Here is a 56,207-nt window from a genome sequence, read left to right on the forward strand (position 1 = left end):
CGGGCTTGAGCATTTTGCCAGGGCCGCTGCCGCTTCGGGCAATTCCAGCTCACTGAACACCAGCACCCCATGGCGCTTGAGCAAGGCCGCCGTCACGCCTTCGCCCGTGACCCTCACGCCGGTGAAGGTACCGTCATAGGTCAGCAGATTGCCGCACGACGGGCTGTTGGCCTTGAGTACGGCGACGCGGATATTGTGACGCTGTACCAGCGCCAATGCCTGGCGGGCGCCATCGAGGAAGGCTTCGCTGAAGTCTTCCCCCTGGGCCGTCAGCACCTGGGCGCGGCCTTCCCACACGTCAATCCCCTGCCCGCCCGGGATTTCGGCAGACGGCCGTGGCGTCGGCAAGCCACCCGCCACTTCCGGGCACACGGCAACCACCCGGCCTTCGGCCTGCCACGCGGCCAATTGATCGAAAGGCCCGCTGGCCCCTCCGTCGTAGCGTACCCGGTGCCCCAGCAGGCAGCGGCTGACCAGAATCCTTTGCATCATCAAAACGGCTCGTTGCCCCGCCGGCGAAACCAGCCGGTGAGGGACAGGCGTTCGCGGGTGGCGGGCATGACTTCATGGGGGATTTCCCCCGACAGGAATACCACCAGGCAACCGCCGGTGGGCACCACATCGTATTCGACGTCGCCCTTGAGGTACATGCGCAACTGGCCGCCATGTTCCGGCAGCCAGGCGTTGTTCAAGTAGATCACTGCCGACACCATGCGCCGGTCGTCATCGCGAAAACGGTCCACATGCTTGAGGTAAAACGCCCCCGGCGGGTACATCGCGAAGTGGCTTTCGAAGTCTTCCAGGCCCAGGAACAGGCCACGGTTCATCGCCACCCGCAGGCTGTCCATCAGCTCCAGGTAGTTATCGCAGGCCACCACCTCGCCCGGCTCCAGCCACTGGATATGGTCACCCCGGATGCCCTCGCGAATCTCCTGGGAAGGCCCCCGTCCGACCGCCGCGGGCGCCAATTCACCTTCGGCGGCGCGTTTTTGGCACTCAGCCGCCAGTTCGAGGGTCAGAGCCTCGGGCAGGAAGATATTCTGCTGCGACCAGCCTTGTGCGGCCAGGTCATCGACAATGCGTAACAGCAGCGGGTGATCGGAGGGTATGGGCATGGCGCGCATAGTATCCATACGCCTGTGAATCCGACAGAGCCGCCGAGCGTCTGAATACACTTTAGTCAGGTGACCGATAGGATTTCTCGACAAATCCTACGCCCGACACGGACAATAGTGGCCGACTGACAGGAGTCCATATGCGTCGTTTGTTTTTTTCCTTGCTGATGTTCTGCGTTTTGCCCGCCTGGGCAGACAGCCATGACCAGTTGTACAAGGTCGCCGGCTGGGCAGACCAGCGCGCGCATTTTAATGACGCCCTCAGTGCCGCCCAGCAACGCTACCGCAATAGCCTGCCGCCGGCGGTGTATCAGGCGCTGGTGGACAACAGCAATAAACGCTTCGCGCCCCAGTCGGTAGACCGGCGAGCCGAAGCGCAACTGCGCAAGAATTTGGCGGACCCTAAGCCGGCACTGGCCTTCTTCCAGTCGCCGCTGGGCCGCAAGATTGTCGCCGCCGAGTTGCTGGCCACCCGCCGCGATCAACTGGCGAAGAACGCCCAGGGCTTGCCGCACATGGAAGCCGATGCCACCCGCAGCCTGATCATCGGCCACCTGGCCCAGGCCCTGCCTGCGCGGGAAGCCGGGGCTGAAGTCAGCCTGGCGATTGCCGGCGTGGCGGCCGACAGCTTGAGCCAGATGATCCCCGGGCTGTTGGGCGGCGGCCAGGCGCAGGGCATGTTGAACGGCCAGCGTGAGCGCCTGATGCAGCAGATTGGCAATGATCTGAACAACACGCTGTTGTACGTCTACCGGGATTTGTCCGACCCGGAGCTGGAAGAGTTCGCGACGTTCGCGGAGTCGCCGGAGGGCAAGGCGTACTACAAGGCGGCACTGGCGGCGATTCGCGCCGGGCTGGCGGTCGGCCAAAGCACCTCGAGCCTGGCGCAGTAACCCTGTGGGAGCGGGCTTGCTCGCGAAGACGGTGTGCCAGTCACTGGTTATGCTAACTGATCGACCGCCTTCGCGAGCAAGCCCGCTCCCACATTTGGATTGCGTTATTTCAGGTGGTCGGTGAGAAACCTGAAGTATTGCTGCCGAATCTCCGGAATCTCATTCGCCAAGTGATGCCTGCCTCGCGGCAGCATCAACACCTCCGGCTGGTCGAACTTGCTGCGCAGCACGTTCAGGTTGTGCTGCCAGTCCACCGTCATGTCTTCCTCACCCTGCACGATCAACGGCCGCCGCGTGCTGCGTGGCGCCGCTTCAACACGTTTGATCCAGCGCGCCAGGGCGCCCACCCAGGCAGTCGGCAACTGCCGTGGCTGCAATGGGTCGGCCTCCAGGAACGGCTTGAACTGCGGGTCGTTGGTGTTATCGCTGAAGCGCCGGGCAATGCCTTTGACGAACGGCCGGAGCAGGTAATAACTGAGCTGCGACCAGCCCCAGGCGCGGGGCCGCACCAGCGGTGACAACAGGAACGTCTTGCCCTGGGCCGGGCTGTCGACGCCATGGCTAAGCAGGTGATCCACCACAATCGCGCCGCCGGTGCTTTGCCCGAACAAGTGCCACGGCTGCGGCAATTGCAGCGCCCTGGCCTGTTCAAACAACGCCTGCACCACGTCCTGGTACACCGCAAAGTCATCAATGCTGGCCCGCTCGCCGCTGGACAGGCCGTGGCCCGGCAAGTCGCAGGCGATCACCACAAAACCCTGGTCCAGCGCCCAGTCCACGGCATGCCGGTACAGGCCCATATGGTCGTAGAAGCCATGGAACAGGAACATCGTCGCCACCGGCACCGGTGGCCACCACACCTGGCAGACCACGTCGAACCCATCCACCGCAAACCGCCCCAGGCGGCTTGTCGCGGGCACCTTGCGGGCAGTGAGGTCCAGGCCGTAGAAGCGCTGGTAGACCCGGGCCTCGGCTGAAAGCGGCTGCGCGTCCACCAGTGGCCGCAAGCTTTCGCGTAGATGATCAGGGTCAAACGTAACGGGCATAAGAACTTCCAGACTGTGGCTTCAACGCATTGAACAGATGAATATCGAGCCGCGATATTCATCTGTCAGGGCAAGCATGGCAAGCTACGCGTCCTCCGAGGATTGATCCAAATGCGACAGCCCTACCGCACCACCCTCTTCGCCAGCCTGATCGTGATCATTTGCGCCGGGGTGTTGTGGGCGGCGTATGACTGGTTCCAGGGACGCTACCTGCGGGCATTCAGTGAGCATACGGCGGTGTTTTCCGGTGACAGCCTGAGCCTGCCGGCCGAGCTTGCCGGCCCGGGCCCGATCCGCCTGGTGCACTTCTGGGACCCCGCCTGCCCGTGCAATGTCGGCAACCAGCAGCACCTTGGCGAGTTGATCGAGCAGTACGCCCCCCAGGGCGTGGAGTTCTATTCCCTGCAGAAAGCCGGCAGCCACGGGCAGTTGCCCGCCACCCTGGGCTCGATGAAGGCCCTCAAGGCCGTGCCCGGTGCCCAGCATCTGCCGGCCAGCCCTGCCGTGGGCATCTGGGACCGCAGCGGCAAGCTGGCGTATTTCGGGCCCTACAGCGAAGGGTTGACGTGTAACTCCAGCAACAGCTTTATCGAGCCGATCCTGCAAGCCCTCGAAGGCGGACGCGAGGTCAATGCGACCCACACCCTGGCGGTGGGCTGTTATTGCGAGTGGAACGGGGAAACGTCTCCACCCTGACCCGGCAAGCTGAACAGACGCTGTTCGTTCGACAAACTCGAACAACTGTATCGGCACGCTCCTGTATCGTAAGCAACGAGCCGTACAAGCAGACGACACGGGAACACATGAGCCAATTAACCATCATCCTCTGGATACTCAACGTTATCGTTGATACGTCCGGCCAGTTGGCGTTCAAAGCCGCAGCCTCAGCCAGCGCCGAGCATGACGGCATGGCCCACTGGCGCCATATGCTCAAGCGTCCGTGGATCTGGCTGGGCATCATCTGCTATGTGTTCGAATTCGTGCTGTGGCTGGCCTTCCTGACACTGGTTCCGTTGTCGGTCGGGGTGATGCTGGGCTCCATCAATATTGTCGTGATCATGATTGCGGGGCGTTTCCTGTTCAAGGAAAGCCTGAGCAAATGGCGGTTGATCGGCATCATGCTGATCGCCTGTGGCGTGACCGTCGTGGGGTTCGAGTAATGAAACGGTTTTATATCCTCGGTTTTCTGTCGCTGATCATTTTCGATACCTTGGCGCAGGTCAGTTTCAAGTTCGCCTCGATTCATGCCGAACCGCTGACGATGGACGCCGCCTGGCTGATCCGCGTGTTCGGTGCGCCATGGATCTACGGCGCATTCGTGGGCTACATCGGCGCATTTTTCACCTGGATGACGCTGTTGAAATACGCCCCGGTGGGCCCGGCGTTTGCGGCGTCACACCTGGAGCTGATCAGCGTGACGCTGATCTCCGTCTGGCTGTTCAACGACACCCTTACCCTGCCCAAAATCGTCGGTGGCGCGCTGATTATCGCGGGCATCCTGTGCCTGGCGCGCAGCGAAGACAAAGAAAGCAAGACCGTCGAGGCCGAACCCTCGCAGACGCTGGCGTCATGACGCCCGTTGTCAGCCAGCGGGAGATTCCGCCAACGGCGGGGCTTCCCCTGCGCTGGCAGGACTTGTTCAACCGCTCGGGCGACCTGGCCCGCGACCTGGCCCGACAGCTCGACATCCCGCTGCCGGCCCTGCCCTGCTCCGGCACCGCCGCGCTGATCATGGCGCTGCGGGTGTTGCAGCAGCGCACGCCGGGGCGCACCGAGCTTATCGTGCCGGCCTATACCTGCCCGCTGGTGGCCCTGGCGGCCCATCACTGCCCGCCTTTGCGCGTGGTGGCGTGCGATCTGCAGCCCGGCAGCATCGACCTGGACGAACACCAGCTGGCGCAGCTGTGCAACCAAAACACCTTGGCGATCGTCGTCACTCACCTGGCCGGGCGTGTGGCGGATGTGGAGGCTGCCAAGCGCATTGCCGAGCCACTCGGCATTGCGGTGATCGAAGACGCCGCCCAAGCCATGGGCGCACTGGATGATGGAAAAAGCGTCGGACTGAAAGGCGACATCGGCTTTTTCAGCATGGCGCTGGGCAAAGGCCTGACGACGGCTGAAGGCGGTGTGTTGTTCAGCCGGGATCCGGCGCTGCATCAGGCGTTGCACCAGCAATGCCGGCAGGACTTGCCCTTCAGCCTGCGCTGGGAAGTGCAACGCAGCGCCGAGCTGTGGGGCTATGCCGCGGCGTATCAGCCCCGCGGGCTGAGGTACGTGTACGGCAAGCCGCTGCGGGCGGCGTTGGCGCGGGGCGATGAAGTGGCGGCGGTGGGCGATGATTTTTCCGTCAACGATATTCCGTTGCACCGCCTCGGCGGCTATCGCCAGAAGGTCGGCGCCGCAGCCCTGGCCCGCTTGCCCGAGCATTTGCAGCAAGGCCGCCTGCGGGCCTTGCGTCGCGTGGCGCAGCTGAGCAGCTTGCCCGGCGTGTCGGTGTTGACCGACAGCCCGGGCCAGCAAGGCACCTGGCCGTTCCTGATGGTGGTGATGCCCAGCGCACAAACCCGCGATACCGCGATGGCGCAGCTGTGGACGGCAGGCCTGGGCGTCACCCGCCTGTTCATCCACGTATTGCCGGGCTACCCGGCACTCACCCCGCTGTTACAGCAAGGCGCCGATATCCCCCGCGCGCAAAGCTTCGCCGCCCAGACACTGTCGATCAGCAATAGCCACTGGCTGACGGACGAGCTGTTCGAGCAAGTGCTGGATCATCTGCGGCGGATTCTTAAACGCTAGGCCCAGCTTTGATCGATACGGGTCAACAAGCGCGCATTCAGCTCATTCTGCTGCTGTTGCCAGATCACCACCTGGTTCTCCGGCAGCTCTTCCTGGCCATCCGACGCACTCAGCCAGCGCTTGAACTTGCTCTGGTAGTGGTAGGCGGACACGTCACCGGTAATGTCCGCGCCAATAATGCTGCCGTGGCAGGCGTCGATCAGCGCATTCAAATGCTTCTCCAGAAACTCGCCCTGGTCCCAATTGGTATTCACCACCTGCGGGCTCAGCACGTCTTTGTCGATGGAGAGATACACCGGCAGCGAACGGTCGAGCTGCGCCAGGAACGCGCTCATCAACTCGTCCGCGCTGGTGAATGCACGATTGCTGCGGCCTGCGCCGATCCAGTTCAACCAGCGGGTATCGACGTTGGTGTTCCAGTAGGTCAGCTTGCGTTTCACCAGCGGCGACCAGTGATTCTCCCAGGCGTGCTTGAGGGAAATGTCCGGCGAGCCAATGCCCAGCACGTGAACGTGCTCGACCTGCGGCAGGCGGCTGGCCCAGTAGACCCAGGACCCACAATGGATGCCAAACGGATAACGCATGTTGTCCGGGTGGTTATCGCAAATGATCAGCTGGATCTTTTGCTGGGTGGGAAGACGGTTCAACAACAGCTGGCTGAGGTGGTGATAATCACCGCTGCCGGTAAACACACAGCCGTAATCGCTGGGCATCTGCGCGTGCAGGGCGCTCTCCAGCTCCTTGAACTGCGCCCAGCGGCAGCCGAAACGGATTTTCTCCTGCCAGGCTTGCAACGGCAGGGTAAGGGCGCCGGGAATGTTATTCACGGCCCCGTCAAAATCGAGGATCAATGCGGGACGGGCCTGGCTCATGCGGTTTGCTCCTGCTGCCACTGCGTATCGCTTTCAAAATGGTGCCGGAAACGGTTCATCACTTTGCGCAGCAGCGGGTTCCTCACCCAGACCAGATGGCGGGTAAACGTGAACTTGGCGCCGAGGCTGGATTTGACCTGCGGATCGGTCCACCCCGCGACATAAAACTGCAGGCCCTTTTCCAGGGCGAACTCCAGGTTCACAAACCAACTGACGAAGTACAGGTTGTGCTCCAGCGCCAGCGGGTAGTTCAGGCCAATGTACTTGTCGAGCAACTTGCCGTCTTGCTGGTAGCACAGGTTATAGCCAACCAGTTCGTCCTCGTCCCAGTAGCAGAACACATGCCCGCCGCTGTCGGCATCGGTGAGCAACTGGATGAAGAATTCGGGCGTGAGCAAGTCGAAGTGGATTTCGCTCTGTGCGTACACCGCCTTGTACAGCCGATACAGTTCCTGCTGCCATTGCTCATCGCTGAAGCGGGCATCGCCGGTGTCCAGGATCTCGATGCGCAGCTCATCGCGGCTGCGCAACTTGCGGCGGATATTGCGGCGACGGCTATGGGACAACCGCGACAGATACTCATCCGTCGAGCTGAAGTCGATCGGTACATAGGCCAGCGCCTGGCCCTCTACATTGATGAATCCGCGCTCGGTGCAGGCCTCGATCAACGCGTGTGCATAGCGATTGTCCTCAACGCTGAGCAGCGGAGAATCCAGCGGCACATCCTTGACGATGGTGAGTTTGCGTTGCGGTGCACATTCCTCTTGCAGCCATTGCGCCATGTCCTGTGGCGCTACGTTCAGCGGGAACGGGGAATATTCGCTGACCGTGGTGCCGATAAAACAGGTGTCGATATGCAGCCATGACTGCCACAAACGGTACCCCGGCCAACTGCGCAGGCGGGCACGCAGCTCATCGTCTGCGGTGGTCTGCAGGTCGAACCTGGTGAAAAAGTACGGCAGTCCCTGTGCTGACAGCTGGGCAGTGAAGCCCGCCGGCGGGTATCGCAAAAAATTGCTGATCAGCGATGGCGTTTCCATGCAGCAGGCATAAGGCACCTGTGCACGGCTGGGATCTGTCATAAATTGCATTCCGAAAGTGATAGCAAAGGCGCGCCCGGATGACGGGGTGAATCATCGCGCCGCTGGTTTCATGTAACAGAGTAAACATAATACTCCGCCCACTCGCGGCCCACTTCAGAACCCCCACTTCATGCAGCTCAGGTTCAGGGAGCACGAACCCGAGAGCATTTTCCGCAGCGCTCGCCAAACCCACTAAACTGCCCGAATCTTCACGGTGACCGACTAATAAGGGACAACCCATGAAACGCATCCTGACCGCGCTGGCCATCCTGCTCGTAGCCCTTATGGTTGGCGCCGGCTGGTACGTGTACAGCAAGCAGCCGACCCGCCAGGGCACGGTGGAGCTGGCCCATCTGCAAGGTTCGGTCACGGTGCGCTACGACGACCGAGGCGTGCCGCATATCCGCGCCGAGAACGAGACTGACCTGTACCGTGCCCTCGGCTACGTGCATGCCCAGGACCGGCTGTTCCAGATGGAAATCATGCGGCGCCTGTCCCGTGGCGAGCTGGCCGAGGTGCTGGGGCCCAAGCTGCTGGAGACCGACAAGCTATTTCGCAGCCTGCGCATTCGCGAGCGCGCCTTGAGCTACGTCGAACACATGGACCATGAGTCTGCGTCCTGGAAGGCCCTGCAAGCCTACCTGGACGGGGTCAACCAGTATCAGGACAGCCACGCCAAACCCATGGAGTTCGACGTACTGGGCATCCCCAAGCGCCCGTTCACCGCCGAAGACACCATCAGCGTCGCCGGCTACCTGGCCTACAGCTTTGCCGCCGCCTTTCGCACCGAACCCTTGCTGACCTACGTACGCGATCAGTTGGGCAACGACTACCTGAAGGTCTTCGACCTCGACTGGCAGCCCAAGGGCGCGCTGAACCTGGCGGCCGGTGACTGGAAAGACCTCGGCGCCATTGCCCAGTTGAGCGAACAGGCCATGGCCGACAACGGCCTGCCGCAGTTCGAAGGCAGCAACGCCTGGGCCATCAGCGGCAGCCGCACCAAGAGCGGCAAGCCGTTGCTGGCGGGTGACCCGCATATCCGTTTCTCGGTGCCGTCGGTGTGGTACGAGGCGCAGCTGTCGGCGCCGGGCTTCGAGCTTTACGGCTATCACAACGCGCTGGTGCCGGTGGCGTTCCTGGGCCACAACAAGGATTTCGGCTGGAGCCTGACCATGTTCCAGAACGATGACCTCGACCTGATCGCCGAGAAGGTCAACCCGGACAACCCCAACCAGGTCTGGTACCACGACAAGTGGGTGGACATGACCAGCAGCGAGCAACAGATCGTGGTCAAGGGCCAGGACCCGGTAACCCTGACCCTGCGCACCTCGCCCCACGGCCCGATCATCAATGACGTGCTCGGCGAGAATGCCGGCAAGACGCCGATTGCCATGTGGTGGGCATTCCTGGATACCGAAAACCCGATCCTCGACGGTTTCTATCAGCTCAACCGTGCCGATACCCTCGCCAAAGCGCGTGCGGCGGCGGCCAAGGTCCAGGCGCCTGGCTTGAACATCGTATGGGCCAATGCCAAGGGCGATATCGGCTGGTGGGCGGCGGCGCAATTGCCGATCCGCCCGGCCGGGGTCAACCCGGGCTTTATCCTCGACGGCAGTACCGCCCAGGCGGACAAGCTCGGTTTCTACCCATTCAGCGCCAACCCCCAGGAAGAAAACCCGGCCCGCGGTTATGTGGTGTCCGCCAATGCCCAGCCGGCGTCACCCACCGGCATGCCGATCCCCGGGTATTACAACCTGGCGGACCGTGGCCAGCAGTTGAACGCGCAACTGAGCGACAACAGCGTGAAATGGGACGTGGAAAACAGCCAGGCCTTGCAGCTCGGCACCACCACCGCCTACGGCCCACGGCTGCTGGCACCGCTGCTGCCGGTGCTGCGTGAGGTGGTCAAGGACCCGGCGCAGTTGAAGCTGGTGGAGCAACTGGCAGCCTGGAAAGGCGATTACCCGCTGGACTCCACCAGTGCCACGCTGTTCAACCAGTTCCTGTTCAACCTCACTGACGCGGCGTTCCACCCGAAACTGGGCGATGGGATGTTCAAGACCTTGCTCACCACTCGGGTAGTGGACGCAGCCTTGCCGCGCCTGGCCGCTTCAGCGGATTCGCCGTGGTGGGATGGCCACCGCGCCGAGACCGTCAAGCTTGCCTGGGACAACAGCCTGCAACACCTCAAGGCGACCTTTGGTGAGGATCCATCGCAGTGGCAATGGGGCAAGGCCCACACCCTGACCCACGGCCATCCACTGGGCTCGCAGAAGCCGTTGGACAAGATCGTCAACGTGGGCCCGTTTGCCGCTCCCGGCAGCCATGAAGTGCCCAACAACCAATCCGCACAGATCGGCCCGGCGCCGTGGCCGGTGACGTACGGGCCGTCGACCCGACGCCTGATTGATTTCGCCGATGCCGCACATGGGCTGACCATCAACCCGGTCGGGCAGAGTGGTGTGCCGTTCGACAAGCACTATTCCGATCAGGCGGAGACGTACATCGAAGGCGGGTATGAGCAGGCGCATTTCAATGATGAGGAAGTGACGGCGAATACTCGTAGTACGCTCAAGCTGTTGCCGGCCAGGTAGATGCTTGAAATACGGACTGTGTGGGAGCTGGCTTGCCTGCGATAGCGGTGTGTCAGTCGATAGAAATGTTGACTGACACACCGCTATCGCAGGCAAGCCAGCTCCCACAGTTGATCTCCATTGTTGCTTCTAGCGGGTACGCAGCCGCCCCGGCGCCTCACCGTAGGTTTCCTTGAATTTCTTGCTGAACGCCGCCTGGGATTGATACCCCGCCCGAGCGGCAATATCCGTCAGGCTCAGCCGCGACTGATGCAGCAGGTTGAACGCCAGCTCCATGCGCAACTGCGTCAGCAACACCCACGGCGACACGCCCGCCACTTTGACAAACCCACGCATGAAGGTCGCCCGAGACATCGACGCGGCGCTGGCCAGGCTGTCGATGGTCCACTCATGCCCAGGATCCGCCAGCATCGCCTGCCAGGCCTTGCCCAGGCGTTTGTCGGTCAACAAGGCAAAGGTGCCCGCCACCGGCGCTTGCTGCGTCAGCCATGCCCGCAGGATCAGGGTGAACAACGCCGACGACAGCGCATCAATGAAAAACCGCGCCCCCAGCCGCTGCCCGTCCGCCTCGCTGCGCAGCAGTGCGATCAATGCCGCCAACTGCCCATCGGCCTGCCACTGCCGGCTGGACACCACCAGGTAGTCCGGCAACGCACTGAACAGCAACGACTGGCGGTTGTAGCGAAAGCTGCCGCAGAGCATGTCCACGTCCGGCTGCTCACCGCCCAGGCGATGGATCGGCAGCAAGCCGCCTTCGATCACGGTCTGCGCCACCGGCTTTACCCGCGCGCCCTGGCTGCGCACCAGGTGCGTCGCGCCACCGGGCATCAACAGGATGTCGCCCTCCTCCAACGTCACCTGCTGCCCGCCGGACAATTCGGCGCGGCACGTGCCCGTCAGCACAATGTGATACGGCGCCACGCCCAGCGGCTCGGGCTCGTGGTCCATGGCCCAGGCGCCCTGGAACTGGCAACGCAGGTCCAGGCTGCCCTGCAGGTTGGCCAACGCGATGAGGGTGTCGATGGAGTTCATTTGCGAGCATCGGTCAAAAAGGTGAGTGGATCGAACAAAAGCGCCAAACCTGAACCGCGCACACTGGCTTCACACCCAACCCGTTCAGGAGTTAACACGATGTTCAATAACTGGTCCGACTTGCTGCCTACCGTGAAGAAAGCCTTTGGCGCGCTGGGCAAGAGCAACCCGAAGATGGTCAAAGCCTACATGGCGCTGGGGGAAGCAGCCGAGGAAAATGACGTCCTCGATGCCAAGACCCGCGAGTTGATTTCCATCGCCGTGGCCATCACCACCCGCTGTGACGGCTGCATCGGCGTGCATGCCGACGCGGCGATCAAGGCCGGCGCCACCCGCGAAGAAGTGGCCGCGACCCTGGCCACCGCGATCTCGCTGAATGCCGGCGCGGCGTATATCTACTCGCTGCGCGCCCTGGAAGCCTATGACACGCTCAAACCGGCGCCGCAAAATTAAGCCGGAATTGTTGCGGCGTCACGCCCAGCCGGCGATTGAACACACTGCGCATGTGCTGGGCATCGCGAAAGCCGCATTGATACGCCACGGTCTTGAGCGGTGCGTGGGTGCTTTCGAGCATTACCCGCGCCGCATCCACCCGCGCCCGCTCGACGAACTCCGCCGGAGTGATCTGCGCTTCCCGGGCAAATACCCGCGAGAAGTTGCGCGCGCTCATGTTGGCGGCTTTGGCCAGGTCGGCGATGGTCAGGTCGCCCGTCAGGTTGGCCAATACATACAGCTGCACCAGCGCCACCGCCGAGGTGGCTTGCGCGTGGGGTGTCAGGAACGGGCTGAACTGCGACTGCCCGCCGGAACGCTGGGTGAACACCACCAGGCGCTTGGCCACGCTGAGGGCGACTTCCGGGCCGTGGTCCTGGGCCAGCAGGTACAGCGACAGGTCGATGCCCGCCGTCACCCCGGCCGAGGTGTAGAGGTTGCCGTCCTGCACATAGAGGCGGTCGGCTTCGACCTGGGCCGATGGGCACAAGCTGGCCAGATCGGCAGCGTCGCCCCAGTGGGTGGTGACGGTGCGCCCGTCCAGCAACCCGGCGCGGGCGAGCATGAAGGCACCGTTGCAGATGGAGCCGAAGCGCTTCGCCCGCGCGCTTGCGTCCCGCAGCCATTGATTGAACACCGGGCCGAAATCCTCGAAGGGCAGCTGCGGCCCGCCGGCCATCAACAGCAAGTCGTAAGGCTCGAGGGCCTCGCTGAAATGCCGGTGTGCCTGCAACGACAAGCCGTTGGAACAGGCCATGTTGCCGTGCCCCAGGCCAATCACCTCCAACTGGTAATGCGCCTCGGGCGGCAGAAAACGGTTGGCCTCGCAGAACACATCCAGGGGCCCGGTCACGTCCAGTGACTGGACGCCGGGGAAGATCAGGATGGCGACGGTTTTGCCCATGGATAGAAACACCTTTTTCCAACTGAATAAATGCAAAACCCCTGTGGGAGCTGGCTTGCCTGCGATACAGGCGACGCGGTCCATCAGGTATACCGAGGTGATGCTATCGCAGGCAAGCCAGCTCCTACATTTGATCGCGCATAGCCTTGGCGCGATATCGCGGCACATTGGCCGGGATCGCATCCTCGCCGCGATGGCCCCTTCGCGGGCGCGCGACCAGACTGGACTCATCGGCGCCAACCCCGGCGCTTTCTTGAGGAGAACGACCATGAGCACCACCATCGCCGGCATCAAGATCCCGGACAGCGCCCTGGCCAAGGCCACCACCGAATACATCCGCGACATCGAATCCGACCTGTTGTACCACCACTCCCGCCGGGTGTTCCTGTTCGGCGCATTGAGCGGCGAGCGCCAGCAGTTGGCCTATAACCCGGAGTTGCTGTACGTCGGCGCGATGTTCCACGACCTGGGCCTGGTGGAAGGTCACCGCAGTGACGACGAACGCTTTGAAGTGGACGGCGCCAACGCGGCGGCGGACTTTCTCAAGCCTTACGGGTTGAGCGATGACGACATCGAACAGGTGTGGTTGTCCATCGCCCTGCACACCACACCGGGGGTGCCCAAGCACTTGCGTCCAACCGTGGCGCTGGTGACGGCGGGCGTCGAAATGGATGTGTTGGGGATGGAGTACGCGGCTTTCAGCAGCGTGCAGCGCGAAGCGGTGGTGCACGCGCATCCACGGGGTGAAGGGTTCAAGGAGTGCATCATCTGCGCGTTTGCCGACGGCCTGCGCCATCGCCCGCAGACCACGTTTGGCAACGTGAAGACCGATGTGCTGGTGGATCAGGAGCCGGGGTTCAAGCCGATGAACTTCGTCGAGGTGATTCGCAAGTCGCCTTGGACTGCTTAACCCGAATTGGAATGCAATCAAAATGTGGGAGCGGGCTTGCTCGCGAAGGCAGTGGATCAGTCAATACATCCGGTGACTGACACTGCGCTTTCGCGAGCAAGCCCGCTCCCACATTTTTGATCCGGTTTCTTCAGGGCTATCTGATTAGACCGGTGCTGGAGCCCGACGCGAATCCGCCGGCTTCTCCCAACCATCCGCAGCCGCTTCTTCAATCGCCTGCTGGATCGCTTTCTTGCGGTGCTCTTCGGCACGACGGCTGAAGAACCACACCAGGAACGTCACGATCGACACCGCCAACAGAATCAGGCTGGCCACGGCGTTGATCTCGGGTTTAACCCCCAGGCGCACCGCCGAGAACACTTCCATCGGCAACGTGGTCGAACCCGGCCCCGACACGAAGCTGGCCAACACCAGGTCATCCAGCGACAGCGCGAACGACATCATGCCGCCCGCCGCCAGCGACGGCGCGATCATCGGGATGGTGATCAGGAAGAACACCTTCCACGGCCGCGCACCCAGGTCCATGGCTGCCTCTTCAATCGACAGGTCCAGCTCACGCAAGCGCGCCGACACCACCACCGCCACATACGCCGAACAGAACGTGGTGTGGGCGATCCAGATGGTCACCAGGCCACGTTCCTGCGGCCAGCCGATCATCTGCGCCATGGCCACGAACAGCAGCAACAGCGACAGGCCGGTGATCACTTCCGGCATCACCAGCGGCGCCGTCACCAGGCCGCCGAACAGCGTGCGGCCCTTGAACTGGCTGATGCGCGTCAGCACGAACGCCGCCAATGTACCGAGTGCCACCGCCGCAATCGCGGTGTAGCAGGCGATTTCCAGGGAGCGGCCGACCGAGCCCATCAACTGGGTGTTGTCCAATAGGCCCACATACCACTTGATCGACCAACCGCCCCACACCGTCACCAGTTTGGATTCGTTGAACGAGTAGATCACCAGGATCAGCATCGGCAGGTAGATGAACAGCAACCCCGCCACCAGCATGAAGCTTGAGAAACTGACGCGCTTCATATCTTGCCCTCCATCTCTTTGGCTTGGCTGCGGTTGAACAGGATGATCGGCACGATCAGGATCGCCAGCATCACTACCGCCAGGGCAGACGCCACCGGCCAGTCACGGTTGTTGAAGAATTCTTGCCACAACACTTTACCGATCATCAGGGTCTCCGGACCGCCCAGCAGTTCCGGGATCACGAACTCGCCCACCACCGGGATAAACACCAGCATGCAGCCGGCGATGATGCCGTTCTTGGACAGCGGCACGGTGATTTTCCAGAAGCTGTTGAAGGTACTCGAACCCAGGTCCGATGCGGCTTCCAGCAGGCTCTGGTCGTGCTTCACCAGGTTGGCGTACAGCGGCAGGATCATGAACGGCAGGTACGAATAGACCACGCCGATATACACCGCAATGTTGGTGTTGAGGATCTGCAGCGGTTCGTTGATCAACCCGATGGACATCAGGAAGCCGTTGAGCAAACCGTTGTTGCTGAGGATGCCCATCCACGCATAGACCCGGATCAGGATCGCAGTCCAGGTCGGCATCATGATCAGCAGCACCAGCACGGTCTGGATTTCCTTGCGTGCGCTGGCAATGGCGTAGGCCATCGGGTAGCCGATCAGCAGGCAGAGGATGGTGCTGAAAAACGCCATCTTCAGCGAGCCCAGGTACGCCGCGATGTACAACTCGTCATCGCCCAGCATCCCGTAGTTGGCCAGGTTCAGCACCAACTGCAGTTTCTGTTCAACGAAGGTGTAGATCTCGGTGTAAGGCGGGATCGCCACGTCGGCTTCGGCAAAGCTGATCTTCAAGACGATGAAGAACGGCAGCATGAAGAACAGGAACAACCAGAGGAAAGGGATCCCGATGACCACATGCCGGCCACCGGGGGTTATTCGTTGCAGCTGGCGTTTGAACTTCTTCATGTTCATGAGCGAAGTACCACGCCGCTGTCGTCTTCCCACCACACGTACACCTGGTCGCCCCAGGTAGGGCGCTGGCCACGGCGTTCGGCGTTGGCCACGAAGGATTGCACCAGCTTGCCGCTCGGCAATTCGACGTAGAACACCGAATGGCCGCCGAGGTAGGCGATGTCATGCACCTTGCCGCTGGACCAGTTGTGCTCGCAGGTCGGCATTTCGGTGGTCACCAGCAGCTTTTCAGGGCGGATGGCGTAGGTCACCGACTTGTCTTCCACCGAAGTGGCGATGCCGTAGCCGACGTAGATATCGCGGTCCAGGTCCGGGCACTTGAGTACCGCGTGGCCTTCGGCGTCGTCCACCACCTGGGTGTCGAAGATGTTGACGTTGCCGATGAACTCGCACACCAGGCGGCTGGTCGGCGTTTCATAGATGTCGATCGGGCTGCCGATCTGGGCGATCCAGCCCAGGTGCATGATCGCGATGCGCTCGGCCATGGTCATGGCTTCTTCCTGGTCGTGGGTCACCATCACGCAGGTCACGCCCACGCGCTCGATGATCTCCACCAGTTCCAGTTGCATCTGCGAACGCAGCTTCTTGTCGAGTGCGCCCATCGGCTCATCGAGCAGCAGCAGTTTCGGACGCTTGGCCAGGGAACGCGCCAGCGCCACCCGCTGACGCTGGCCGCCGGACAGCTGGTGCGGCTTGCGCTTGGCGTACTGGCTCATCTGCACCAGCTTGAGCATCTCGGCCACGCGGGCGTCGACCTCGGCCTTGGGGATCTTGTCCTGCTGCAGGCCAAACGCGATGTTCTGGGCCACGGTCATGTGGGGGAACAAGGCGTAGGACTGGAACATCATGTTGATCGGCCGCTCGTACGGCGGCATGTCGGTGATGTCCACACCGTCGAGGTAAATGCGTCCTTCCGTTGGGCGCTCGAAGCCTGCGAGCATGCGCAGCAAGGTGGATTTGCCCGAACCCGATCCGCCGAGCAAGGCGAAGATTTCGCCTTTCTTGATTTCCAGGGACACATCGTCCACCGCAATCGTCTCGTCGAACTTCTTCGTGACCCGGTCGATTTTGACCAGCACCTTTTTCGGTGTCTGGTCGCCCTCGAGGGCTTTCTTATAGGCGCCGGAGGCAACTGCCATTTACGAAACTCCCAGAATAAAAAGAGTGCAGCTCGCCCAATACGGGCCAGCCTTGGATAGTTTGAGCGTTAAGCCTTACTTGCCCGTCTTGACCTTGGTCCAGCTACGGGTCATCAAACGTTGCACTTTCGGGGGTAGCTCGAAGTTGACAAAAGTCCGGTCGAGAACCGCCTGCGGTGGGTAAACCGCTTCGTCGGTGCGTATCGATTGCTCCATCAGTTTGTCCGCCCCTGGGTTAGGGTTGGCGTAACCGACGTAATCACTGACCTGAGCGATCACTTCAGGTTTCAGCAAATAGTTGATGAAGGCGAGGGCCTCTTTGACGTTGGTGGCATCCTTGGGGATGGCCAGCACGTCGAACCACAGGTTGCCGCCTTCTTTCGGAATCACATAGGCGATGTTCACGCCCTTGCCCGCCTCGGCTGCACGAGCCTTGGCCTGGAACACATCACCGGAGAAACCGGCCGCCACGCAGATGTTGCCGTTGGCCAGGTCCGAGATGTATTTGGAAGAATGGAAGTAGGTCACGTAGGGACGCACTTTCAGGAGTTTCTCTTCAGCCTTCTTGTAGTCTTCAGGGTTGGTGCTGTTGGGGTTGAGGCCCATGTAGTTGAGCACCGCCGGCAGCATTTCATCCGCCGAGTCCATGAACGACACACCGCACGTGGCCAGCTTCTTCATATTTTCCGGCTCGAACAGCACGGCCCAGGAGTCGATATGGTCGACGCCCAATACTTCCTTGACCTTGTCGACGTTGTAGCCAATACCGTTGGTGCCCCACAGGTACGGCACGGCGTACTGGTTGCCCGGGTCGTTCTTTTCCAGACGCTTGAGCAGCGCCGGGTCGAGGTTGGCGTAGTGGGTCAGTTGCGACTTGTCGAGCTTCTGGAACGCGCCGGCCTTGATCTGCTTGCCGAGGAAGTGGTTCGACGGCACGACCACGTCATACCCGGTACGCCCGGCGAGCAACTTGCCTTCCAGGGTTTCGTTGGAATCAAACACGTCGTATACCGGCTTGATGCCGGTGGCCTTTTCAAAGTTGGCCAGGGTGTCCGGGCCGATGTAGTCCGACCAGTTATAAATATGCACAGTCGGCGCGGCCTGCACGCTGACAGCCAGCGTGATACCTGCACCCACCAGCAAGGCTTTGCGAAATAAAGAAATTGGCAAGTGGAGGTCCTCTTAAATAGTTGGGCCCGAAGTTGTTGCCCGGCAACAAAACCGGCGCGCAACTTACCCTCGATAAACCGATCCGGCAAAACTTTCTGTCATTTAATGGGTGGGAGCGGGCTATGTGGGAGCGGGCTTGCTCGCGAAAGCGGCGTATCAGTTGATACATACGCTAGCTGACACACCGTCTTCGCGAGCAAGCCCGCTCCCACACCAGCCTGCTCCCACAGGTCTTAAGGCTTACTTGCCCGATTTGATTTTGGTCCAGCTGCGGGTCATTTCCCGCTGAGTAGCAGCCGGCAAGTCAGCAATGGCATACAGCTTGGCTTGCACGTCCGCTGGCGGATAAATGCCTGGGTCGCTGGTGATGTCTTTGTCGACCAACGCGGTAGCTTTCTCGTTACCGTTCGGGAAACGTACGCTGTTGGTAATGCCCGCCATGACTTCCGGCTTCAGCAGGTAGTTCATGAACTTGTAGGCAGCGTCGACGTTCTCGGCATCTTTAGGGATGGCGACCATGTCATAGAAGCTGCCGGCACCTTCTTTCGGAATGTCATAGGCAACCTTGACCTTGCCACCGGCTTCAGCCGCGCGGGACTTGGCCTGTTGCACGTCACCCGAATAACCCACGGCTACGCAGATGTTGCCGTTGGCCAGGTCGGAAATGTACTTGGACGAGTGGAAGTAGCCGATCGAAGGACGCAGCTTGAGGAACAGGGCCTCGGCTTGCTTGAGGTCTTCCTTCTTCTGGGTGTCGGTCGGCAGGCCCAGGTAATGCAGTGCCACTGGCAGCATTTCGGTTGGCGAATCGAGGAAGCTCACACCGCAGCCTTTGAGCTTGGCGAGGTTTTCCGGCTTGAGGATGGTGTCCCACGAGTCGATCTTGTCGATGCCCAGTGCGGCCTTGACCTTCTCCGGGTTGTAGCCGATGCCGATCGAGCCCCACATGTACGGGAAGGCGTGCTTGTTGTCCGGGTCGCTGATGGACACGGCTTTAAGCAGGGACTTGTTCAGGTTGTCGTAGTTCGACAGCTTGGACTTGTCCAGTTCCTGGTAAACACCGGCCTTGATCTGCTTGGCGAGGAAGTTGTTCGACGGCACGACAATGTCGTAGCCGGACTTGCCTGCCAACAACTTGGCTTCCAGGGTTTCGTTGGAGTCGAACACGTCATAGACCACCTTGATCCCGGACTCTTTTTCAAAGTTCGCGATGGTGTCCGGTGCGATGTAGTCGGACCAGTTATAAACGTGCAGCACTTTATCGTCGGCGTGTGCCGCGCCTGCAATGGCCCCCATCAGGGACAAGGCCAGGAGGGTCTTGCCAGCGTTCTTCAAACCTAATGCCTTCATTCGGTCATGCTCCAATTTTTTCTTTTTTGGGCCACGTTCGTTCTTTAATTACAACGTGTTTCGCAGCCCGTCTAAGGGCGACAAAACAGGGCGACAGTCTGGCAAGTTCAGGGGCCGGCTTTCAACCAATGCCCCGCTTTTCTAACACCCCAGAAGCAGCGCCCGACAGGCGCTGCGTTCTGAGCCTAGCATTTAGCCCTGCAATGCCGCCAAAGTCAGGTCCAGGCAGTGCCGCGCCTTGGTCACCAACTCGTCTATCTCGGCCTTGCTGATCACCAGCGGTGGCGAAATGATCATGGTGTCGCCCACGGCGCGCATGATCAGGCCATTCTCGAAGCAGAACGTGCGGCAGATCATGCCAACACCACGGCCTTCATAACGCTTGCGCGTTGCCTTGTCCTGAACCAGTTCGATGGCACCGAGCATGCCCACACCGCGAACTTCACCCACCAGCGGGTGATCAGCCAGTTCCCTCAAACGCTTTTGCAAATAGGGTGCCGTTTCGTCGTGCACGTGCTTAACAATTTGTTCATCGCGCATGATGCGGATGTTTTCCAGGGCTACCGCTGCCGCCACCGGGTGACCGGAATAGGTGAAGCCGTGGTTGAAATCACCGCCTTCGTTCAGCACGGCGACCACTTCGTCGCGCACGATCAGGCCGCCCATCGGGATGTAGCCGGAGGTCAGGCCCTTGGCGATGGTCATCATGTCGGGCTTGAGGCCGTAGAAATCGCTACCGAACCACTCACCGGTGCGGCCAAACCCACAGATCACTTCGTCAGCCACGAACAGGATGTCGTACTTGGCGAGGATTTCCTTGATGCGCGGCCAGTAGCTGTCTGGCGGCACGATCACGCCACCGGCACCCTGGATCGGCTCGGCAATAAAGGCACCGACGTTGTCCACGCCCAGTTCCAGGATCTTCTCTTCCAGCTGGTTGGCCGCCCACACGCCGAATTCTTCCGGGCTCATGTCGCCGCCTTCGCCGAACCAGTAAGGCTGGGCGATGTGGACGATGCCCGGGATCGGCAAGTCGCCTTGTTCATGCATATAAGTCATGCCGCCCAGGCTGGCGCCGGCCACGGTTGAACCGTGGTAGCCATTCTTGCGGCTGATGATGGTTTTCTTGTTCGGCTGGCCTTTGATCGCCCAGTAGTGGCGGACCATACGCAGCATGGTGTCGTTGCCCTCGGAGCCGGAGCCGGTGAAGAACACGTGGTTCATGCCTTGCGGGGCGATATCGGAGATGGCTTTGGCCAGTTCCAGCACCGGCGGGTGGGCGGTCTGGAAGAACAGGTTGTAGTAAGGCAGTTCTTTCATCTGCTTGGCGGCCGCATCAGCCAGTTCATCGCGACCGTAACCGATCGCCACGCACCACAGGCCGGCCATGCCGTCGAGAATCTTGTTGCCTTCGCTGTCCCACAGGTAAACGCCGTGGGCTTTGGTGATGATCCGTGGGCCTTTCTCTTTCAATTGCTTGAAGTCGCTGAACGGCGCCAGGTGGTGATCGCTGCTCAAGGCTTGCCATTCACGGGTTTGCGGGTTGTTGCTGGACATACCAATCTCCTAGATGTTTCAGGTGAGGACGCGCCGTTTGAAGGGCGCGCCCGGCGCATCAGACGGCGAAGAGCAGGAATTCCCGCTCCCACGAACTGATCACGCGCTTGAAGTTTTCATGCTCGGCCCGCTTGACCGCGACGTAGCCTGTGATGAATTTGTGACCCAGGTATTTCTCGATGGTCTTGCTGTTTTCCATGCGTTCCAGGGCGTCTTCGATGGTCAGCGGCAGGCGCAGGTTGCGGCGCTCGTAACCACGGCCCACCACCGGCGCGCTTGGGCTGATGCCTTCGACCATGCCGATGTAGCCACACAGCAAGCTGGCGGCAATCGCCAGGTACGGGTTGGCATCGGCGCCCGGTAGGCGGTTTTCCACCCGACGGTTTTGTGGGCCGGCGTCTGGAACCCGCAGGCCAACGGTGCGGTTCTCTTCGCCCCACTCCACGTTGACCGGCGCCGAGGTGTCGGGCAGGAAGCGGCGGAACGAGTTGACGTTAGGGGCGAACAGCGGCAACAGCTCGGGGATGAACTTCTGCAGGCCGCCAATGTGGTGCAGGAACAGCTCGCTCTTGGTCCCGTCTTCATTGGAGAACACGTTCTTGCCGGTGGCGATATCGATGATGCTCTGGTGCAGGTGCATTGCGCTGCCGGGCTCGCCGGTCATGGGCTTGGCCATGAAGGTGGCCGCCACGTCGTGCTTGAGCGCCGCTTCGCGCATGGTGCGCTTGAACACCAGGATCTGGTCGGCCAGGGACAGTGCGTCGCCGTGACGGAAGTTGATTTCCATCTGCGCCGTGCCGTCTTCGTGGATCAACGTGTCGAGGTCCAGTTCCTGCAATTCGCACCAGTCGTAGACGTCTTCGAACAACGGGTCGAATTCGTTGGCCGCTTCTATAGAGAAGGACTGGCGGCCAGTCTCCGGGCGACCGGAGCGGCCAATCGGCGGTTGCAGCGGGAAGTCCGGGTCTTCGCAGCGCTTGGTCAGGTAGAACTCCATCTCCGGCGCCACGATGGGCTGCCAGCCCTTGTCGGCGTAGAGCTTGAGGACTTTCTTGAGCACGTTGCGCGGCGACAGCTCGATCGGGTTGCCTTGCTTGTCGTAGGTGTCGTGGATCACCTGGGCCGTAGGCTCTATGGCCCAGGGCACGAGGTACACTGCGTTCTCGTCCGGGCGGCAGATCATGTCGATGTCGGCCGGGTCGAGCAATTCGTAATAGATGTCGTCTTCGACATAGTCGCCGGTCACGGTCTGCAACAGAACGCTTTCGGGCAGGCGCATGCCTTTTTCGGCGATGAACTTGTTGGTCGGCGAGATCTTGCCCCGGGTGATGCCGGTGAGGTCGCCAATCATGCATTCGACTTCTGTGATCTTGTGGTCTTTCAACCAATCGGTGAGCTGGTCGAGGTTGTTACTCATAAATGCCTCTGGGCTGTGTTTCCTGACATCCATTAAAGGTCAGGCGTAAGTTGACGCAGCATCCGCGTCGCGTTGCATCACCCGCTTTCGACAGGCATTGCCAAATGCCTGGAAGATTGCGAGGTAGTGCGGGTTAGAGCTTACCTGCCATTCGGGGTGCCATTGCACTCCTAAAGCAAAAGCCTTGCCCGCGGGCACTGAAAAGCCTTCGATCAGGCCATCCGGCGCGGTGGCCTCGACCTGGAAACCGGCCGCCAGGCGATCAATCCCCTGTGAATGAATCGAGTTGACCTGGATCGTCGACGGCAAGCCCAGGCTTGCCAATACCCCATTCGGGGAGATGGTTACCGGATGTGCCGGGCCGTACTGGATGTCCAGCGGCTGGGTGTCGTCTTCGCGGTGATCCATCATGCCCGGCACTTCATGAACCTTCTGGTGCAGGCTGCCGCCAAACGCCACGTTCATTTCCTGGAAGCCACGGCAAATCCCCAGTACCGGAACGCCGGCCGCTATGGCTGCACGCAGCAGCGGCAGGGTGGTTTGGTCCCGTGCAGAATCATGAGCAGTCCCGGGCGCGCTGGCCGGACCGTCGTAGTGAAAGGGTTCGATATTGGAAGGTGAGCCGGTAAATAGAATGCCGTCCAGACCGTCAAGAATATTGGCCGGGTCGAGCAGATCCGCCAGGGACGGAATAATCAACGGCAAGCCCTTGGCAGCGGTGGCCACTGCACGGACGTATTTGTCGCCACTGATGTGATAAGCATGCAGACCGACCTGTTTGGAGCAGGCGGTGACGCCGATTAACGGCAGGCGAGACATGAAGCACCCCGGTATTATTGCTGTTATGGGTTTGAATCGAGCTTAGCCTTGTTCATTTTTTTACACAACACCCCCGTAAAAAATACAACACGGCCCGCTCAAACGTGCTGGTTCCAAGAGCCCCAATCCCAAAAAATTGCCCCAAAAAGCCCCAAAAAAGCCCTCACGGCGCTTTTTTAGGGCAAAAAAGGCCTCGCTTGACTTCGGCATGCCGTTCGGGTTGACTGAAACCCGAAGAGATCAATGATTGATATTTTTAACAACAAAGGTGTTGCATCATGTCGGTACCCCCGCGTGCCGTTCAGCTTAACGAAGCGAACGCGTTCCTTAAGGATCATCCTGAGGTTCTGTACGTAGACCTTCTAATTGCGGATATGAATGGTGTGGTGCGCGGCAAGCGCATCGAACGCACCAGCCTCCACAAGGTTTACGAGAAGGGCATTAACCTGCCTGCCTCTCTATTTGCCCTGGATATCAACGGCTCAACGGTGGAAAGCACCGGCCTGGGTCTGGACATCGGTGATGCTGACCGAATCTGTTATCCAATCCCCGACACCCTGTGCAATGAACCCTGGCAAAAGCGCCCAACCGCGCAACTGCTGATGACCATGCACGAACTCGAAGGTGAACCTTTCTTCGCCGATCCTCGCGAAGTACTCCGCCAAGTTGTAAGCAAATTTGACGACCTCGGTCTGACCATCTGCGCCGCATTCGAGCTGGAGTTCTACCTGATTGACCAGGAGAACGTGAATGGCCGGCCACAACCGCCCCGCTCGCCGATCTCCGGCAAACGCCCGCACTCGACACAGGTCTACCTGATCGACGACCTCGACGAATACGTCGACTGCCTCCAGGACATTCTGGAAGGTGCAAAAGAGCAAGGCATCCCTGCCGACGCCATCGTCAAGGAAAGTGCCCCGGCGCAGTTCGAAGTGAACCTGCACCACGTTGCCGACCCTATAAAGGCCTGCGACTACGCGGTACTGCTCAAGCGCTTGATCAAGAACATCGCCTACGACCATGAGATGGACACCACCTTCATGGCCAAGCCTTACCCGGGCCAGGCAGGCAACGGCCTACACGTGCACATTTCGATCCTGGACAAGGACGGCAAGAACATCTTTGCCAGCGAGGATCCCGAGCAGAACGCCGCATTGCGTCACGCGATCGGCGGTGTGCTGGAGACCCTACCCGCCCAAATGGCGTTCCTGTGCCCTAACGTCAACTCCTACCGTCGTTTCGGCGCACAGTTCTACGTGCCGAACTCGCCGTGCTGGGGCCTGGATAACCGCACCGTGGCGATTCGCGTACCGACCGGCTCGTCTGACGCCGTACGTATCGAACACCGTGTGGCCGGGGCTGATGCCAACCCTTACCTGCTGATGGCTTCGGTCCTGGCGGGCGTGCATCACGGCCTGACCAACAAGATCGAGCCTGGCGCACCGGTGGAAGGCAACAGTTACGAGCAGAACGAACAGAGCCTGCCGAACAACCTGCGTGATGCCCTGCGCGAGTTGGACGACAGCGAGGTGATGGCCAAGTACATCGATCCTAAATACATCGATATCTTCGTCGCCTGTAAGGAAAGTGAGCTGGAGGAGTTCGAACACTCCATCTCCGACCTTGAGTACAACTGGTACCTGCATACCGTGTAAGCGGTTGCCGGGCTAAAAAAAACGCCGCAGGCCTTTGGCCTACGGCGTTTTTTTATGGCTGTGGTGGCGAGGGAGCTTGCTCCCGCCGGGCTGCGAAGCGGCCCCAATAAGAACACCGGGTTCTTTCAGGCGGAACCGAGGTGCAGGTCTTGGGCCTGCTGCGCAGTCCAGCGGGAGCAAGCTCCCTCGCCACAGGGTATGGATCATCCAGTGGCTCTGCGTACAATGCCCGCTGCCCTGTAGGAGACTTCAATGAATCGCCCTGCCACTCCTCGCAAACCCCGCGCCCGCAGCCAGGCCCGGATCGACGCGATCCTCGACGCCGCCCGCACCTTGCTGGCCGCCGAAGGCGTGGCCAGCCTGTCGATCTACAGCGTGGCCGAGCGGGCGCAGATTCCACCGTCATCGGTGTATCACTTCTTCGCCAGCGTGCCGGCGTTGCTGGAGGCGCTGACCGCTGATGTCCATGCAGCCTTTCGCGCGGCCATTCAGGCGCCCATCGATCATGATTCACTCAAGCACTGGCGCGACCTGTCCTGCGTGGTCGAGCAGCGCATGCTCAGCATCTACAGCAACGACGCCGCCGCCCGGCAATTGATCCTGGCCCAGCACGGGCTGACCGAAGTGACACAGGCCGACCGCCAGCACGACCTGGAGCTGGGAAACCTGATGTTTGAGGTGTTCAACCGGCACTTTGAGGTGCCGAGCCTGCCCGCCGATGTCGACGTGTTTGCCCTGGCCCTGGAACTGAGCGACCGCGTCTACGCGCGCTCGGTGCATCAGCACGGGCAAATCACCCCGCGCATGGCCGAGGAAGGCATGCGGGTGTTTGATGCGTATGTGGGGCTTTATCTGCCGGCGTTCTTGCCCAAGCGGGTGGTCACATGATCATTCCCACGCTCTGCGTGGGAATGTCTCATGGGACGCTCCGCGTCCCGCCAGCCAGCGCAAGACTTGAGCCCTGCGCATGGGTGACGCGGAGCGTCACGGGATGCATTCCCACGCAGAGCGTGGGAACGATCACACGATCACAACTTGGCGATCGACACCTCGGTGGATTTCACGAAGGCAATCACTTCACTGCCGATCACCAGTTCCAGCTCTTTCACCGAGCGGGTGGTGATCACGGAAGTGACGATGCCGGACGCGGTCTGTACGTCGATTTCCGACAGCACGTCGCCTTCGACGATTTCCTTGATGGTGCCTTTGAACTGGTTACGCACGTTGATGGCTTTGATAGTCATGGTCGTTCTTCCTGTGTAAGACAAGTGAGTTATTGAGCCCAACGCAATTGCGTAGGCAGCGGTGAAACAGGTTCGGGTTCCGGCGGGGTGCCGGGCAGCGACAACACACGGTTAAGCACTTCGGTTTCCAGCGCCGCCAGGCGGTGGGAGCCACGCACCCGCGGACGTGGGAGTTCCACGTGCAGGTCGAGGCCGATTTCGCCGTCTTCGATCAAAATCACCCGATCGGCAATGGCCACGGCTTCGCTGACGTCGTGGGTCACCAGCAACACGGTGAAGCCGTGCTTCTGCCAGAGGTTCTCGATCAGTTGCTGCATCTCGATCCGGGTCAGGGCATCCAGCGCCCCCAGCGGTTCGTCCAGCAGCAACAGGCGCGGTTGGTGGATCAGGGCGCGGGCCAGGGCCACGCGCTGCTTCTGGCCACCGGACAACGCCGCCGGCCACTCATTGGCGCGCTCGGCCAGGCCGACCGCTTCCAGCGCTTCCAGTGCCTGCGGGCGCCAGTTGCCCTTGAGGCCAAGGCCCACGTTGTCGATGATCTTTTTCCACGGCAGCAGGCGCGCTTCCTGGAACATCAACCGCGTGTCTTCAATCGCTTCGCTCAGCGGCGCGGAGCCGGCGAGCAGTTCGCCGCCGCTGGCTTTGTCCAGCCCGGCCAGCAGGCGCAGCAAGGTACTTTTGCCGCAGCCACTGCGGCCCACGACCGCCACGAATTGACCGGCAGGAATATGCAGGTCGATTTCCTTCAGCACTTCCCGCGCGCCGAAAGCCTTGCGCAACTTGCGCACTGCCAGGGGAATGCCCCGCAGCAGGCGTGGAGGTTGTTGAGCGGTCATGCCGCACCTCCTTTATTCACTTGATAAGCCGGGTGCCAGCGCAGCCAGACTCGCTCCAGGCCTCGCGCCGCCAGGTCTGCCAGCTTGCCGAGGACCGCGTAAAGCACGATCGCCAGAACCACCACGTCGGTCTGCAGGAATTCCCGGGCGTTCATCGCCAGGTAGCCGATACCGGAACTGGCGGAGATGGTTTCCGCGACGATCAACGTCAGCCACATAAAGCCCAGTGCGAAGCGCACGCCCACCAGAATCGAAGGCAAGGCGCCCGGCAAAATCACTTGGCGAAACAGGCTGAAACCGGACAGGCCATAACTGCGGGCCATTTCCACCAGCGCCGGGTCGACGTTGCGGATGCCGTGGTAAGTATTGAGATAGATCGGGAACAGTGTGCCGAGGGCGACCAGGAATATCTTCGCCGTCTCGTCGATGCCGAACCACAGGATCACCAGCGGGATCAGCGCCAGGTGCGGCACGTTGCGGATCATCTGCACCGAGCTGTCCAGCAGGCGTTCACCCCAGGTCGACAGGCCGGTAATAAAACCCAGGGTCAGGCCGATGCTGCCGCCGATCACAAAGCCCAGGCCCGCACGCCAGCCGCTGATGGCCAGGTGGGTCCAGATTTCGCCGCTGCGCACCAGGCTGACACCCGCTTCGATCACCGCGCTGGGTGCCGGCAGAATGCGCGTCGACAACCAGCCGGCCGAGACGGACAGCTGCCATACCGCCAGTAACAGGATCGGCAGCGCCCAGGGCGCCAATCGATGACTTAACTTTTCAAGGTTCATGGCGGCGCCTCAGCTCTGGGACGCAGCTTTGGGAAGAATGTCGTTGGCGACCATTTCGCCGAACGGGCTGACGTAGCCGGCGCCTTTCGGCAGCTCGGGACGCTTGATGTCCAGATGCGGGAACAGCAACTCCGCTACGCGATACGACTCTTCCAGGTGTGGATAGCCGGAGAAGATAAAGGTATCGATACCGAGGTCCGCGTATTCCTTCACCCGCGCGGCCACGGTCGGGCCATCGCCCACGAGTGCCGTGCCGGCGCCACCGCGTACCAGGCCTACGCCCGCCCACAGGTTGGGGCTGACTTCCAGGTTGTCGCGGCTGCCGCCGTGCAAGGCGGCCATGCGTTGCTGGCCTACGGAATCAAAGCGCGACAACGACGCCTGGGCGCGGGCGATGGTTTCATCGTCCACGTGGGAGATCAGTTTGTCGGCGGCCTGCCAGGCTTCGGCGTTGGTTTCACGCACGATCACATGCAGGCGAATGCCGAAGCGCAGGGTACGTCCGAGCTTGGCAGCCTTGGCGCGAACCTGTGCAATCTTTTCCGCCACCGCAGCCGGAGGCTCGCCCCAGGTCAGGACCATTTCCACTTGTTCGGCTGCCAGGTCCTGGGCCGCTTCGGAGGAGCCACCGAAATACAGCGGCGGGCGCGGTTGCTGGATCGGCGGATAGAGCAACTTGGCGCCTTTGACGCTGATGTGCTGGCCGTCGTAATCGACGGTCTCGCCTTCCAGTACGCGGCGCCAGATGCGGGTGAACTCCACCGACGCCTGGTAACGCTCTTCATGGCTCAGGAACAAACCGTCGCCGGCCAATTCATCCGGGTCTCCACCGGTCACCAGGTTGAACAACGCGCGGCCGCCGGACAGACGATCCAGGGTCGCGGCCTGACGCGCAGCCACCGTCGGGGAAATGATCCCGGGGCGCAGCGCGACAAGGAATTTCAAGCGTTGGGTCACCGGGATCAGCGACGCCGCCACCAGCCACGAATCCTCGCAGGAGCGGCCGGTGGGGATCAGTACCCCGCCGAAGCCAAGGCGGTCGGCCGCCTGGGCCACTTGCTGCAAGTAGCCGTGATCAACGGCGCGAGCGCCTTCGGCGGTGCCAAGGTAATGGCCGTCGCCGTGGGTAGGCAGAAACCAGAAAATATTGAGGCTCATGGAGTTGTCTCCTGAAGAAGTCGGATTACGGCGCTTTGGCAACGGCGGCAGGTGGTGTCCAGATCACGTCCTTGATGCTCAAGGGTTTGGGGATCAATTTGAGTTGGTAGAAGCTGTCGGCGATTTTCTGCTGCGCCGCGATCACTTCAGGCGTCAGGAACTGCGCACCGTAGCCCTGGCGTTTTACCGAGGTCAGGGTGATGTCAGCCGGCAGGCCCAGCAGCGGAGCAACTTGTTCGGTGACTTGTTCCGGGTTGGCCTTGGACCATTCGCCCACGGCGCGGACCTCCTCCACCAGCGTCTTGATCACTTCAGGGTGTTTTTCGGCGTACGGCTTGGTGGCCAGGTAGAACTGATGGTTGTCGGCAATGCCGGTGCCGTCACGCAGGGTGCGGGCTTGCAGTTGCTTCTCGGCGGCTGCCTGGTACGGGTCCCAGATCACCCAGGCATCGACGCTGCCACGCTCGAACGCGGCGCGGGCATCGGCGGGCGGCAGGAACACGGTCTGCACGTCGGTGTATTTCAGGCCGGCATCTTCCAGGGCACGTACCAGCAGGTAATGCACGTTGGAGCCTTTATTGAGGACGACTTTCTTGCCCTTGAGGTCTTGCACCGATTTGATCGGCGAGTCTTTCGGTACCAGGATCGCTTCGCTGGTAGGCGCCGGCGGTTCATAGGCGACGTAGAGCAGATCGGCACCGGCAGCCTGGGCGAACACTGGCGGGGTTTCACCCGTCACGCCGAAGTCGATGGAGCCTACGTTCAATCCTTCCAGCAGCTGCGGGCCGCCGGGAAACTCGGTCCACTGCACTTGCACGCCCTGCTCGGCCAGGCGCTTTTCCAGCGAGCCCTTGGCCTTGAGCAGCACCAGGGTGCCGTATTTCTGATAGCCGATCCGCAAGGTTTCGGCGGCCTGGGCTTGAACAATGGCGCCGAAGGACACAGCCGCAGCAAACAGTGCGACCAGACCACGACGCAAGATGACAGTGCGCATGGCGCTCTCTCCAAATATACGATTAGGGGGTTGGCTGCACCTGCTTGGCCGTTGGCGGCTGAGTAAGGTGAGTAGTACTTGTCGAATTCAGGTAAAGCTGGGTAAGGCTTAAATGCTCCAGCGAGCACTCAACAAACGTTCATTCAACACATTGGGGTCAAGGGGTTTCGGGCGGCGGGCCATGGCGCTGTAGAACGTCTCCAGGGCCTCGCTCAAGCGTTGTTCCAGCACCGGCACCAGTTGCGCCTGGGCGCTGCCTTCGCCGTAGGCGATCTGGCTGTCTTCGGCGAAAATCCCGTGGAGCAATTCCTGGGCTTTCAATGCCGACAGCACCGGCTTCAGCGCGTAGTCCACCGCGAGCATGTGGGCGATGCTGCCGCCGGTGGCCATCGGCAACACTATTTTGTGGGCCAGGGCGCGTTCAGGCAGCAGGTCGAGGATGGTTTTCAGCGCGCCGGAAAACGAAGCCTTGTACACCGGCGTGGCGATCACCAGGCCATCGGCGTTCGCCACTTGCTGCAACAAGTCGATAATTTTCGGGCTATCGAACCGCGCGTGCAGCAAGTCTTCGGCCGGGAAGTCCCGTATCTGATAACTCACCACTTCCACGCCTTGTTGCTGCAACCAGTTGCGGGTGTGATCCAGCAAGACCCCGGACCGGGAACGTTGGCTGGGGCTACCACCAAGTGTTACGACCAGCATGTAGGAAATTCCTTTGGAAAGTGTCGGCGGTTCGCTATGTGGCGATGGCGCCAAGATGGGACAGACCATATCAGCCAATTTATATATCTATAAATCTTATTTTTTCATTTGTTTATTCTTTAAATGCATATGCTGCCGACTAAATCGCAGGCATAAAAAAAGGCCGTCGAAACGGCCTTAAAACCCCTGCTATGTGAGACTTGAAATGCGCGCAAGTGTGGGAGCGGGCTTGCTCGCGAAAGCGGTGTGTCATTCAAAGATGCATCAACTGACAGTGCGCATTCGCGAGCAAGCCCGCTCCCACATGTGGTTGTGTGTCAGCGATTCGGTTGAGGGGTGAGCCGCAGGTACGGCTTCACCGCCCGGTAACCCTTCGGAAAGCGTTTCTTGATCTCTTCCTCGTCCTTGAGCGACGGCACGATCACCACCTCGTCACCGTCCTGCCAGTTGGCCGGGGTCGCGACTTTGTGGTTGTCGGTCAGTTGCAGCGAGTCGATCACCCGCAGGATTTCGTGGAAGTTGCGCCCGGTGCTGGCCGGGTAGGTGATGGTCAGGCGAATCTTTTTGTTCGGATCAATCACGAACAGCGAACGCACGGTAAGGGTGTCACTGGCATTCGGGTGGATCAGGTCGTACAGGTCGGAGACCTTGCGGTCAGCGTCGGCCAGGATCGGGAAGTTGACGACGGTGTTCTGGGTTTCGTTGATGTCTTCGATCCACTTGTGGTGGGAGTCCACCGGGTCCACCGACAGCGCAATGGCCTTCACGCCCCGCTTGGCGAATTCATCCTTGAGCTTGGCGGTGAAACCCAGCTCGGTGGTGCACACCGGGGTGAAGTCCGCCGGGTGGGAAAACAGCACGCCCCAGCTATCGCCCAGCCACTCGTGGAAGCGAATCTTGCCGGCGCTGGAATCCTGTTCAAAGTCGGGGGCGATGTCGCCCAGTCTGAGGCTCATGGTGTGGCTCCTGATGAGTGCTTATGGAGCCCACTGTGCCTGTGTCGCGGATTATTTAAAAAGAATAAATATCGATTTATCTAGACGATAAAGGAATATTAAAAATCTGTTCATTGGACTTGGCAACGGGCGTGGATCAACATCTGCTTCAAGGTTCGAGAAGGCCTTGAGACGCTGTACAAAGAGGGGTTCAGGACGGGCTTGCGGGGGTTGAGCCCGGCTTGAAAAGTAAAGCACCCTGCCCGGCATTGCGCCGGGCAAGGTTTTACGCTCTTACTTGAACGCGTAGGTGTAGCTGAGGATTACGCGGTTTTCGTCCTGGGAACGGGTGTTCGCCAGGTCGGTACGCCACATCGCGTTTTTCCAGGCAACGCCCAGGTTTTTCAGCGGACCTTCTGGAACAACGTAAGCCAGGGTCAGGTCGCGTTCCCACTCGTTACGCTCGCCGACGGTGGTGTCGATGTTGCTACCTTTGAGGTAAACCACACCGGCAGTCAGGCCAGGTACGCCGATCTTGGCGAAGTCATAGGCGTAGCGAGCTTGCCAGGTACGTTCGCCAGCACGGGCAAACTTCTGGATTTGCATGTCGGTGATGGTGCTGTTCGACGAGCCGTCACCTTGGTTCAGCCAAGGGAAGTCGCTGTCGCCCTTGGTGTACTGGTAGCCAGCACCGAAGGTGTGACCGGCAACCGAGTACAGCGCCAGGTAGCTGTACAGGTCGTTGTCGACCTTACCTTTGACCTTGGTGGCGTTGGTCGGATGATCCGAGTAGTAGCCGGAGGTGTAGTAACCGGCAGTATCACCGTTGGCACCGTTGTCACGGCTGCGGTAGTAGCGCAGGTCACTTTTCAGGACGCCAGGACCGATCGCCCAGTTGTGGACCAGGCCCAGGAAGTTCTGAGAGTAGAAATCCTTCAGCTCGCCGAAGTAGTACGAAGCGGTCAGGTCTTTGTTGATTTTGTAGTCAGCACCGGCGTAGTAGAACTTGTTGACGAAGTTACCAGCGTCGTAGTTCGAGCTGCCGTTGGCACCGGCCAGGGACAGACCTTCATTGTTGCTGGAGTTACGGCCTTTGGAGTGCTCGATCTGACCAGCAGTCAGGGTCAGGTCCTTGAACTCGTTCGAAGAGATCTCGCCGCCCTGGAAGGTTTGTGGCAACAGACGACCGTCGTTGGTCTTGATCACCGGGTTGTTCGGCTGCAAGGTACCGATCTTCAGCACGGTTTGGGAGATCTTGACCTTACCGGTCACGCCCAGGCTGGCGAAATCGTGAACGGCCTTGTTGCCATCACTTGGGAACACGGTGCCGCCGGAAGCAGTGCCAGTGTAGTTGCCGTGATCAGCGCGGCTGGAATCCAGACGCACGCCGTACAGGCCGATGGCGTCAAGACCGAAGCCCACAGTACCTTGGGTAAAACCCGAGATGAAACGCAGGTCGAAACCCTGACCCCATTCAGCGTTTTTGCTGCGGGTGTTCGAGGTAGCCGATGGCTTCAGATCGCGGTTGTCGGTGTTGATGTAAAAGTTACGTACGCCCAGCGTGATCTTGCTGTCATCGATAAAACCAGCGGCGCCTGCTTGTTGGGCGATTGCCCCCAAAGCTACGGCCAACGCCAATGTTGACTTCTTCATGTACCGCTCCTCTCATTTCTAATTTTTGTATTTCTTAGGTCTCGGGTCTGACGCCCTCGATCCACAGATGCGCGATTAGCACCGGATAGTGACTGACAAGTCAATCGTAACCTTGTGTGTCTACTACTTTCGTCTAACCGCAGTTAATTTGGTCCTTGCAGGGTAATGAGTTTTTCATACACCCAAAAAGAATTGTTTCGTCCTTTTTCATACCATTCAGGAATAACGCTTTCCATGGGACGGTCAAGCCGACAGGCGATGCCGCTCCATAAGCGTTTTCCGAAAGAGTATGTCTTTGCGCTTTTTTAGATCGTTTTGTGTTGACCAAACGGGGTCATACGTCACTCACGATCAAAAACGCGACGCCATCATGGCCAAACGCACATCATTCCGTCAATTTGTTACAGTTTTTGTATCGATGAAACTTTTCTGCCGTCCCAGCAATCCACCTCACCGTACCCGGTGATAATGTCACTTTGATGTCAGTTATATGTATAAATTGGCAAACCCTGTGTTCAGGGCCGATGCATCCGCCGAGGAGCATGACTCGCCAAAGTGACAGGCGAGAGGATTGCCCCCTCGCCCCTTAGCCTTACAACGCCTTTTCGAAAATCTTCGAATTACGCTGATAGTTGTATAACGACGCCCGCGCCGACGGCAGGCGATCCACCGTGCTCGGCACAAAACCACGTTCGCGGAACCAGTGGGCGGTACGGGTCGTCAGCACGAAGAGCGTCTTCAAACCCTGGGCCCGGGCACGGGTCTCGATGCGCTCCAGCAGCTCGTCACCGCGACCGCCATGACGGTACTCCGGGTTCACGGCCAGGCACGCCAGCTCCCCTGCGTCGGAGTCGGCGATCTGATACAGCGCCGCACAGGCGATGATCATGCCTTCACGTTCCACCACGCTGAACTGCTCGATTTCCCGCTCCAGCACTTCCCGGGAACGACGCACCAGAATCCCCTGCTCTTCCAGCGGGCTGATCAGATCCAGCAACCCGCCGACGTCTTCAATCGCCGCTTCGCGCACCAGTTCGAACTGTTCCTGGGCCACCAGCGTACCGCCGCCATCCCGGGTGAACAGCTCGGTCAGCAAGGCGCCGTCTTCGGCATAACTGACAATGTGGCTGCGGCCTACGCCGCCACGGCAAGCTTCAGCCGCCGCGTCCAGCAGCTCAGCCTGGTAGTTGCTGCCCAAGCGTTGCAGGTGCGCAGGCACCTGTTGCGGACGCAGTTCACGCACCAGGCGTCCGTGTTCATCGATCAAACCAAGATCGGCGCCAAACAGCAGCAACTTGTCCGCGCCAAGGTCGATGGCCGCGCGGGTGGCGACGTCTTCACAGGCGAGGTTGAAGATTTCGCCGGTAGGCGAGTAGCCCAGCGGCGAAAGCAGCACGATGGAGCGCTCGTCCAGCAGGCGGTTGATGCCCTTGCGGTCGACCCGGCGCACTTCGCCGGTGTGGTGATAGTCGACGCCTTCAAGTACACCGATCGGGCGCGCCGTCACCAGGTTGCCGCTGGCCACCCGCAGGCGCGAGCCCTGCATCGGCGAAGAGGCCATGTCCATTGACAAGCGCGCTTCGATAGCAATGCGCAGATGGCCGACCGCATCGATCACGCACTCCAGGGTTGCGGCATCGGTGATGCGCAAGCCTTCATGGTAAGCCGGGGTCAGGCCGCGGGCGGCGAGGCGGGTTTCAATTTGCGGGCGCGAACCGTGGACCAGCACCAGGCGCACGCCCAGGCTGTGGAGCAGCACCAGGTCGTGGACGATATTGCCGAAGTTCGGGTGCTCTACACCATCGCCCGGCAGCATGACGACAAAAGTGCAATCCCGGTGGGCATTGATGTAAGGCGAAGCGTGACGAAGCCAATTGACGTATTCGGGCATAAAAACCTGGGCCTGTAATAAAAAGCAGCCAAAAAAGGATGAATCGCAAAAACGCACAGCGGGCTGTTGGTTATCGTCGGAACAGGCTTGGCGACACGCTCGCTCTCCTTCTATGTACGGATGGGCAGGGGTTAATTTATGCAGGTGTCAGGCAGTAATGTTGAATCAGTTCACGCAATAGACGCACTGTAGGCGTCAAGCGTGACATTTCAAGGTACTCGCCTGGCTGGTGGGCGCAGGCGATATCGCCAGGGCCAAGCACCAGGGTCTCGCAACCAAGGCGCTGAAGATAAGGCGCTTCGGTGCCGAACGCCACTGCTTCGGCGCGATGACCGGTAAGTCGTTCAGCTACTCGCACCAACTCTGCATCCTCGGCCTGCTCGAACGGCGGCACTTCGGGGAACAGCGGCGCATAGTCGATCTTCACCTGATGGCGCTCGGCCAAGGGTTCGAGCTTCTGCCGGATGGCAGCGCGCAGCACCTGGGGATCCATGCCCGGCAGGGGCCGCAGGTCGAATTCCAGGGAGCATTGGCCGCAGATGCGGTTGGGGTTGTCGCCACCGTGGATGCAGCCGAAGTTCATGGTCGGCTGTGGCACGCTGAACTGCGGATTGCGGTATTCGCGCTGCCAGGCCAGGCGCAGGCCACGCAGTTCGCCAATGGCGTCGTGCATGGCTTCGAGGGCGCTGTGGCCCAGGCTTGGGTCCGACGAATGGCCGCTGCGCCCGAGGATATCGATGCGCTCCATCATTACGCCCTTGTGCAAGCGGATGGGCTTGAGGCCGGTGGGTTCACCGATCACCGCCGCACGGCCCAAGGGACGACCCGCCTCGGCCAGTGCACGAGCACCGGCCATGGAGCTTTCTTCATCGCAGGTAGCAAGAATCAGCAGCGGCTGTTTGAAAGGCTGGCCGAGCAACGGCTGGACGGCTTCGATCACCAGGGCGAAAAAGCCCTTCATGTCACAGCTGCCCAGTCCTACCCAGCGGCCGTCGACTTCCGTCAGCTTGAGCGGATCGGTCTGCCATAGGGCGCCGTCGTACGGCACGGTGTCACTGTGGCCCGCCAGCACCAGGCCGCCAGGGCCGGTGCCGAAACTGGCCAACAGGTTGAATTTGCCTGGGCTGACCTGCTGGATGTCGCAGGCAAAGCCCAGGTCTGCCAGCCAGGTGGCGAGCAAATCGATGACCGGGCGGTTGGATTGGTCGAGAGAGGCCTGGGTACAACTGACCGAAGGCGCGGCAATCAGCGCGGCGAATTGTTCTTTCATGGACGGTAAAGGCATGCGCTGTCTCTCAACTTCCCGGACGAACCCCATCATAGAGCTATCTGAGTGACACAATAAACCGTTGCGGCACGTTGCCGGGCTCAGTCCTGTACACTGCACGACCTTGGCAGCCACTCTTTTCCCCGGCTGCGCTCCCGATCCTGGATTTTCCGGCCATGCAGAAAGAAACCGAAATCAAGCTCCGTGTCAGCCGCGAAACCCTCGCCGCGCTGCGTGAGCACCCGTTACTGAAAAAACGCAACAAAAGTGGCTGGGAACGCCGTGAGTTGATGAACCAGTACTTCGACACCCCGGAACGCGACCTGGCCCAGGCCAAAGTGGCCCTGCGCCTGCGCAAAGACGGCGACGAAGTGATCCAGACCCTCAAGACCCGTGGCCAGAGCGTCGCCGGCTTGTCGGAACGCAATGAGTACAACTGGGACCTGGTCAAAGCCAAGCTCGACGTGAAGAAACTCGACGGAGAATGCTGGCCCGAGCAACTGGCCGAGCTGGACAAAAAGACCCTCAAGCCGATCTTCACCACCGATTTCGTCCGCGAACGCGCTGAAATCGCCTGGGGCCGCGGCAAGGCCAAGGTGGTGATCGAAGCCGCCCTGGACCTGGGCCACGTGGTTGCCGGCAAGCAGAAAGAAGAAATCTGCGAGCTGGAACTGGAACTGCGCGAAGGCGACCCGGCCGCCCTGCTGGAACTGGCCGCTGAACTGGCCGCGACCCTGGCGCTGATGCCGTGCGATATCAGCAAGGCCGAGCGTGGCTATCGCCTGTTCGACGCCAACAGCTACTCCCTGAGCCTGCCGGCACCGGTGCTGCACGCCGAAATGCCGCTGGACGACGCATTTGCTGCCGTCATGTGGCATCTGTTGGGCAGCAGCCAGCGCCTGGCCGAGCAATACCGTTTCAACGGCCACTGGCGTCTGCTGCAGGACTGGGTGGAAAACCTCGGCGAACTGCGGGCCCTGCTCGGCAGCCTCGGCCAGGCCGCACCGCGTCAGTCCACCAGCGAATTGCGCGCCGCACTGGACGCCTTGCTGGAAGACTGGCGTCCGCTGGTCCAGGCCGGTGACGACGATGAAGACATCCGCAAGGCCGCGCCGGAGCAGTTCGCCGAAGAACTGGAAGACGTGCGCTGGGGCTTGTTCTCCCTGACCACTTCCCGCTGGCTGCTGGCCCGCACCTGGGCCGCGGATCGCAACGTGCGTGGTAATCGCCAGGGCGCTGCACAGCTGGCCAACTGGCTGCCGCGCCTGCTGGCCGATGACGCCGTTGCCCTGCAACTGCCGCGCTACCAGCAACAGCCGGAAGACCTGGCCGAGCAACTGCCGCGTATCGAACGCATCCTGGCCTGGCTGCACCATGCACGCCAGGTGCTGGATATCGCCGAGCTGGACCGTTTGTATGGCGAGCTGAACAAGCTGGCGCACCTGGCCAACCAGCCGATCACCGATGAGTCGCTGGATGCGCGGATGCATCAGGCGATTGCGGTGTATCAGAATCGCGCCTGGAAAACTCTGCTGCGCCTGTAAAACCCTTGTGGCGAGGGAGCTTGCTCCCTCGCCACTCAAGTCAGGCCATGGCAACTATCAGCGCAACACCGGCAAACTCGTGGTGGACTTGATCTCCGACAAGGCCACTATCGAGTTGACCTCCTGAATCCCCGGCACCATCGACAGCTTCTCAAAGAAAAACCGCTCATACGCCTCGATGTCCGACGTGACGATCCGCAGTAAAAAGTCCACCGCGCCCATCAGCACATAACATTCCAGCACTTGCGGAAAACCGCGAATCGCCTCGGTGAACTCAGTGAAGTTGGAACGGCCGTGGGCGTTGAGTTTCACCTCGGCAAAAATCTGCGTATTAAGGCCGATTTTCTTGCGATCCAGCAGGGTGACCTGGCCGCGAATCACACCCTCCTCTTTCAGCCGCTGAATCCGGCGCCAGCACGGCGACTGCGACAGGCCGACCTGTTCGGCGATCTGCGCGCTGGAGAGCGAAGCGTCTTCCTGCAACAGCGCGAGAATGCGCCGGTCGTACACGTCCAGTTCAGCGTGCATAGAAATACCCATTAATCATGATTTAAAGAATTACATGATTCTCTTATAAGCCAATAAAGGCTGTTTTAGATAAGAAATCTCCCGCGACGAATGCAAAAATTTCTCCAGTCGAATCCGGAGAATCATCATGCACGTCGTCGAAGCCTCCCACCCCGCCCAACGCGTTGACGCCTGGGCCGTCAGCAATGCCCACTGCCAGGCGCACTATCAAATCCTCGCCGAGGCTGAACCCGACGTGTTGTGCCGGGTGCTCAACTATTTTGCCCTGCAGTTCCTGGTGCCACGTCAGGTGAGCGTGCAGCGTGAAGACGACCTGCTGGCGATCGATATCGTGATGGATGGCCTGAGCTGGCACCGGGCCCAGGTGATCGGCGAAAAACTTCGTAACCTGATCAGTGTGTGCTCGCTGGAGCTGCGCCCGGCAGATGCTGCGCGGCCTCTGGCGGTCCAGGCGGCCGCTCAGTAAAAGCTTGCAATAAACCCCGGAGGCCGAGGCGCAAAGGGTGACTAGCCTGAGGACTACGCCTAATCGTTGCCCAGGAACGTCCCATGTCCGTTGCGCCAAATCCGCAGGATCGCTGGCTGGAAACCCATCAGTTGTTGCCTGCCCTGATCGACCAGGGCCTGGTGCCCGCCGACCTGGCCCTACCGGCGAACAGTGGGCTGCATCCCCTGGAATGCATTGCCAGCCAGGGGCCGTCTCTGGAAATGCTGACCGAATGGCTCGCCCGCCACTGCGGCCAGCCCTACCTGCGTATCGATCCGTTGAAAATCGACGTCGCGGCGGTGGTGCCGCTGATGTCCTATGCCTTTGCCCAGCGCCACAAGATCCTGGCCGTTGCGGTCGACGCCCACAGCGTTACCGTCGCCAGTGCCCAGCCTTACGTGTGCAGTTGGGAAGCCGGCCTGGCTCAGGTGTTGAAGCGCTCCATCAAGCGGGTGCTGGCCAATCCCCAGGAGATCCAGCGCTGCACCGTGGAGTTTTACCGACTGGCGAAATCGGTCAGCGGCGCCATTGATCAAAAAACCTCCGGCGCGCCGAATATCGAACAACTGCTCAATCTCGGCGCCAGCGACCAGGAGCCCGACGCCAACGACGCGCACATCGTCAACATCGTCGACTGGCTGTTGCAGTACGCCTTTGGCCAGCGGGCCAGTGATATCCATATCGAACCCGGACGCGATCAGGGGCGCGTGCGTTTTCGCATCGACGGGCTGCTGCATGATGTCTATCAATTCCCATCCCAGGTGACGATGGCGGTGGTCAGCCGCCTGAAAAGCCTGGGCCGGATGAACGTGGCGGAAAAACGCAAACCCCAGGACGGCCGGGTGAAGACCAAAAGCCCCACGGGCGGGGAAGTGGAGCTGCGCCTGTCGACCTTGCCCATAGCCTTCGGCGAAAAGCTGGTGATGCGAATTTTTGACCCGCAGGTGCTGCACAAGGATTTCCAGCAACTGGGACTTTCCAGCGACGACCTGCAACGCTGGCAATCCATGACCGGCCAGGCCAACGGCATCATCCTGGTCACCGGCCCTACCGGTTCCGGCAAGACCAGCACGCTGTACACCACGCTCAAGCAATTGGCCACTCGCGAGGTCAACCTGTGCACCGTCGAAGACCCGATCGAGATGGTGGAGCCGGCCTTCAACCAGATGCAGGTGCAGCACAACATCGACCTGACCTTCGCCAGCGGCATCCGCGCCCTGATGCGCCAGGACCCGGACATCATCATGATCGGCGAGATTCGCGACCTGGAAACCGCAGAAATGGCGATCCAAGCCGCCCTGACCGGGCATCTGGTGCTGTCGACGTTGCACACCAACGATGCGCCCGGCGCCATCAGCCGCTTGCTGGAACTGGGCATTCCCCATTACCTGATCAATGCCACGCTGCTGGGGGTGATGGCCCAGCGCCTGGTCAGGCTGTTGTGCCCGCACTGCAAGCGGCAAGCCGGGCAGGTCCATCAGGCAGTGGGTTGCGGCGAGTGCCGGGAAAGTGGCTATCGGGGTCGAGCCGGGGTCTACGAGATCATGCTGATGAACGATCGCCTCAAGGCCCTGGTCAGCCCGGGCACCGACCTCCAGGCCCTGCGTCTGGCGGCCCTTGACCAGGGAATGTGCAGCTTGCGGTCCGCCGGTATGCGCAAGGTAATGGCAGGACTGACAACACTTGAAGAGGTACTGCGAGTGACGCCTGGGGATTCAGAAACAAATCCTTTGATCGATGGCGCGGTAATCCGTCCTTATCCGTGACAACACCGTTACAATCGGAAAAACCTCGCTTCACCGTCACCAGACAAGGAATCGTTATGCAGATCGGAACCGTACTGCTTCTTTTTGTAGGCTTGGCCGTCGCCATCCTCTTCATGGGTTTCAAGGTGGTCCCGCAGGGTTACCAGTGGACAGTCGAGCGCTTCGGCCGCTACACCAACACCCTCAAGCCCGGCCTGAACATCATCATTCCGGTCATGGACCGCATCGGTCGCAAGATCAACGTGATGGAAAGCGTGCTGGATATCCCACCCCAGGAAGTCATCACCGCTGACAACGCCACGGTGCAGATCGACGCCGTGTGCTTCTTCCAGGTGGTCAATACCGCCCAGGCGGCCTACGAGGTGAACAACCTCGAACACGCCATCCGCAACCTGTTGCAAACCAACATCCGTACCGTGCTCGGCTCCATGGAGCTGGATGCGATGCTCAGCCAGCGTGACGGCATCAACGAAAAACTGCTGCGCACCGTCGACGAAGCCACCGCACCGTGGGGCATCAAGATCACCCGGATCGAGATCAAGGACATCAGCCCGCCTGCCGACCTGATGGCCGCCATGTCCGGCCAGATGAAGGCCGAGCGGATCAAGCGTGCGCAGATCCTTGAGGCCGAAGGCCTGCGAGCCTCCGCGATCCTGACCGCCGAAGGCAAGAAGCAGGCGCAGATCCTGGAGGCCGAAGGTGGTCGTCAGGCCGCCTTCCTGGAATCCGAAGCCCGCGAACGTCAGGCCGAGGCCGAAGCCCGCGCCACTCAAGTGGTATCGGAAGCCATCGCCACCGGTAACGTGCAGGCCATCAACTACTTCGTCGCCCAGAAATACATCGACGCACTGGGCAAGCTGGCCTCGGCCAACAACAGCAAGGTGATCCTGATGCCGCTGGAAGCCAGCCAGGTGATTGGCGCAGTCGGCGGCATCGGCGAAATCGTCAAGGCAACCTTCGACAACAAGAAAGCCTGAGGCACGCACCATGTGGGAATTCCTGCAGCACCTGTCGTTTTGGGACTGGCTGGCACTGGGCACGGTGCTGTTGATCCTTGAAGTGTTCGGTGCCGGTGGTTATCTGCTGTGGATGGGCATCGCCGCGGCAGCCGTGGGCGTGATCAAGTTCCTGGTGCCGAGCCTGGGGCTGGAGTGGCAACTGCTGCTGTTCGCCGTGTTGTCGATCCTCACGGCGGTGTACTGGTGGCGACGCCAGCGCAGCAGCGCCAAGGTCAGCGACCAGCCGGGGCTGAACATGCGCGGCTCCGAGTTGATCGGTCGCACCTTTGTGGTGCATCAGGCCATCGTCGAGGGCCGTGGCAAGATCAAGGTGGGTGACGGTGTGTGGATGGCATCCGGGCCGGACGCGCCGGCTGGGGCACACGTACGTGTCATTGGTCAGGAAGGCGTGATTTTGCAGGTTGAAACTGTTTAGTCATCCATGGAACTCGGCTGGGCTATCTACAATCAAACTGTTCAGATAACCCAGTCGGAGTCACCCATCATGCGTCTAAAATATGCTGTCGCAACCCTCGCTGTGCTTTCCCTTCCTGTCGGTTCAGCCATGGCCGACAGCTTCTGGCGTAATGTCATCTCATCGGGTGCCACGACCGGCTCGACGTACCTGACCTTCAAGGACCACAAAATGGTGGTCGCCGCCCAGGACGACGCCGGTAGCTTCGTCGCCAGTGACGGCAACATCCGTGGCCCATACCTGGAAGCTGCGATGCAGAAAGTCCGCGCCGATAACCCTGGCCTCAAGGCCACGGATATGGACCTGGCGAACGCAATCCTGGCGAAAAACGCCATTGCTTCCGAGTAACACCGCCGCATAAAAAATGCCGTTCCTCGAGAGCGGCATTTTTTTGCCCTGATTTCCTACGCCAGACGCTGGCGATTCCGCATCTGAACAGGAAAAGTCCTGTCGAGTTGCAGGCGCACCCGGCAACAAGCTATCGATTCCCTTCAGACTGAGTGAATCGATGACCATGCAAAAACTCTCCTACGCCCTGCTGCTCGCCGCGGTTGCCACGCCTTATGCCCAGGCAGAAAGCTGGTACGGGTCGGCAAAGCTCAACAGCGCCCGGCAGAATCTCTCAAGCTCACTGCTGACCAGCCCACGCGTAACCCACCGGGTAGAAGCCCCCGACAGCAGCAAGACGTTCACCGGCTCATTCGCCGTAGGCTATGCCTTTGCCGATGGCTGGCGCCTGGAGGGGGAATACACGATGCCCAGCCACTCGACCTTCAAATCCCATTGGGCACCGTTCAATGCCAACGTCAACAGCCTGCGCACCGACAGCCAGCGCCTGATGCTCAACGGTTATAAAAACATCCCGATCAATGAATGGCTGTCGTTCTACGGTATGGCGGGAGTCGGCGTGGCCCAGGTTGACGCCGAGGGTTACCAGACCAACGACACCCGCCGTTTCGCCAGCAATCGCCAATACAACTTCGCCTACAGCGTTGGCCTGGGGCTGGATGCCAAGGTCAGCGAAACCCTGACCCTGGGTACCGGCTGGCGTTACGTGGACATGGGCGGGATCGAGACCGGCTACAACACGTTCGCCAATCGGATCAACGCCCGGGACGAACAGCTCAAAGGCAAGCTCAAAGAGCAGAACGTGTTTCTTGAGGCACGCATGGCCTTCTGACACCGATGCTGAAATGCCGCTCCCGAGGCGGCATTTTTTGTTTCAGGCGGGACGATTCATTCACAGACGACAGGCTATATTCAGTCGAGCCGTGCAACCATGCCCGGCATTGATATGCTTTTTCTCATCGCCTTCTGAAACGGATGCCTTCAACGTCATGAGCCAACTGCCCTTTCTGCCGTTCTCCAAGCCCACCATTGATGAAGCCACCATCTCGGCGGTTGGCGACGTACTGCGCTCCGGCTGGATCACCAGCGGGCCGAAAGTGCAGGCGTTCGAGGCGCAGTTGTCGGAATATTTTGGGGGGCGCCCGGTGCGTACCTTCAACTCGGGCACCTGCACCATGGAGATTGCCTTGCGCATCGCCGGTATCGGGCCTGGTGACGAAGTCATCACCACCCCGATTTCGTGGGTAGCCACGGCCAACGTGATTCTGGAAGTCGGTGCCACACCGGTGTTCGCCGACATCGACCCGGTGACCCGCAATATCGACCTGGCCAAGGTGGAAGCCGCGATCACACCGCGCACCAAGGCAATCATCCCGGTATACCTGGCGGGCCTGCCGTTGGACATGCCATTGCTCTACGCGCTGGCCAACAAGTACAACCTGCGCATCGTCGAAGATGCAGCCCAGGCCCTGGGTTCCAGCTGGGATGGCCAACGCATTGGCGCTACCGGCGATTTCGTATCGTTCAGCTTCCAGGCGAACAAGAACATCACCTCGTCCGAAGGCGGCTGCCTGGTATTGAACAACGCTGAAGAAGCGCGCCTGGCGGAAAAATATCGCCTGCAGGGCGTGACCCGCACCGGCTTCGATGGCCTCGACGTGGATGTGTTGGGCGGCAAGTTCAACATGACCGACATCGCAGCAGCCATCGGCCTGGGCCAGTTTGCCCATATCGAGAAGATCACTGCCCACCGCCAGGAACTGGCGCGTCACTATTTCGAATGCTTCGGCAGTGATTTTGAAGCGCAGTACGGTGCGCAATTGCCACCGGCAGACTTCGAAAACAGCAACTGGCACCTGTTCCAGCTGGTACTGCCGGAGCGTCAGGACGGCCTGCCCGCACGCGCCACGTTCATGGAGCAGATGCAGGCCCATGGCGTCGGCATTGGCTATCACTACCCGCCGATCCACCTGCTGAGCTTGTACAAGGCGCAGGGATTCAAGGAAGGCATGTTCCCGGTAGCGGAAAAAGTGGGGCGTTTGATTGTGTCGTTGCCGATGTTCACGGCGATGACGAAGGCGGATGTAGAGCGTTCGGTAGCGGCGGTAAAAGCAGTATTGAAACGCGGATAAAACCTTTGCGGGAGCCGGTTGCCGGCTCCCGCAGCGGGATCACTCGCCGATGGCAGCCTTGTAACCGGCAGCGTCCAGCAGCTTGTCCAGCTCAGCCGGGTTGCTTGGCTTGAGCTTGAAGATCCAGGCGCCGTAAGGGTCGGAGTTCAACAGTTCTGGCTCGCCGCTCAAGGCGTCGTTCACCGCGATCACTTCGCCAGCAATTGGCGAGTAGATATCCGAAGCGGCCTTAACGGATTCAACTACACCCGCCTGCTGAGTCGCTTCAAATACGTTACCGACTTCAGTCAACTCGACAAACACCACATCCCCCAATGCTTCCTGGGCATGGTCCGAGATCCCGACGGTCACGGTGCCGTCAGCTTCCAGACGGGCCCATTCGTGACTTTCGGCAAAACGCAGGTCGGCAGGGATATCGCTCATAGTCTGTGTCCTCAAGGAAAAATGTCAGCGGCCATTGGCCCGCCGGAAAAGTTAGATCAATGTTTTGCCATGGCGCACGAACGTCGGTTTGACCACCCGAACCGGGTACCACTTGCCGCGGATTTCCACCTCGGCCCGGTCAGCAGTCGCCGACGGCACACGCGCCAGGGCAATGGATTTGCTTAGCGTAGGAGAGAAACTACCACTGGTGATCTCTCCTTCGCCAACATTGGCGATACGAACCACCTGGTGAGCGCGTAAAACCCCGCGCTCTTCCAGCACCAGGCCGACCAGCTTGGACTTCACACCCGCAGCCTTTTCGGCTTCCAGGGCGGCGCGGCCGATGAAATCCCGCTCGGCCGGCTCCCAGGCGATGCTCCAGGCCATGTTGGCTGCCAGGGGCGAGACGTCCTGGTGAATATCCTGACCGTAAAGGTTCATGCCGGCCTCGAGGCGCAGCGTGTCGCGGGCGCCGAGGCCGATGGGCGAAATGCCTGCGCCTACCAGGTCGTTGAAGAACGCCGGGGCCTGATCGGCCGGCAGGACAATTTCAAGACCGTCTTCGCCGGTGTAACCGGTGCGCGCGATAAACCAGTCGCCGTCAGCCAGGCCTTCAAAGGGCTTAAGCTGATGGATCAGGGTGGCGCGGGACTGGGTCACCAGTTCAGCGATCTTTTGCCGGGCATGGGGGCCTTGAATGGCGAGCATGGCCAATTCGGGCCGCTCGCGGAGCTGGGCCTGATAGCTGCCGAGCCGAGCCTGCATCCAGGCCATGTCCTGGTCACGGGTGGCAGCGTTGACCACCAGCCGGTAACCGCCCTCGGTACGGTAGACGATCATGTCGTCCACCACGCCGCCCTGCTCGTTGAGCATGGCGCTGTATAACGCGCGGCCGCAGCCGTGCAATCGGTCAACATCATTGGCCAGCAAATGCTGGAGCCATTCCTTGGCCTGGGGGCCTGTGATATCGATCACGGTCATATGGGATACATCGAACACCCCGCAGTCGCGTCGCACCTGATGGTGCTCCTCAACCTGCGAGCCGTAGTGCAAAGGCATATCCCAACCGCCAAAATCGACCATTTTCGCGCCAAGGGCGAGATGCAGGTCATACAGAGGCGTGCGCTGTCCCATGGGTTTCTCCTTCCGGGCGTGGCGAAGGTGCGGACGGTCGCCGTTCGGGCCGCACGCCTTGAAATACAAGGCCTGTAGCCGCGTTCAGCAACCCGATCTGAAAGATCGACCGCACCGAATGCCGCGCATTGTAGCCTCAAGCCGTAGGACTGGCACCTAACCGATTCGTCGCGCCGAACGTCGGATCAACCCGATGACCGGTAACAGCCCCACCAATACCAGGGTCAGGGCCGGCAGCGAAGCCCGCGCCCACTCCCCTTCGCTGGTCATCTCGAAAATCCGCACCGCCAGCGTGTCCCAGCCGAACGGGCGCATCAGCAGGGTCGCCGGCATTTCCTTGAGCACATCGACAAACACCAGCAGCGCCGCGCTCAGGGTGCCCGGCAGCAAAAGTGGCAGATACACTTTGCAAAACAGTCGCGGCCCGCTGACCCCAAGACTGCGGGCGGCTTCCGGCAAGGACGGACGGATTCGCGCCAGGCTGTTTTCCAGCGGCCCGTAGGCCACCGCAATGAAGCGCACCAGATACGCCAGCAGCAAGGCCGACAAACTGCCCAGTAACAGCGGTTTGCCGGCGCCCCCCAGCCAGCCGGAGACCGGGATCACCAGTTCACGATCCAGGTAGCTGAACGCCAGCATGATCGACACCGCCAGTACCGAGCCGGGCAGCGCGTAGCCTACGTTGGCCAGGCTGATGCCGGAGCGGATGGCCCGGGTGGGCGCCAGGCGATGGGCGAACGCCAGCACCAGGGCCACGCTGACGGTGATCAGGGCAGCCATACCGCCCAGGTACAGGGTATGGACGATCAAACCGGCGTAGCGCTCGTCCAGGTCTAAACGGCCACGCTGCCAGAACCAGGCCACCAGTTGCAGCATCGGGATCACGAACGCGCAGGCGAACACCAATCCGCACCAACCACTGGCGGCCGCCGCCTTGAACCCGCGCAGATGGTAAAGCGCCTTGCCGCGAGGTCGCTCGTTGCTCGGCCGGCTGGCGCCCCGGGCACGGCGTTCGCCGTACAGCACCAGCATCACCACCAACAGCAACAGGCTGGCCAGTTGCGCGGCACTGGAGAGGCTGAAAAAGCCGTACCAGGTCTTGTAGATGGCGGTGGTAAAGGTGTCGAAGTTGAACACCGAGACGGCACCGAAATCCGCCAGGGTTTCCATCAGCGCGAGGGCCACGCCCGCACCGATGGCGGGACGCGCCATGGGCAGGGCCACCCGCCAGAACGCTTGCCACGGCGACTGCCCCAAGACACGCGCCGCTTCCATCAGGCCTTTGCCCTGGGCGAGAAACGCGGTGCGTGCCAGCAGATAAACATAGGGGTAGAACACCAGCACCAGCACGATGATCACACCGCTGGTCGAGCGCACACGCGGCAGGCGCAAGCCTGTGCCAAACCATTCGCGCAGCAGGGTTTGCACCGGGCCGGCGAAGTCCAGCAGGCCGACGAAGACGAAGGCGAGCACATAGGCGGGAATCGCGAAGGGCAGCATCAACGCCCAGTCCAGCCAGCGCCGGCCGGGAAACTCGCAGAGGCTGGTCAGCCAGGCCAGGCTGACGCCCAGCAGCGTAACGCCCACACCGACGCCCAGCACCAGGGTCAAGGTGTTGCCCAGCAGACGTGGCATCTGGGTTTCCCACAGGTGGGACCAGATTTGATGGTCGATGGTCTGCCACGACAGCAACAGCACGCTCAACGGCAGCAGCACCAGGGCGGCGACGGTGAAGACCGGCAGGTACCAGCGGCGTTGGGCGGGATGGGCCAAGGAACAGATCTCTGGGGATAATATTTTTAACTCGCCACAAAACAGTGTGGGAGCCGGGCTTGCCCGCGATGCACGCACCTCGGTGTGTCAGTCACACCGCGGTGATGCTATCGCAGGCAAGCCAGCTCCCACACTGTGTTGCGGTGTTTTTAAACGTGCACTTAGTTCCAGCCAGCGCGATCCATCAAGCGAATCGCCTCAGCCTGACGCTTGCCCGCCACTTCCACCGGCAATGTGTCAGCCACAAACTTGCCCCAGGTCGCGACTTCAGCCGACGGCGGCACCGCCGGGTTGGCCGGGAACTCCTGGTTCACATCCGCAAAGATCTTCTGCGCTTCCGGCGTGGTCATCCACTCCACCAGCGCCTTGGCTGCTTCCGGGTGCGGCGCATGCTTGGTCAGGCCGATGCCCGACAGGTTGACGTGCACCCCGCGGTCGCCCTGGTTCGGCCAGAACAACTTCACCGCCAGGTCCGGCTTCTGCTTGTGCAGGCGGCCGTAGTAGTAGGTGTTCACGATGCCCACGTCACACTGCCCGGCGTTGATCGCTTCCAGCACGGCAATGTCATCGGAGAACACGTCGGTGGACAGGTTGTTGACCCAGCCCTTGACGATTTCCTCGGTCTTGGCCGCGCCGTGGGTTTCGATCAGGGTGGCGGTCAGCGACTGGTTGTAGACCTTCTTCGCGGTGCGCAGGCACAGGCGGCCTTCCCACTGTTTGTCGGCCAGGGCTTCGTAGGTGGTCAGGTCGCCCGGTTTCACGCGATCGGTGGAGTAGGCGATGGTCCGCGCTCGCAGGCTCAGGCCGGTCCAGGCATGGGCCGAAGAACGGTATTGAAGGGGAATATTCTTGTCGATCACCGCAGAGGTGAACGGCTGCAGGATGCCCATCTGCTCGGCCTGCCAGAGGTTGCCGGCGTCGACGGTGAGCAGCAGGTCGGCGGTGGCGTTTTCACCTTCGGCCTTGATGCGCTGCATCAGCGGCGCTTCCTTGTCGGTGATGAACTTCACCTGCACGCCGGTCTTCTTGGTGTAGGCGTCGAACACCGGCTTGATCAGTTCGTCGATGCGCGAGGAGTAGACCACGACCTCATCGGCCGCCTGCACGGTGGTGCTGCCGATAAGAGTGAGTGCCAGGGCAGTCAGGAGGCGCTTGGGTGCCAACATGGGTGCGGTCTCTCATTTGCAAAAAGAGCGCAAATGATAAGGACTCACATTTGGTAACGCTCAACGGAGCCGTTACCAGATGTTGCACAGCACCCTCAGGCCTTGGCCAGCTCCGGCAAATCCCCGGTCAAACCCAATGCCTGACGCACAAACAACGCCTTGGCCTCCGGCATCTGCTCAACCACCTTCAGCCCTGCATTACGCAGCCAGCGCAACGGCAGTTGATCGGCCTGGAACAACCGCTCAAAGCCTTCCATCGCCGCCATCAGCGCCAGGTTGTGCGGCATGCGCCGACGCTCGTAACGGCTGAGCACCTTCACATCCGCCAGGCGCTCGCCGCGCTCGTTGGCCGCCAGCAGCACCTCGGCGAGCACCGCCGCATCGAGGAAGCCCAGGTTCACGCCCTGCCCCGCCAGCGGATGAATGACGTGGGCCGCGTCGCCAATCAATGCCAGGCCTTCGGCCACGTAACGTTTGGCGTGGCGCTGACGCAACGGCACGCACAGCCGTGGATCGGCGCTTATCACGCTGCCCAGGCGGCCTTCGAAGGCATTTTCAAGTTCACGGCAGAAGCTTTCATCGTCCAGCGCCATCAAGCGCTCGGACTCACTCGGGGTGGTCGACCAGACGATCGAACACCAGTCTTCCTGCCCGTCCCGCACCAGTGGCAGGAACGCCAGCGGGCCATTGTCGGTAAAACGCTGCCAGGCCGTCTTTTGATGCACCTGGCTGCTGCGCACACTGGTGACGATGGCGTTGTGCAAATAATCCCACTCACGGGTAGCGGTGCCGGTCAGGCGACGTACTGCCGAGTTGGCACCGTCCGCCGCGACCACCAGCGGCGCGCGCAAGGTGCGGCCATCGGCGAGGGTCAGCAGCCAGTCATCGCCGGAGCGGCGCATCTGTTCCAGGCGCGCATTGGCCAGCAGGCCGAGGTCGCAGTCGTGCAGGCGGTCGAGCAAGGCGTCCTGGACCACACGGTTTTCGACGATATGCCCCAGCACCTCGGCATGCACGCTGGCCGCCGAGAAGTGGATCTGCCCGGTGCCGCTGCCGTCCCACACCTGCATCTCGCCGTACGGGCTGGCACGTCGCTCGACAATCCCGTCCCACACGCCAAGGCGCTCGAGGATGCGCTGGCTGGCGGCCGACAAGGCGCTCACCCGCGGTTCGAACGCAGCATGAGGGTCGAACGGCTTGACGCTCAGCGGGCTGCCGTCGAGCAGCAGCACCTGCAGGCCACTGCCCTGCAACGCCAGCGCCAGGGCGCTTCCGACCATTCCGGCCCCGACAATCAGCACATCTGCGCGCATGTCCATGCTTTAAGCCTGTCTCGATTGCAGCTTGCGCCGCACGTAAAGGGTTTTGTCGACCCGCGCCACCAGGGTGCCGGAGCCGTCATGAATCTGTACCTTGAGCTGCGGTAAATACTTGTCGCCGCTGGCGGTGTGCTGGCGAATCTCGTCCAGCAACGCTTGGTCGATGGAAAATTCGGCGAACACCGGGCCTTTGCCCGGCGAGATAAAGTCGATAGCGGCAGCCTTGTCCCAGACAATGTAGTCGCGGCCCAGGTTCTCCATCAGCATCAGCATGTAGAACGGGTCGACCATCGAATACAGGCTGCCGCCAAACTGCGTGCCGACGTAGTTGCGGTTGTACCAGCCCAGGCCCATGCGCACCTTGACCTCGCGGAAATCGCTGCCGATGTGCAACACCCGAACTCCGGCCCCGAGGTACGGCGGGTACAGGGTCATGATCCAGCGCAACAGCCGCGCCTTGCCCAGGCGTCGGGTCAGCCACTCACGCATCGGGACGGGTGCCCAGGCCCATGGCCTGGCGCGCGAACCAGCGCTTGGCCGGCGGCAGCAAGTCGAGGCCCAGCAAGCCCATGTTGCGGCCCAGCGCGACCAACGGTTGCGCACTGCCAAACAGGCGGGTGACTTGATCGGAGAAGCCGACGGTGAGCTTCTGGTCCATGCGCTGACGCTCGCGGTACGCCTGCAGTGTCGCCAGGTCGCCCGGAATCGCCGGCCCGGCCAGCAGCGCCTCGGCCAACGCGTAGGCATCCCGCAGGGACAGGTTGAAGCCCTGACCGGCAATCGGGTGCAGGCTGTGGGCGGCATTGCCAAGTACGGCCAGATGAGAGCGCACTTGTTCTTCCGCTTCCACGAGCGTCAGCGGGTACAGGTGGCGCGCACCGACTTGCTTGAGGGTGCCCAGGCGGTAGCCGAACACGCCCTGCAGTTCACTCAGGAAGCTGCGTTCGTCCAGCTCGGCCAGGCGCTTGGCGTCCATGCCGATGCGGGTCCAGACCAGCGCGCAACGGTTGTCCGGCAACGGCAGCAAGGCCATCGGGCCTTCGTCGGTGAACCGCTCGAACGCCTCGCCGTTGTGGGCCTCGCTTGGGGTGATGTTGGCGATCAGCGCGCTCTGGTTGTACGGCCGCTTTTTAACGCCGATGCCCAGTTGCTCGCGCAAACCTGAGCGACCGCCATCGGCCAGCACCGCGAGGTCGCACTCCAGCACGGTTTCGTCATTGAGGTTCAGGCGGTAGCCATCGGCAAGCGGCTCCATGCGCGTAACTTCCGCCGGGCAACGCCAACTGACCACGTCCTTGTCCAGGCCTTGCCACAGGCATTGGCCCAGCCAGGCGTTTTCCACCACATAGCCAAGCGCCGGCACGCCCTCTTCCATGGCCGACAGGCGCGCGGTAGAGAAGCGGCCACGGTCCGACACATGAATCTGTTTGATCGGCTCGGCGCGGCGAGAGATTTCCTGCCACACGCCCAACCGTTGATAGATCTGCCGCGCGCCAAAGGACAGCGCTGAAGAACGCGCGTCATAGCTCGGCTGGTAGCTGTCGCCGGGGGCAAACGGCTCGATCAGCACGATCTTCCAGCCCCGGGCCTTGGCCCCGGCCTGCAAGGCCAATGCGAGGCTGGCACCCACCAGGCCGCCGCCGATAATCGCCAGGTTGACCCGGCTCATCGGGCGCTCGCCATCAATGCTTCGATCTCGGCGACGGACTTGGGCACGCCACCGGTCAGAATTTCACAGCCTTGCTTGGTCACCACCACGTCGTCCTCGATGCGTACGCCAATGCCACGCCATTTCTTCGCCACGTTCTGGTTGTCCGGCGAGATGTAAATCCCCGGCTCCACGGTCAGTGCCATGCCGACTTCCAGCACCCGCCACTCGCCGCCGACCTTGTATTCGCCGACATCGTGCACATCCATCCCCAGCCAGTGGCCGGCGCGGTGCATGTAGAAGGCTTTATAGGCTTCACTGGCGATCAGTTCGTCGACATCACCCTGCAACAATCCCAGCCTCACCAGCCCGGCAGTGATCACTTGCACCGTCGCCTCGTGGGCCTGGTTCCAATGCTTGTTCGGGGCGATTTCGGCAAAGGCGGCTTCCTGGGAAGCCAGCACGATTTCATAAATCGCCTTCTGCTCGGCGGAAAACTTGCCGCTCACCGGCCAGGTGCGGGTGATGTCGCTGGCGTAGCAGTCGATCTCGCAGCCGGCGTCGATCAGCACCAGGTCGCCGTCCTTGAGCACCGCGTCATTCTGCTGGTAATGCAGGATGCAGCTGTTGCGCCCCGAGGCGACGATGGAACCATAGGCCGGCATCTTCGCCCCGCCCTTGCGAAACTCGTAGTCGAGCTCCGCTTCCAGGCTGAACTCATGCAACCCGGCGCGGCTGGCCTGCATCGCCCGTACATGGGCCGCGCAGGAAATCCGTGCCGCCTCGCGCATCACCTTCACTTCTGCCGCCGATTTATACAGGCGCATGTCGTGAAGCAGATGATCCAGGGCAACAAATTCGTTCGGTGGCTGGGCGCCGAGGTGCGCTTTGGAGCGGATCACGTTGATCCACTCCATCAGGTGCCGGTCGAATTCGGCATTGCTGCCCATGGCCGAATACACCCGGTCGCGGCCTTCGATCAGGCCGGGCAGGATGTCGTCGATATCGGTAATCGGGAAGGCGTCATCGGCGCCAAAATCGCGAATCGCGCCTTCGGTGCCGGCCCGCAGGCCGTCCCACAGTTCGCGCTCGGCATTGCGTTCGCGGCAGAACAGCACGTACTCGCCGTGTTGGCGGCCAGGCATCAGCACGATCACCGCTTCCGGTTCCGGGAAGCCGCTCAGGTACTGGAAGTCGCTGTCCTGGCGGTAGACGTGCTCGACGTCACGGTTGCGGATGGCTACCGCGGCCGCCGGCAGGATGGCGATGCTGTTGGGTTCCATCTGCGCCATGAGCGCCTTGCGGCGCCGGGTGTATTCCGCTTTGGGGATATGGATCATGGGCAGATGGGCTTCCTTTCTTAGTGCAGCGACGGCTTGGGTGCAGCGGGCTCAGCCGATTTACGGGTCTCGGTGAACAGCAGCAGCGGCGCGACGCGCAGGTATTCCATGACTTCCATGTAGTCGCTTTCGCCGTCTTCGGACTCTTCCAGGGCGTCTTGCACCTGAGAGATGGCGGCCAGGTCCTGCAGCACTTCCTGGGCATCGGTGCTCAGGTCGAGGCCGCCGGCGTTCACGCCGAAACCGTGGAGGAAGCCTTGGCACCATTGGCCCAACGCGGCGGCGCGCTCGGTGAGCGGCGCGTCATCGGTAGGCAGCAGCAGGACGACGGTGACGTCATCACCGGTCAGCTCGCCTTTAACCATCTCTTGCAGGCCGATGAGCGCATTGCGCACGTTTTCGGTAGGCTCGGTTTCCAGCAGCTCGGCGACATCGGCCAGCCAGTTGTCGGCATCAAAGCCGACACCGGTGCAACTGCGGCCCAGCAGCACGCCGTGCAGTTCGGCAGGCGAGCAAGGATGACCGCTGGAACTCAGCAGTTTGGAAAAAGCATCGTACGGGGAGTTCTGAATGGGCATGGTGAGCTAGGCGCCAGACGGCGCAATGTCTAGAATGAAGCGCTGTATCCTAGCATCGGCAGACGTACCAAGACTATCGAGGGCGTCAGATCGTTTATCCAGCAGTTGCCATTCATCAGACAAAATCCAGTGGAACCCAATGGAAGACACCGACCTGCAAGCGCTGATGGCCAGACTCGAGCTGCTAATTAACCGGGTCGAGCAACTTAAGAGCCAAAACGGACTCCTATTAGCTCAGGAAAAGACCTGGCGCGAGGAACGCGCTCACCTCATTGAAAAAAACGAAATCGCCCGGCGTAAGGTCGAATCGATGATTTCGCGCCTGAAGGCCCTGGAGCAAGACTCATGAGTTCAAGCAATAGCGTCACCGTGCAGATTCTCGACAAAGAATATTCGATCATCTGCCCCCAGGAAGAACGCAGCAACCTGGTGAGCGCTGCCCGCTACCTGGACGGCAAGATGCGCGAAATCCGCAGCAGCGGCAAAGTCATCGGCGCCGATCGCATCGCCGTGATGGCCGCCCTGAACATTACCCACGATCTGCTGCATAAGCAGGAACGGCCTGACGTGCAGGCCAGCGGCTCGACGCGCGAGCAGGTGCGCGACCTGCTGGAGCGGGTCGATCTGGTACTTTCTACCGATCCAGAGCCACCCAAGGGCTGATTGCAGCGTCGGTTTCGGGTATACTCGCCCCACTCCCTGGCGTGCTTGCCAGTCGGCGATGTCCCTGAGCCGATTCGCACTACCCTGGAAGTTACACGTTGGGCTGGTGTGCATGTCCGCTAGACGGAAAGCCTTAAAGCCTACTGTTTCTTCCACCTTGAACTTTCGGGTTCAAGGGCTAAGTCGACAGCGGTTCTGTCGGGGAGCCTGATTCCCAAATCCAATGCCAGTCCCAGGACTGGCATTGTTTTATGAGCCGAAAACCATGACCGAACCTGCGCCGCTTTCACGCCCGCAACTTCGACGCATGCTGCGCAACGCCCGCCGCGCCCTGACGCCAAGCGAGCAACGCCAGGCCGCCCTGGGCCTGTATCGGCAACTGGCACAGCACCCGCTGTTTCGCCGGGCCAAACACATCTCCTTGTATCTACCGACGGACGGTGAAATCGATCCGCGCCTGCTGCTGCGCGCTGCACAGCGCCGGGGCAAGGCGACGTACCTGCCGGTGCTCAGTGCATGGCCGCGAACCAAGATGGTGTTCCAGCGAGTGCGCCCCGGCGAAAAGCTGAGGCCCAACCGTTTTCGCATCCTCGAGCCCCAGGTAAATGCCGGCCGGCAACGCAAGGTCTGGGCGCTGGACCTGGTGCTGCTGCCACTGGTTGGCTTTGATGATGAGGGCGGACGGTTGGGCATGGGCGGCGGGTTTTATGACCGCAGCCTGGCCTACATGGCCCGCCGGAAATCCTGGCGCAAGCCGACGCTGTTGGGCCTGGCCCATGAATGCCAGAAGGTCGAACGATTGGCACAGGCAAGCTGGGATGTACCGCTTGAGGGCACAGTCACCGATAAGGATTGGTATATAGCAGAGACGCTACTGGAATCAGCAGCGCCTTGAAGACGGGTCAGCGTTTGAACGGTTGCGGCTGTTGCTGTGCGAGTTCAATCGGTGCGTCAGTCTTGTTCGACCACAAGCTCTGCGCATAGCCGGTGGTCACAACGCCCAGGCCGAACAAAATAACCAAAATCCATAGTAAATCCGGTTTGCGTTTCATCGATTGCCCCCCTTCAGGCATCTTGCACACGATGACAGCAACGTTCCATTAGTAGTCCGTGCCAGCTGCGTCAAGCTCAAAACCCCGGCATTCTGCGTTAACGTGAACCAACACGCAAACCTTGACGCCAACCGACTGTCGGTTTGTCATAAAATTGCAGGACAACTTTCCCAATCGACTTTTGAGGAGCGAAAACATGGCCTATTGGCTGATGAAATCCGAGCCCGATGAACTGTCCATCAAGGGCCTGGAAAAGCTCGGCGAGGCCCGGTGGGACGGGGTGCGCAACTACCAGGCGCGGAACTTCCTGCGGGCGATGGCGGTGGGTGACCAGTTCTTCTTCTACCACTCCAGCTGCCCGGAACCGGGGATTGCCGGCATCGGTAAAATCGTCGAGGCAGCCTACCCGGACCCGACCGCGCTGGAGCCCGACAGTCATTATTTCGACGCCAAGGCCAGCCCTGAAAAAAACCCGTGGAGCGCGATCAATGTTGCCCACGTCGAGACCTTTGCGAAGGTCCTGGGGCTGGGCTATCTGAAACAGCAAACCGCCCTCGCCGAGTTGCCCCTGGTGCA

58 protein-coding genes and 1 other RNA gene (1 of these 59 running past the window's edge) are annotated in these 56,207 nt (G+C 61.0%); 23 read left to right on the top strand and 36 right to left on the bottom strand.

What is annotated here, in order from left to right:
- Together HX811_RS17980 and HX811_RS17985 are read right to left on the bottom strand one after the other, a co-directional pair.
- Positions 1-489, bottom strand: a 489-nt coding sequence (locus HX811_RS17980) for a DUF523 domain-containing protein (protein WP_177046885.1), incomplete at its 3' end; no start/stop codon positions are given.
- A 2-nt stretch (positions 490-491) separates the two neighbouring features.
- Positions 492-1,124 carry a 2OG-Fe(II) oxygenase gene (locus HX811_RS17985; RefSeq protein WP_003213854.1) on the bottom strand — a complete coding sequence of 211 codons (633 nt, stop codon included), beginning with the start codon at positions 1,122-1,124 and terminating at the stop codon, positions 492-494.
- A 131-nt stretch (positions 1,125-1,255) separates the two neighbouring features.
- Between HX811_RS17985 and HX811_RS17990 the strand changes: the two genes are divergently transcribed.
- Entirely contained in the window at positions 1,256-2,008 is a 753-nt protein-coding gene (locus HX811_RS17990; RefSeq protein WP_177041151.1) for a DUF2059 domain-containing protein, read from the top strand.
- A gap of 104 nt (positions 2,009-2,112) precedes the next feature.
- Here HX811_RS17990 and HX811_RS17995 read toward each other — a convergent pair whose 3' ends face one another.
- The gene (locus HX811_RS17995) at positions 2,113-3,054 is read right to left on the bottom strand and encodes an alpha/beta hydrolase (protein ID WP_177046775.1); all 942 of its coding nucleotides are present in this window, start codon (positions 3,052-3,054) and stop codon (positions 2,113-2,115) included.
- A gap of 111 nt (positions 3,055-3,165) precedes the next feature.
- On the opposite strand from HX811_RS17995, the gene HX811_RS18000 reads away from it, so the two are divergent.
- The 4 genes from HX811_RS18000 (at position 3,166) to HX811_RS18015 (ending at position 5,850) form a co-directional block, all read left to right on the top strand.
- Complete coding sequence (locus HX811_RS18000; protein WP_003213861.1) at positions 3,166-3,750, top strand: DUF6436 domain-containing protein; 585 nt, start codon at positions 3,166-3,168, stop codon at positions 3,748-3,750.
- 107 nt (positions 3,751-3,857) lie between these two features.
- A complete protein-coding gene (locus HX811_RS18005; RefSeq protein ID WP_003213864.1) occupies positions 3,858-4,214 on the top strand; it encodes an EamA family transporter in 357 nt (118 codons plus the stop codon).
- Entirely contained in the window at positions 4,214-4,627 is a 414-nt protein-coding gene (locus tag HX811_RS18010) for a multidrug efflux SMR transporter (protein WP_008438917.1), read from the top strand. Before HX811_RS18005 ends, HX811_RS18010 begins: the two co-directional genes overlap by 1 nt.
- Positions 4,624-5,850, top strand: coding sequence for a DegT/DnrJ/EryC1/StrS family aminotransferase (locus HX811_RS18015; RefSeq protein WP_134327492.1), 1,227 nt, complete (start codon positions 4,624-4,626; stop codon positions 5,848-5,850). The genes HX811_RS18010 and HX811_RS18015 overlap by 4 nt, the downstream gene beginning before the upstream one ends.
- Here the strand turns inward: HX811_RS18015 and HX811_RS18020 are convergent.
- Positions 5,847-6,722, bottom strand: a complete 876-nt coding sequence (locus HX811_RS18020) for a hypothetical protein (RefSeq protein ID WP_087693269.1) — start codon at positions 6,720-6,722, stop codon at positions 5,847-5,849. The genes HX811_RS18015 and HX811_RS18020 overlap by 4 nt on opposite strands.
- Positions 6,719-7,804: a GNAT family N-acetyltransferase gene (locus HX811_RS18025; RefSeq protein WP_177046777.1), complete on the bottom strand. Its 1,086-nt coding sequence runs from the start codon at positions 7,802-7,804 to the stop codon at positions 6,719-6,721. The genes HX811_RS18020 and HX811_RS18025 overlap by 4 nt, the downstream gene beginning before the upstream one ends.
- Before the next feature lie 239 nt (positions 7,805-8,043).
- On the opposite strand from HX811_RS18025, the gene HX811_RS18030 reads away from it, so the two are divergent.
- Positions 8,044-10,398 (top strand): penicillin acylase family protein, encoded by a 2,355-nt coding sequence (locus HX811_RS18030; RefSeq protein ID WP_177046779.1) that lies wholly within the window; start codon positions 8,044-8,046, stop codon positions 10,396-10,398.
- A 129-nt stretch (positions 10,399-10,527) separates the two neighbouring features.
- Here the strand turns inward: HX811_RS18030 and HX811_RS18035 are convergent, their stop codons facing one another.
- Entirely contained in the window at positions 10,528-11,430 is a 903-nt protein-coding gene (locus HX811_RS18035; protein WP_177046781.1) for an AraC family transcriptional regulator, read from the bottom strand.
- Between the two features lie 99 nt (positions 11,431-11,529).
- On the opposite strand from HX811_RS18035, the gene HX811_RS18040 reads away from it, so the two are divergent.
- Entirely contained in the window at positions 11,530-11,883 is a 354-nt protein-coding gene (locus tag HX811_RS18040; RefSeq protein WP_008438910.1) for a carboxymuconolactone decarboxylase family protein, read from the top strand.
- On the opposite strand, the gene HX811_RS18045 is transcribed toward HX811_RS18040, so the two are convergent.
- Positions 11,861-12,826, bottom strand: a complete 966-nt coding sequence (locus tag HX811_RS18045; RefSeq protein WP_177009079.1) for a GlxA family transcriptional regulator — start codon at positions 12,824-12,826, stop codon at positions 11,861-11,863. The genes HX811_RS18040 and HX811_RS18045 overlap by 23 nt on opposite strands.
- A 268-nt stretch (positions 12,827-13,094) precedes the next feature.
- Between HX811_RS18045 and HX811_RS18050 the strand changes: the two genes are divergently transcribed.
- Positions 13,095-13,736: an HD domain-containing protein gene (locus HX811_RS18050; protein ID WP_177046783.1), complete on the top strand. Its 642-nt coding sequence runs from the start codon at positions 13,095-13,097 to the stop codon at positions 13,734-13,736.
- A 144-nt stretch (positions 13,737-13,880) separates the two neighbouring features.
- Here HX811_RS18050 and HX811_RS18055 read toward each other — a convergent pair whose 3' ends face one another.
- The 8 genes from HX811_RS18055 to HX811_RS18090 form a co-directional block, all read right to left on the bottom strand.
- Entirely contained in the window at positions 13,881-14,768 is an 888-nt protein-coding gene (locus tag HX811_RS18055; protein WP_008438909.1) for an ABC transporter permease subunit, read from the bottom strand.
- A complete protein-coding gene (locus HX811_RS18060; protein ID WP_003213882.1) occupies positions 14,765-15,685 on the bottom strand; it encodes an ABC transporter permease subunit in 921 nt (306 codons plus the stop codon). The genes HX811_RS18055 and HX811_RS18060 overlap by 4 nt, the downstream gene beginning before the upstream one ends.
- A complete protein-coding gene (locus HX811_RS18065; protein ID WP_003195240.1) occupies positions 15,682-16,824 on the bottom strand; it encodes an ABC transporter ATP-binding protein in 1,143 nt (380 codons plus the stop codon). The genes HX811_RS18060 and HX811_RS18065 overlap by 4 nt, the downstream gene beginning before the upstream one ends.
- A 75-nt stretch (positions 16,825-16,899) precedes the next feature.
- Positions 16,900-17,994: a polyamine ABC transporter substrate-binding protein gene (locus HX811_RS18070; RefSeq protein WP_003213885.1), complete on the bottom strand. Its 1,095-nt coding sequence runs from the start codon at positions 17,992-17,994 to the stop codon at positions 16,900-16,902.
- 240 nt (positions 17,995-18,234) lie between these two features.
- Positions 18,235-19,329: a polyamine ABC transporter substrate-binding protein gene (locus tag HX811_RS18075; protein ID WP_177046887.1), complete on the bottom strand. Its 1,095-nt coding sequence runs from the start codon at positions 19,327-19,329 to the stop codon at positions 18,235-18,237.
- A gap of 207 nt (positions 19,330-19,536) precedes the next feature.
- Positions 19,537-20,901: an aspartate aminotransferase family protein gene (locus HX811_RS18080; RefSeq protein ID WP_003213889.1), complete on the bottom strand. Its 1,365-nt coding sequence runs from the start codon at positions 20,899-20,901 to the stop codon at positions 19,537-19,539.
- A gap of 58 nt (positions 20,902-20,959) precedes the next feature.
- Positions 20,960-22,318 carry a glutamine synthetase family protein gene (locus tag HX811_RS18085; RefSeq protein WP_003213891.1) on the bottom strand — a complete coding sequence of 453 codons (1,359 nt, stop codon included), beginning with the start codon at positions 22,316-22,318 and terminating at the stop codon, positions 20,960-20,962.
- Positions 22,319-22,357: 39 nt separating this feature from the next.
- Complete coding sequence (locus HX811_RS18090) at positions 22,358-23,137, bottom strand: gamma-glutamyl-gamma-aminobutyrate hydrolase family protein (protein WP_003213893.1); 780 nt, start codon at positions 23,135-23,137, stop codon at positions 22,358-22,360.
- A 278-nt stretch (positions 23,138-23,415) separates the two neighbouring features.
- On the opposite strand from HX811_RS18090, the gene HX811_RS18095 reads away from it, so the two are divergent.
- Positions 23,416-24,792: a glutamine synthetase family protein gene (locus HX811_RS18095; protein WP_003213894.1), complete on the top strand. Its 1,377-nt coding sequence runs from the start codon at positions 23,416-23,418 to the stop codon at positions 24,790-24,792.
- A gap of 252 nt (positions 24,793-25,044) precedes the next feature.
- Complete coding sequence (locus tag HX811_RS18100; protein WP_177046784.1) at positions 25,045-25,680, top strand: TetR/AcrR family transcriptional regulator; 636 nt, start codon at positions 25,045-25,047, stop codon at positions 25,678-25,680.
- 140 nt (positions 25,681-25,820) lie between these two features.
- Here the strand turns inward: HX811_RS18100 and HX811_RS18105 are convergent, their stop codons facing one another.
- The 10 genes from HX811_RS18105 to argE form a co-directional block, all read right to left on the bottom strand.
- A complete protein-coding gene (locus tag HX811_RS18105) occupies positions 25,821-26,036 on the bottom strand; it encodes a molybdopterin-binding protein (protein WP_003213899.1) in 216 nt (71 codons plus the stop codon).
- A gap of 29 nt (positions 26,037-26,065) precedes the next feature.
- Positions 26,066-26,872 (bottom strand): aliphatic sulfonates ABC transporter ATP-binding protein, encoded by an 807-nt coding sequence (gene ssuB, locus HX811_RS18110; RefSeq protein WP_008438906.1) that lies wholly within the window; start codon positions 26,870-26,872, stop codon positions 26,066-26,068.
- Positions 26,869-27,657, bottom strand: a complete 789-nt coding sequence (ssuC, locus tag HX811_RS18115; RefSeq protein ID WP_008438905.1) for an aliphatic sulfonate ABC transporter permease SsuC — start codon at positions 27,655-27,657, stop codon at positions 26,869-26,871. The genes ssuB and ssuC overlap by 4 nt, the downstream gene beginning before the upstream one ends.
- Before the next feature lie 9 nt (positions 27,658-27,666).
- Entirely contained in the window at positions 27,667-28,815 is a 1,149-nt protein-coding gene (gene ssuD, locus HX811_RS18120) for an FMNH2-dependent alkanesulfonate monooxygenase (RefSeq protein ID WP_177046785.1), read from the bottom strand.
- Positions 28,816-28,840: 25 nt separating this feature from the next.
- On the bottom strand, positions 28,841-29,809 hold the full coding sequence (locus HX811_RS18125; RefSeq protein ID WP_003213907.1) for a sulfonate ABC transporter substrate-binding protein: 969 nt from the start codon (positions 29,807-29,809) through the stop codon (positions 28,841-28,843).
- Between the two features lie 108 nt (positions 29,810-29,917).
- Positions 29,918-30,511, bottom strand: a complete 594-nt coding sequence (gene ssuE, locus HX811_RS18130; protein ID WP_003213909.1) for an NADPH-dependent FMN reductase — start codon at positions 30,509-30,511, stop codon at positions 29,918-29,920.
- A gap of 317 nt (positions 30,512-30,828) precedes the next feature.
- Entirely contained in the window at positions 30,829-31,467 is a 639-nt protein-coding gene (locus HX811_RS18135; protein WP_003195267.1) for a peroxiredoxin, read from the bottom strand.
- Positions 31,468-31,740: 273 nt separating this feature from the next.
- On the bottom strand, positions 31,741-33,099 hold the full coding sequence (locus HX811_RS18140; protein WP_003213912.1) for an OprD family porin: 1,359 nt from the start codon (positions 33,097-33,099) through the stop codon (positions 31,741-31,743).
- Positions 33,100-33,691: 592 nt separating this feature from the next.
- Positions 33,692-34,990 carry an amino-acid N-acetyltransferase gene (gene argA, locus HX811_RS18145; protein ID WP_010167865.1) on the bottom strand — a complete coding sequence of 433 codons (1,299 nt, stop codon included), beginning with the start codon at positions 34,988-34,990 and terminating at the stop codon, positions 33,692-33,694.
- A 136-nt stretch (positions 34,991-35,126) separates the two neighbouring features.
- Positions 35,127-36,275, bottom strand: coding sequence for an acetylornithine deacetylase (argE, locus tag HX811_RS18150; RefSeq protein ID WP_177020271.1), 1,149 nt, complete (start codon positions 36,273-36,275; stop codon positions 35,127-35,129).
- Between the two features lie 158 nt (positions 36,276-36,433).
- On the opposite strand from argE, the gene HX811_RS18155 reads away from it, so the two are divergent.
- Positions 36,434-37,801 (top strand): inorganic triphosphatase, encoded by a 1,368-nt coding sequence (locus tag HX811_RS18155; RefSeq protein WP_177046786.1) that lies wholly within the window; start codon positions 36,434-36,436, stop codon positions 37,799-37,801.
- A 57-nt stretch (positions 37,802-37,858) separates the two neighbouring features.
- On the opposite strand, the gene HX811_RS18160 is transcribed toward HX811_RS18155, so the two are convergent.
- Positions 37,859-38,329: an Lrp/AsnC family transcriptional regulator gene (locus HX811_RS18160; RefSeq protein ID WP_003213920.1), complete on the bottom strand. Its 471-nt coding sequence runs from the start codon at positions 38,327-38,329 to the stop codon at positions 37,859-37,861.
- 127 nt (positions 38,330-38,456) lie between these two features.
- On the opposite strand from HX811_RS18160, the gene HX811_RS18165 reads away from it, so the two are divergent.
- The 7 genes from HX811_RS18165 (at position 38,457) to HX811_RS18195 (ending at position 44,535) form a co-directional block, all read left to right on the top strand.
- Positions 38,457-38,795 carry a hypothetical protein gene (locus HX811_RS18165; protein WP_102604088.1) on the top strand — a complete coding sequence of 113 codons (339 nt, stop codon included), beginning with the start codon at positions 38,457-38,459 and terminating at the stop codon, positions 38,793-38,795.
- A gap of 83 nt (positions 38,796-38,878) precedes the next feature.
- Positions 38,879-40,582, top strand: a complete 1,704-nt coding sequence (locus tag HX811_RS18170) for a GspE/PulE family protein (protein WP_177046787.1) — start codon at positions 38,879-38,881, stop codon at positions 40,580-40,582.
- A 56-nt stretch (positions 40,583-40,638) separates the two neighbouring features.
- Positions 40,639-41,559, top strand: a complete 921-nt coding sequence (locus HX811_RS18175; RefSeq protein WP_003213925.1) for an SPFH domain-containing protein — start codon at positions 40,639-40,641, stop codon at positions 41,557-41,559.
- 10 nt (positions 41,560-41,569) lie between these two features.
- Positions 41,570-42,016, top strand: coding sequence for an NfeD family protein (locus tag HX811_RS18180; RefSeq protein WP_008438897.1), 447 nt, complete (start codon positions 41,570-41,572; stop codon positions 42,014-42,016).
- A 69-nt stretch (positions 42,017-42,085) separates the two neighbouring features.
- A complete protein-coding gene (locus HX811_RS18185; RefSeq protein ID WP_008438896.1) occupies positions 42,086-42,403 on the top strand; it encodes a DUF2388 domain-containing protein in 318 nt (105 codons plus the stop codon).
- A gap of 160 nt (positions 42,404-42,563) precedes the next feature.
- Positions 42,564-43,235 carry an outer membrane protein gene (locus HX811_RS18190; protein WP_177046788.1) on the top strand — a complete coding sequence of 224 codons (672 nt, stop codon included), beginning with the start codon at positions 42,564-42,566 and terminating at the stop codon, positions 43,233-43,235.
- A 157-nt stretch (positions 43,236-43,392) separates the two neighbouring features.
- Complete coding sequence (locus HX811_RS18195) at positions 43,393-44,535, top strand: DegT/DnrJ/EryC1/StrS aminotransferase family protein (RefSeq protein ID WP_003213934.1); 1,143 nt, start codon at positions 43,393-43,395, stop codon at positions 44,533-44,535.
- A 39-nt stretch (positions 44,536-44,574) separates the two neighbouring features.
- Here HX811_RS18195 and gcvH read toward each other — a convergent pair whose 3' ends face one another.
- The 9 genes from gcvH to HX811_RS18240 all read right to left on the bottom strand — a co-directional run bounded on the left by gcvH (position 44,575) and on the right by HX811_RS18240 (position 53,916).
- Positions 44,575-44,958 (bottom strand): glycine cleavage system protein GcvH, encoded by a 384-nt coding sequence (gene gcvH, locus HX811_RS18200; protein WP_017476603.1) that lies wholly within the window; start codon positions 44,956-44,958, stop codon positions 44,575-44,577.
- Positions 44,959-45,009: 51 nt separating this feature from the next.
- A complete protein-coding gene (gene gcvT, locus HX811_RS18205) occupies positions 45,010-46,092 on the bottom strand; it encodes a glycine cleavage system aminomethyltransferase GcvT (protein ID WP_003213938.1) in 1,083 nt (360 codons plus the stop codon).
- A 156-nt stretch (positions 46,093-46,248) separates the two neighbouring features.
- Positions 46,249-47,865: an iron ABC transporter permease gene (locus HX811_RS18210; protein ID WP_177046789.1), complete on the bottom strand. Its 1,617-nt coding sequence runs from the start codon at positions 47,863-47,865 to the stop codon at positions 46,249-46,251.
- A 161-nt stretch (positions 47,866-48,026) separates the two neighbouring features.
- Positions 48,027-49,031, bottom strand: coding sequence for an extracellular solute-binding protein (locus HX811_RS18215; RefSeq protein ID WP_008438892.1), 1,005 nt, complete (start codon positions 49,029-49,031; stop codon positions 48,027-48,029).
- A gap of 95 nt (positions 49,032-49,126) precedes the next feature.
- Positions 49,127-50,344 carry a 2-octaprenyl-3-methyl-6-methoxy-1,4-benzoquinol hydroxylase gene (locus HX811_RS18220; protein ID WP_162835188.1) on the bottom strand — a complete coding sequence of 406 codons (1,218 nt, stop codon included), beginning with the start codon at positions 50,342-50,344 and terminating at the stop codon, positions 49,127-49,129.
- A gap of 9 nt (positions 50,345-50,353) precedes the next feature.
- Positions 50,354-50,839, bottom strand: coding sequence for a DUF4442 domain-containing protein (locus tag HX811_RS18225; RefSeq protein ID WP_003213946.1), 486 nt, complete (start codon positions 50,837-50,839; stop codon positions 50,354-50,356).
- On the bottom strand, positions 50,832-52,019 hold the full coding sequence (gene ubiH / locus HX811_RS18230) for a 2-octaprenyl-6-methoxyphenyl hydroxylase (protein WP_177046790.1): 1,188 nt from the start codon (positions 52,017-52,019) through the stop codon (positions 50,832-50,834). Before ubiH ends, HX811_RS18225 begins: the two co-directional genes overlap by 8 nt.
- Entirely contained in the window at positions 52,016-53,338 is a 1,323-nt protein-coding gene (gene pepP, locus HX811_RS18235; RefSeq protein ID WP_102604084.1) for a Xaa-Pro aminopeptidase, read from the bottom strand. The genes ubiH and pepP overlap by 4 nt, the downstream gene beginning before the upstream one ends.
- A 20-nt stretch (positions 53,339-53,358) precedes the next feature.
- Positions 53,359-53,916: a YecA family protein gene (locus HX811_RS18240; protein ID WP_003213952.1), complete on the bottom strand. Its 558-nt coding sequence runs from the start codon at positions 53,914-53,916 to the stop codon at positions 53,359-53,361.
- Positions 53,917-54,055: 139 nt separating this feature from the next.
- On the opposite strand from HX811_RS18240, the gene HX811_RS18245 reads away from it, so the two are divergent.
- From HX811_RS18245 to HX811_RS18260, 4 genes are all read left to right on the top strand, one after another.
- A complete protein-coding gene (locus HX811_RS18245; protein ID WP_003213954.1) occupies positions 54,056-54,265 on the top strand; it encodes a TIGR02449 family protein in 210 nt (69 codons plus the stop codon).
- A complete protein-coding gene (locus HX811_RS18250; RefSeq protein WP_003213956.1) occupies positions 54,262-54,579 on the top strand; it encodes a cell division protein ZapA in 318 nt (105 codons plus the stop codon). Before HX811_RS18245 ends, HX811_RS18250 begins: the two co-directional genes overlap by 4 nt.
- Positions 54,580-54,609: 30 nt before the next feature.
- A non-coding RNA gene (ssrS, locus tag HX811_RS18255) (6S RNA) lies at positions 54,610-54,788 on the top strand.
- 56 nt (positions 54,789-54,844) lie between these two features.
- Positions 54,845-55,474: a 5-formyltetrahydrofolate cyclo-ligase gene (locus tag HX811_RS18260; protein ID WP_177046792.1), complete on the top strand. Its 630-nt coding sequence runs from the start codon at positions 54,845-54,847 to the stop codon at positions 55,472-55,474.
- 7 nt (positions 55,475-55,481) lie between these two features.
- On the opposite strand, the gene HX811_RS18265 is transcribed toward HX811_RS18260, so the two are convergent.
- Positions 55,482-55,631: a hypothetical protein gene (locus tag HX811_RS18265; RefSeq protein ID WP_003213959.1), complete on the bottom strand. Its 150-nt coding sequence runs from the start codon at positions 55,629-55,631 to the stop codon at positions 55,482-55,484.
- Between the two features lie 196 nt (positions 55,632-55,827).
- Between HX811_RS18265 and HX811_RS18270 the strand changes: the two genes are divergently transcribed.
- On the top strand, positions 55,828-56,207 hold the 5' portion of the coding sequence (locus tag HX811_RS18270) for an EVE domain-containing protein (protein ID WP_003213961.1). It continues 70 nt past the right edge of the window; the window shows 380 of its 450 coding nt (coding positions 1-380); its start codon is at positions 55,828-55,830; its stop codon lies off the right edge, out of view.

Source organism: Pseudomonas sp. F8002, from assembly GCF_013385495.1.
Taxonomy (GTDB): Bacteria; Pseudomonadota; Gammaproteobacteria; order Pseudomonadales; family Pseudomonadaceae; genus Aquipseudomonas.

Coding starts and splice junctions, on each gene's coding strand:
- HX811_RS17985 (WP_003213854.1), bottom strand. CDS start 1,124: ATGCGCGCCATGCCCATACCCTCCGATCACCCGCTGCTGTTACGCATT.
- HX811_RS17990 (WP_177041151.1), top strand. CDS start 1,256: ATGCGTCGTTTGTTTTTTTCCTTGCTGATGTTCTGCGTTTTGCCCGCC.
- HX811_RS17995 (WP_177046775.1), bottom strand. CDS start 3,054: ATGCCCGTTACGTTTGACCCTGATCATCTACGCGAAAGCTTGCGGCCA.
- HX811_RS18000 (WP_003213861.1), top strand. CDS start 3,166: ATGCGACAGCCCTACCGCACCACCCTCTTCGCCAGCCTGATCGTGATC.
- HX811_RS18005 (WP_003213864.1), top strand. CDS start 3,858: ATGAGCCAATTAACCATCATCCTCTGGATACTCAACGTTATCGTTGAT.
- HX811_RS18010 (WP_008438917.1), top strand. CDS start 4,214: ATGAAACGGTTTTATATCCTCGGTTTTCTGTCGCTGATCATTTTCGAT.
- HX811_RS18015 (WP_134327492.1), top strand. CDS start 4,624: ATGACGCCCGTTGTCAGCCAGCGGGAGATTCCGCCAACGGCGGGGCTT.
- HX811_RS18020 (WP_087693269.1), bottom strand. CDS start 6,722: ATGAGCCAGGCCCGTCCCGCATTGATCCTCGATTTTGACGGGGCCGTG.
- HX811_RS18025 (WP_177046777.1), bottom strand. CDS start 7,804: ATGACAGATCCCAGCCGTGCACAGGTGCCTTATGCCTGCTGCATGGAA.
- HX811_RS18030 (WP_177046779.1), top strand. CDS start 8,044: ATGAAACGCATCCTGACCGCGCTGGCCATCCTGCTCGTAGCCCTTATG.
- HX811_RS18035 (WP_177046781.1), bottom strand. CDS start 11,430: ATGAACTCCATCGACACCCTCATCGCGTTGGCCAACCTGCAGGGCAGC.
- HX811_RS18040 (WP_008438910.1), top strand. CDS start 11,530: ATGTTCAATAACTGGTCCGACTTGCTGCCTACCGTGAAGAAAGCCTTT.
- HX811_RS18045 (WP_177009079.1), bottom strand. CDS start 12,826: ATGGGCAAAACCGTCGCCATCCTGATCTTCCCCGGCGTCCAGTCACTG.
- HX811_RS18050 (WP_177046783.1), top strand. CDS start 13,095: ATGAGCACCACCATCGCCGGCATCAAGATCCCGGACAGCGCCCTGGCC.
- HX811_RS18055 (WP_008438909.1), bottom strand. CDS start 14,768: ATGAAGCGCGTCAGTTTCTCAAGCTTCATGCTGGTGGCGGGGTTGCTG.
- HX811_RS18060 (WP_003213882.1), bottom strand. CDS start 15,685: ATGAACATGAAGAAGTTCAAACGCCAGCTGCAACGAATAACCCCCGGT.
- HX811_RS18065 (WP_003195240.1), bottom strand. CDS start 16,824: ATGGCAGTTGCCTCCGGCGCCTATAAGAAAGCCCTCGAGGGCGACCAG.
- HX811_RS18080 (WP_003213889.1), bottom strand. CDS start 20,901: ATGTCCAGCAACAACCCGCAAACCCGTGAATGGCAAGCCTTGAGCAGC.
- HX811_RS18085 (WP_003213891.1), bottom strand. CDS start 22,318: ATGAGTAACAACCTCGACCAGCTCACCGATTGGTTGAAAGACCACAAG.
- HX811_RS18090 (WP_003213893.1), bottom strand. CDS start 23,137: ATGTCTCGCCTGCCGTTAATCGGCGTCACCGCCTGCTCCAAACAGGTC.
- HX811_RS18095 (WP_003213894.1), top strand. CDS start 23,416: ATGTCGGTACCCCCGCGTGCCGTTCAGCTTAACGAAGCGAACGCGTTC.
- HX811_RS18100 (WP_177046784.1), top strand. CDS start 25,045: ATGAATCGCCCTGCCACTCCTCGCAAACCCCGCGCCCGCAGCCAGGCC.
- HX811_RS18105 (WP_003213899.1), bottom strand. CDS start 26,036: ATGACTATCAAAGCCATCAACGTGCGTAACCAGTTCAAAGGCACCATC.
- ssuB (WP_008438906.1), bottom strand. CDS start 26,872: ATGACCGCTCAACAACCTCCACGCCTGCTGCGGGGCATTCCCCTGGCA.
- ssuC (WP_008438905.1), bottom strand. CDS start 27,657: ATGAACCTTGAAAAGTTAAGTCATCGATTGGCGCCCTGGGCGCTGCCG.
- ssuD (WP_177046785.1), bottom strand. CDS start 28,815: ATGAGCCTCAATATTTTCTGGTTTCTGCCTACCCACGGCGACGGCCAT.
- HX811_RS18125 (WP_003213907.1), bottom strand. CDS start 29,809: ATGCGCACTGTCATCTTGCGTCGTGGTCTGGTCGCACTGTTTGCTGCG.
- ssuE (WP_003213909.1), bottom strand. CDS start 30,511: ATGCTGGTCGTAACACTTGGTGGTAGCCCCAGCCAACGTTCCCGGTCC.
- HX811_RS18135 (WP_003195267.1), bottom strand. CDS start 31,467: ATGAGCCTCAGACTGGGCGACATCGCCCCCGACTTTGAACAGGATTCC.
- HX811_RS18140 (WP_003213912.1), bottom strand. CDS start 33,099: ATGAAGAAGTCAACATTGGCGTTGGCCGTAGCTTTGGGGGCAATCGCC.
- argA (WP_010167865.1), bottom strand. CDS start 34,990: ATGCCCGAATACGTCAATTGGCTTCGTCACGCTTCGCCTTACATCAAT.
- argE (WP_177020271.1), bottom strand. CDS start 36,275: ATGCCTTTACCGTCCATGAAAGAACAATTCGCCGCGCTGATTGCCGCG.
- HX811_RS18155 (WP_177046786.1), top strand. CDS start 36,434: ATGCAGAAAGAAACCGAAATCAAGCTCCGTGTCAGCCGCGAAACCCTC.
- HX811_RS18160 (WP_003213920.1), bottom strand. CDS start 38,329: ATGCACGCTGAACTGGACGTGTACGACCGGCGCATTCTCGCGCTGTTG.
- HX811_RS18165 (WP_102604088.1), top strand. CDS start 38,457: ATGCACGTCGTCGAAGCCTCCCACCCCGCCCAACGCGTTGACGCCTGG.
- HX811_RS18170 (WP_177046787.1), top strand. CDS start 38,879: ATGTCCGTTGCGCCAAATCCGCAGGATCGCTGGCTGGAAACCCATCAG.
- HX811_RS18175 (WP_003213925.1), top strand. CDS start 40,639: ATGCAGATCGGAACCGTACTGCTTCTTTTTGTAGGCTTGGCCGTCGCC.
- HX811_RS18180 (WP_008438897.1), top strand. CDS start 41,570: ATGTGGGAATTCCTGCAGCACCTGTCGTTTTGGGACTGGCTGGCACTG.
- HX811_RS18185 (WP_008438896.1), top strand. CDS start 42,086: ATGCGTCTAAAATATGCTGTCGCAACCCTCGCTGTGCTTTCCCTTCCT.
- HX811_RS18190 (WP_177046788.1), top strand. CDS start 42,564: ATGACCATGCAAAAACTCTCCTACGCCCTGCTGCTCGCCGCGGTTGCC.
- HX811_RS18195 (WP_003213934.1), top strand. CDS start 43,393: ATGAGCCAACTGCCCTTTCTGCCGTTCTCCAAGCCCACCATTGATGAA.
- gcvH (WP_017476603.1), bottom strand. CDS start 44,958: ATGAGCGATATCCCTGCCGACCTGCGTTTTGCCGAAAGTCACGAATGG.
- gcvT (WP_003213938.1), bottom strand. CDS start 46,092: ATGGGACAGCGCACGCCTCTGTATGACCTGCATCTCGCCCTTGGCGCG.
- HX811_RS18215 (WP_008438892.1), bottom strand. CDS start 49,031: ATGTTGGCACCCAAGCGCCTCCTGACTGCCCTGGCACTCACTCTTATC.
- HX811_RS18220 (WP_162835188.1), bottom strand. CDS start 50,344: ATGCGCGCAGATGTGCTGATTGTCGGGGCCGGAATGGTCGGAAGCGCC.
- HX811_RS18225 (WP_003213946.1), bottom strand. CDS start 50,839: ATGCGTGAGTGGCTGACCCGACGCCTGGGCAAGGCGCGGCTGTTGCGC.
- ubiH (WP_177046790.1), bottom strand. CDS start 52,019: ATGAGCCGGGTCAACCTGGCGATTATCGGCGGCGGCCTGGTGGGTGCC.
- pepP (WP_102604084.1), bottom strand. CDS start 53,338: ATGATCCATATCCCCAAAGCGGAATACACCCGGCGCCGCAAGGCGCTC.
- HX811_RS18240 (WP_003213952.1), bottom strand. CDS start 53,916: ATGCCCATTCAGAACTCCCCGTACGATGCTTTTTCCAAACTGCTGAGT.
- HX811_RS18245 (WP_003213954.1), top strand. CDS start 54,056: ATGGAAGACACCGACCTGCAAGCGCTGATGGCCAGACTCGAGCTGCTA.
- HX811_RS18250 (WP_003213956.1), top strand. CDS start 54,262: ATGAGTTCAAGCAATAGCGTCACCGTGCAGATTCTCGACAAAGAATAT.
- HX811_RS18260 (WP_177046792.1), top strand. CDS start 54,845: ATGACCGAACCTGCGCCGCTTTCACGCCCGCAACTTCGACGCATGCTG.
- HX811_RS18265 (WP_003213959.1), bottom strand. CDS start 55,631: ATGAAACGCAAACCGGATTTACTATGGATTTTGGTTATTTTGTTCGGC.